Origin of the sequence: Nocardia sichangensis (assembly GCF_047200615.1) — a bacterium.
Lineage (GTDB): Bacteria > Actinomycetota > Actinomycetes > Mycobacteriales > Mycobacteriaceae > Nocardia > Nocardia sichangensis.
This window is the reverse complement of sequence record NZ_JBJZOK010000028.1, coordinates 56,288-109,992: the sequence shown is the minus strand read 5'-3', so window position 1 is coordinate 109,992 and position 53,705 is coordinate 56,288. Positions and strand designations below refer to the sequence as shown.

The 53,705-nt window shown below is 68.4% G+C and carries 51 protein-coding genes and 1 pseudogene (1 of these 52 cut by a window edge); 29 read left to right on the top strand and 23 right to left on the bottom strand.

The genetic code is table 11. The features are described from left to right. Positions 1 to 22 precede the first annotated feature (22 nt). The 5 genes from ACL03I_RS30770 to serS all read right to left on the bottom strand — a co-directional run bounded on the left by ACL03I_RS30770 (position 23) and on the right by serS (position 6,881). Entirely contained in the window at positions 23 to 1,048 is a 1,026-nt protein-coding gene (locus ACL03I_RS30770; RefSeq protein ID WP_412807584.1) for a peroxiredoxin family protein, read from the bottom strand. 54 nt (positions 1,049 to 1,102) lie between these two features. After that, positions 1,103 to 2,044, bottom strand: coding sequence for a DMT family transporter (locus ACL03I_RS30765; protein WP_412807583.1), 942 nt, complete (start codon positions 2,042 to 2,044; stop codon positions 1,103 to 1,105). An 81-nt stretch (positions 2,045 to 2,125) separates the two neighbouring features. Further along, positions 2,126 to 3,469 (bottom strand): MFS transporter, encoded by a 1,344-nt coding sequence (locus ACL03I_RS30760; protein ID WP_355073268.1) that lies wholly within the window; start codon positions 3,467 to 3,469, stop codon positions 2,126 to 2,128. Positions 3,470 to 3,655: 186 nt separating this feature from the next. Then, on the bottom strand, positions 3,656 to 5,443 hold the full coding sequence (locus ACL03I_RS30755) for a putative bifunctional diguanylate cyclase/phosphodiesterase (RefSeq protein ID WP_355073270.1): 1,788 nt from the start codon (positions 5,441 to 5,443) through the stop codon (positions 3,656 to 3,658). A gap of 175 nt (positions 5,444 to 5,618) precedes the next feature. Then, positions 5,619 to 6,881, bottom strand: a complete 1,263-nt coding sequence (serS, locus tag ACL03I_RS30750; protein WP_355073272.1) for a serine--tRNA ligase — start codon at positions 6,879 to 6,881, stop codon at positions 5,619 to 5,621. A 92-nt stretch (positions 6,882 to 6,973) separates the two neighbouring features. Here serS and ACL03I_RS30745 point away from each other — a divergent pair, with 92 nt between their 5' ends. The 6 genes from ACL03I_RS30745 (at position 6,974) to ACL03I_RS30720 (ending at position 12,776) form a co-directional block, all read left to right on the top strand. Beyond that, a complete protein-coding gene (locus ACL03I_RS30745) occupies positions 6,974 to 8,674 on the top strand; it encodes an aldehyde dehydrogenase family protein (RefSeq protein ID WP_412807582.1) in 1,701 nt (566 codons plus the stop codon). Between the two features lie 76 nt (positions 8,675 to 8,750). After that, positions 8,751 to 9,890: a septum formation family protein gene (locus ACL03I_RS30740; protein WP_412807581.1), complete on the top strand. Its 1,140-nt coding sequence runs from the start codon at positions 8,751 to 8,753 to the stop codon at positions 9,888 to 9,890. Between the two features lie 10 nt (positions 9,891 to 9,900). Beyond that, on the top strand, positions 9,901 to 10,251 hold the full coding sequence (locus tag ACL03I_RS30735) for a metallopeptidase family protein (RefSeq protein WP_355073276.1): 351 nt from the start codon (positions 9,901 to 9,903) through the stop codon (positions 10,249 to 10,251). A 164-nt stretch (positions 10,252 to 10,415) separates the two neighbouring features. Continuing rightward, entirely contained in the window at positions 10,416 to 10,727 is a 312-nt protein-coding gene (locus ACL03I_RS30730) for a PE domain-containing protein (protein ID WP_159849106.1), read from the top strand. 52 nt (positions 10,728 to 10,779) lie between these two features. Next, complete coding sequence (locus ACL03I_RS30725; protein WP_379249775.1) at positions 10,780 to 11,952, top strand: PPE family protein; 1,173 nt, start codon at positions 10,780 to 10,782, stop codon at positions 11,950 to 11,952. Continuing rightward, positions 11,949 to 12,776 carry an ESX secretion-associated protein EspG gene (locus ACL03I_RS30720; protein WP_412807580.1) on the top strand — a complete coding sequence of 276 codons (828 nt, stop codon included), beginning with the start codon at positions 11,949 to 11,951 and terminating at the stop codon, positions 12,774 to 12,776. Before ACL03I_RS30725 ends, ACL03I_RS30720 begins: the two co-directional genes overlap by 4 nt. A gap of 18 nt (positions 12,777 to 12,794) precedes the next feature. Here ACL03I_RS30720 and ACL03I_RS30715 read toward each other — a convergent pair whose 3' ends face one another. The 3 genes from ACL03I_RS30715 to ACL03I_RS30705 form a co-directional block, all read right to left on the bottom strand. Continuing rightward, the gene (locus ACL03I_RS30715) at positions 12,795 to 13,463 is read right to left on the bottom strand and encodes a histidine phosphatase family protein (RefSeq protein ID WP_355073282.1); all 669 of its coding nucleotides are present in this window, start codon (positions 13,461 to 13,463) and stop codon (positions 12,795 to 12,797) included. Next, entirely contained in the window at positions 13,460 to 14,374 is a 915-nt protein-coding gene (gene pheA / locus ACL03I_RS30710; protein WP_355073283.1) for a prephenate dehydratase, read from the bottom strand. Before pheA ends, ACL03I_RS30715 begins: the two co-directional genes overlap by 4 nt. A 95-nt stretch (positions 14,375 to 14,469) precedes the next feature. Beyond that, the gene (locus tag ACL03I_RS30705) at positions 14,470 to 14,883 is read right to left on the bottom strand and encodes a hypothetical protein (protein ID WP_355073285.1); all 414 of its coding nucleotides are present in this window, start codon (positions 14,881 to 14,883) and stop codon (positions 14,470 to 14,472) included. 147 nt (positions 14,884 to 15,030) lie between these two features. On the opposite strand from ACL03I_RS30705, the gene ACL03I_RS30700 reads away from it, so the two are divergent. Beyond that, positions 15,031 to 15,798, top strand: a complete 768-nt coding sequence (locus ACL03I_RS30700; RefSeq protein WP_355073287.1) for a DUF2470 domain-containing protein — start codon at positions 15,031 to 15,033, stop codon at positions 15,796 to 15,798. Here the strand turns inward: ACL03I_RS30700 and ACL03I_RS30695 are convergent. Next, complete coding sequence (locus ACL03I_RS30695) at positions 15,776 to 16,054, bottom strand: hypothetical protein (RefSeq protein WP_412807579.1); 279 nt, start codon at positions 16,052 to 16,054, stop codon at positions 15,776 to 15,778. The genes ACL03I_RS30700 and ACL03I_RS30695 overlap by 23 nt on opposite strands. Before the next feature lie 402 nt (positions 16,055 to 16,456). Between ACL03I_RS30695 and ACL03I_RS30690 the strand changes: the two genes are divergently transcribed. From ACL03I_RS30690 to ACL03I_RS30675, 4 genes are all read left to right on the top strand, one after another. Next, positions 16,457 to 17,251: a CPBP family intramembrane glutamic endopeptidase gene (locus tag ACL03I_RS30690; protein ID WP_355073288.1), complete on the top strand. Its 795-nt coding sequence runs from the start codon at positions 16,457 to 16,459 to the stop codon at positions 17,249 to 17,251. Positions 17,252 to 17,378: 127 nt separating this feature from the next. After that, positions 17,379 to 18,746, top strand: coding sequence for an LCP family protein (locus tag ACL03I_RS30685; protein ID WP_364432720.1), 1,368 nt, complete (start codon positions 17,379 to 17,381; stop codon positions 18,744 to 18,746). 10 nt (positions 18,747 to 18,756) lie between these two features. Continuing rightward, on the top strand, positions 18,757 to 19,308 hold the full coding sequence (locus tag ACL03I_RS30680) for a ferritin (RefSeq protein WP_355073291.1): 552 nt from the start codon (positions 18,757 to 18,759) through the stop codon (positions 19,306 to 19,308). Between the two features lie 71 nt (positions 19,309 to 19,379). Continuing rightward, positions 19,380 to 19,928, top strand: coding sequence for a ferritin (locus tag ACL03I_RS30675; RefSeq protein WP_355073293.1), 549 nt, complete (start codon positions 19,380 to 19,382; stop codon positions 19,926 to 19,928). A gap of 230 nt (positions 19,929 to 20,158) precedes the next feature. On the opposite strand, the gene ACL03I_RS30670 is transcribed toward ACL03I_RS30675, so the two are convergent. From ACL03I_RS30670 to ACL03I_RS30655, 4 genes are all read right to left on the bottom strand, one after another. Next, a complete protein-coding gene (locus ACL03I_RS30670; protein WP_355073295.1) occupies positions 20,159 to 21,079 on the bottom strand; it encodes a DUF5926 family protein in 921 nt (306 codons plus the stop codon). 354 nt (positions 21,080 to 21,433) lie between these two features. Continuing rightward, positions 21,434 to 22,201, bottom strand: a complete 768-nt coding sequence (locus ACL03I_RS30665; protein ID WP_355073296.1) for a glycerophosphodiester phosphodiesterase — start codon at positions 22,199 to 22,201, stop codon at positions 21,434 to 21,436. Continuing rightward, positions 22,198 to 23,232 carry a DUF4328 domain-containing protein gene (locus tag ACL03I_RS30660; RefSeq protein ID WP_355073297.1) on the bottom strand — a complete coding sequence of 345 codons (1,035 nt, stop codon included), beginning with the start codon at positions 23,230 to 23,232 and terminating at the stop codon, positions 22,198 to 22,200. The genes ACL03I_RS30665 and ACL03I_RS30660 overlap by 4 nt, the downstream gene beginning before the upstream one ends. 20 nt (positions 23,233 to 23,252) lie before the next feature. After that, positions 23,253 to 23,624 carry a rhodanese-like domain-containing protein gene (locus ACL03I_RS30655; RefSeq protein WP_379249755.1) on the bottom strand — a complete coding sequence of 124 codons (372 nt, stop codon included), beginning with the start codon at positions 23,622 to 23,624 and terminating at the stop codon, positions 23,253 to 23,255. A gap of 517 nt (positions 23,625 to 24,141) precedes the next feature. On the opposite strand from ACL03I_RS30655, the gene ACL03I_RS30650 reads away from it, so the two are divergent. Continuing rightward, complete coding sequence (locus ACL03I_RS30650) at positions 24,142 to 24,753, top strand: hypothetical protein (protein ID WP_355073299.1); 612 nt, start codon at positions 24,142 to 24,144, stop codon at positions 24,751 to 24,753. Positions 24,754 to 24,811: 58 nt separating this feature from the next. On the opposite strand, the gene msrA is transcribed toward ACL03I_RS30650, so the two are convergent. Continuing rightward, positions 24,812 to 25,492, bottom strand: coding sequence for a peptide-methionine (S)-S-oxide reductase MsrA (gene msrA / locus ACL03I_RS30645; RefSeq protein WP_355073300.1), 681 nt, complete (start codon positions 25,490 to 25,492; stop codon positions 24,812 to 24,814). Between the two features lie 189 nt (positions 25,493 to 25,681). On the opposite strand from msrA, the gene ACL03I_RS30640 reads away from it, so the two are divergent. From ACL03I_RS30640 to ACL03I_RS30630, 3 genes are all read left to right on the top strand, one after another. Then, a complete protein-coding gene (locus ACL03I_RS30640) occupies positions 25,682 to 26,305 on the top strand; it encodes a superoxide dismutase (RefSeq protein ID WP_039794275.1) in 624 nt (207 codons plus the stop codon). A 310-nt stretch (positions 26,306 to 26,615) separates the two neighbouring features. Next, positions 26,616 to 27,143 (top strand): peptidase, encoded by a 528-nt coding sequence (locus tag ACL03I_RS30635; protein ID WP_355073302.1) that lies wholly within the window; start codon positions 26,616 to 26,618, stop codon positions 27,141 to 27,143. A gap of 294 nt (positions 27,144 to 27,437) precedes the next feature. Continuing rightward, positions 27,438 to 28,214 carry a TMEM165/GDT1 family protein gene (locus ACL03I_RS30630; RefSeq protein ID WP_355073758.1) on the top strand — a complete coding sequence of 259 codons (777 nt, stop codon included), beginning with the start codon at positions 27,438 to 27,440 and terminating at the stop codon, positions 28,212 to 28,214. 322 nt (positions 28,215 to 28,536) lie between these two features. Here ACL03I_RS30630 and ACL03I_RS30625 read toward each other — a convergent pair. After that, positions 28,537 to 28,752: pseudogene (locus tag ACL03I_RS30625) on the bottom strand (TetR/AcrR family transcriptional regulator); the annotation flags it as partial. Positions 28,753 to 28,939: 187 nt separating this feature from the next. Here ACL03I_RS30625 and ACL03I_RS30620 point away from each other — a divergent pair. Further along, entirely contained in the window at positions 28,940 to 29,707 is a 768-nt protein-coding gene (locus ACL03I_RS30620) for an SDR family NAD(P)-dependent oxidoreductase (RefSeq protein WP_355073304.1), read from the top strand. 57 nt (positions 29,708 to 29,764) lie between these two features. On the opposite strand, the gene ACL03I_RS30615 is transcribed toward ACL03I_RS30620, so the two are convergent. The 3 genes from ACL03I_RS30615 to ACL03I_RS30605 form a co-directional block, all read right to left on the bottom strand. Beyond that, positions 29,765 to 30,583 (bottom strand): class I SAM-dependent methyltransferase, encoded by an 819-nt coding sequence (locus tag ACL03I_RS30615; protein ID WP_355073305.1) that lies wholly within the window; start codon positions 30,581 to 30,583, stop codon positions 29,765 to 29,767. Positions 30,584 to 30,755: 172 nt separating this feature from the next. Beyond that, a complete protein-coding gene (gene htpG, locus ACL03I_RS30610; RefSeq protein WP_355073307.1) occupies positions 30,756 to 32,714 on the bottom strand; it encodes a molecular chaperone HtpG in 1,959 nt (652 codons plus the stop codon). A 27-nt stretch (positions 32,715 to 32,741) separates the two neighbouring features. Then, positions 32,742 to 34,349: a TM0106 family RecB-like putative nuclease gene (locus ACL03I_RS30605; RefSeq protein ID WP_355073760.1), complete on the bottom strand. Its 1,608-nt coding sequence runs from the start codon at positions 34,347 to 34,349 to the stop codon at positions 32,742 to 32,744. A gap of 795 nt (positions 34,350 to 35,144) precedes the next feature. Here ACL03I_RS30605 and ACL03I_RS30600 point away from each other — a divergent pair. From ACL03I_RS30600 to rraA, 9 genes are all read left to right on the top strand, one after another. Beyond that, positions 35,145 to 35,789 carry a DUF6474 family protein gene (locus tag ACL03I_RS30600; protein WP_412807578.1) on the top strand — a complete coding sequence of 215 codons (645 nt, stop codon included), beginning with the start codon at positions 35,145 to 35,147 and terminating at the stop codon, positions 35,787 to 35,789. Positions 35,790 to 35,803: 14 nt separating this feature from the next. Then, complete coding sequence (locus ACL03I_RS30595) at positions 35,804 to 36,352, top strand: hypothetical protein (RefSeq protein ID WP_412807577.1); 549 nt, start codon at positions 35,804 to 35,806, stop codon at positions 36,350 to 36,352. Positions 36,353 to 36,391: 39 nt separating this feature from the next. Continuing rightward, a complete protein-coding gene (locus ACL03I_RS30590) occupies positions 36,392 to 37,048 on the top strand; it encodes a YcnI family protein (RefSeq protein ID WP_355073313.1) in 657 nt (218 codons plus the stop codon). Continuing rightward, positions 37,045 to 37,584 (top strand): copper resistance CopC family protein, encoded by a 540-nt coding sequence (locus ACL03I_RS30585; RefSeq protein ID WP_412807576.1) that lies wholly within the window; start codon positions 37,045 to 37,047, stop codon positions 37,582 to 37,584. The genes ACL03I_RS30590 and ACL03I_RS30585 overlap by 4 nt, the downstream gene beginning before the upstream one ends. A gap of 50 nt (positions 37,585 to 37,634) precedes the next feature. After that, positions 37,635 to 38,543 carry a CopD family protein gene (locus tag ACL03I_RS30580; protein ID WP_412807586.1) on the top strand — a complete coding sequence of 303 codons (909 nt, stop codon included), beginning with the start codon at positions 37,635 to 37,637 and terminating at the stop codon, positions 38,541 to 38,543. 102 nt (positions 38,544 to 38,645) lie between these two features. Next, positions 38,646 to 39,101, top strand: coding sequence for an SRPBCC family protein (locus ACL03I_RS30575; protein ID WP_355073317.1), 456 nt, complete (start codon positions 38,646 to 38,648; stop codon positions 39,099 to 39,101). Between the two features lie 110 nt (positions 39,102 to 39,211). Further along, positions 39,212 to 39,586 (top strand): DUF5313 family protein, encoded by a 375-nt coding sequence (locus tag ACL03I_RS30570; RefSeq protein ID WP_355073318.1) that lies wholly within the window; start codon positions 39,212 to 39,214, stop codon positions 39,584 to 39,586. 50 nt (positions 39,587 to 39,636) lie between these two features. Further along, positions 39,637 to 40,002, top strand: coding sequence for a DUF5313 family protein (locus ACL03I_RS30565; protein WP_355073320.1), 366 nt, complete (start codon positions 39,637 to 39,639; stop codon positions 40,000 to 40,002). A 140-nt stretch (positions 40,003 to 40,142) separates the two neighbouring features. Then, entirely contained in the window at positions 40,143 to 40,631 is a 489-nt protein-coding gene (rraA, locus tag ACL03I_RS30560) for a ribonuclease E activity regulator RraA (protein WP_355073321.1), read from the top strand. A gap of 52 nt (positions 40,632 to 40,683) precedes the next feature. Here the strand turns inward: rraA and ACL03I_RS30555 are convergent, their stop codons facing one another. After that, on the bottom strand, positions 40,684 to 40,902 hold the full coding sequence (locus ACL03I_RS30555) for an RNA-binding S4 domain-containing protein (RefSeq protein ID WP_039794186.1): 219 nt from the start codon (positions 40,900 to 40,902) through the stop codon (positions 40,684 to 40,686). A 302-nt stretch (positions 40,903 to 41,204) separates the two neighbouring features. On the opposite strand from ACL03I_RS30555, the gene lysX reads away from it, so the two are divergent. Both lysX and ACL03I_RS30545 read left to right on the top strand, forming a co-directional pair. Continuing rightward, on the top strand, positions 41,205 to 44,528 hold the full coding sequence (gene lysX, locus ACL03I_RS30550) for a bifunctional lysylphosphatidylglycerol synthetase/lysine--tRNA ligase LysX (protein ID WP_355073323.1): 3,324 nt from the start codon (positions 41,205 to 41,207) through the stop codon (positions 44,526 to 44,528). Between the two features lie 100 nt (positions 44,529 to 44,628). Continuing rightward, the gene (locus tag ACL03I_RS30545; RefSeq protein WP_355073325.1) at positions 44,629 to 44,841 is read left to right on the top strand and encodes a hypothetical protein; all 213 of its coding nucleotides are present in this window, start codon (positions 44,629 to 44,631) and stop codon (positions 44,839 to 44,841) included. A 136-nt stretch (positions 44,842 to 44,977) separates the two neighbouring features. On the opposite strand, the gene ACL03I_RS30540 is transcribed toward ACL03I_RS30545, so the two are convergent. Beyond that, complete coding sequence (locus ACL03I_RS30540; RefSeq protein ID WP_355073326.1) at positions 44,978 to 45,556, bottom strand: Uma2 family endonuclease; 579 nt, start codon at positions 45,554 to 45,556, stop codon at positions 44,978 to 44,980. 88 nt (positions 45,557 to 45,644) lie between these two features. On the opposite strand from ACL03I_RS30540, the gene ACL03I_RS30535 reads away from it, so the two are divergent. Next, positions 45,645 to 46,259 carry a histidine phosphatase family protein gene (locus tag ACL03I_RS30535; RefSeq protein WP_364434063.1) on the top strand — a complete coding sequence of 205 codons (615 nt, stop codon included), beginning with the start codon at positions 45,645 to 45,647 and terminating at the stop codon, positions 46,257 to 46,259. Positions 46,260 to 46,488: 229 nt separating this feature from the next. Further along, positions 46,489 to 46,794 carry a hypothetical protein gene (locus ACL03I_RS30530; RefSeq protein WP_355073329.1) on the top strand — a complete coding sequence of 102 codons (306 nt, stop codon included), beginning with the start codon at positions 46,489 to 46,491 and terminating at the stop codon, positions 46,792 to 46,794. Positions 46,795 to 46,864: 70 nt separating this feature from the next. Here ACL03I_RS30530 and ACL03I_RS30525 read toward each other — a convergent pair whose 3' ends face one another. The 3 genes from ACL03I_RS30525 to gltB all read right to left on the bottom strand — a co-directional run. Further along, positions 46,865 to 47,764, bottom strand: coding sequence for a cutinase family protein (locus ACL03I_RS30525; RefSeq protein ID WP_355073331.1), 900 nt, complete (start codon positions 47,762 to 47,764; stop codon positions 46,865 to 46,867). 319 nt (positions 47,765 to 48,083) lie between these two features. Continuing rightward, positions 48,084 to 49,553: a glutamate synthase subunit beta gene (locus ACL03I_RS30520; RefSeq protein ID WP_355073333.1), complete on the bottom strand. Its 1,470-nt coding sequence runs from the start codon at positions 49,551 to 49,553 to the stop codon at positions 48,084 to 48,086. Beyond that, positions 49,546 to 53,705, bottom strand: partial view of a glutamate synthase large subunit gene (gene gltB, locus ACL03I_RS30515; RefSeq protein WP_355073334.1) — the 3' portion only. Its footprint extends 493 nt past the window's final position; 4,160 of the gene's 4,653 nt are visible here — the last part of the coding sequence; its start codon lies off the right edge, out of view — the gene reads right to left on this strand; the stop codon is at positions 49,546 to 49,548. The genes ACL03I_RS30520 and gltB overlap by 8 nt, the downstream gene beginning before the upstream one ends.

Genomic DNA, 53,705 nt, shown 5'->3' with positions numbered 1-53,705 from the left:
AGAAAAGAGGTACGCCCCGAAACTAACGCGCGGCCCCGGCCGGGATCTTGTCGCGCGCCGGCTTGCGCGGCGCTGCCCGCACCGTGCTGATCAACTCGCGGATCGCGATGCCCCCTCTGGCCACCGGCGCGGCGACACGTCCCTCGGGATCGATCAGCACGGCGGACGGCGTACCGCGCACCCGGTAACGCAGGGCCGCCTCGTTGCCCTGCTGCACGAGCGAGGGAATGTCCTCCAACCCGTGCTCGGCTCCCCACGCGGCCTGCTCGGCGGCATCGCCGTTGCCGACCGCGACGATCGCGAGGGCGTCACCGGTTCGCGCACGCCAGCGGGGCAGTTCCCGTGCCAGCGCCGCGCACAGCTCGCAGCCGGGGTGCACGAAGACCAGCAGCACCGACCTCGCCGAGGCCAAGAGATCCTCGAGCGTGGTCTTCGTTCCCTCGGGGCCGAACAGTTCGAACTCCGGCGCCACCGCACCGACGGGCAAGCCCTCAGCACCCAGCGTGGACAACGCCTGCTCGTCCACTCGGCGGCGCAGGACACGCAGCTGGCCGGTCAACCAGGCCAGCACCGCGACCACTGCGGCGACAACCGCGCAGCCGACCGCGTTGTCGGCGGGCAGGCCCATCGGAACGCGCGGATGTGTCTGCGCGCCGATGCCGACAACCACGGCGAGCGCCGCGAGAAGAGCATTGCGCACCAGCGTCCTCGGTCCGATCGGCGCCGCGCTCGCAGCACCGAAACAGGAACAGGAAGGATGCTCGCCTCGCCGCAGCAAGCGCGTGATCGCCACGGTGAACACGCCGAGCAGCAGCAGCGCCGCCAGCGCCGCCGGGCCGCAAACCCATGGAAACAGCACACCGACCGCGATCATCGCCTCGGCGATCGGCAACCCCCAGGCCACCGCGGGCACCCAGCGCAGCGGCACCCCGAAATCGCTCACCGCCTGCCGTGCCGCGCCGCGATCCGTCAGCTTGCCCCAGGCCGACAGCGCGAAGACGACAGTCAGTCCCAGCCGCGAAACCCACACCCCGTATTCGATCAGCATGAGCGCACCCTCCCACATTCATGCACTTCGAACATGAATGTCGGGCGAGTGTCCTCAGGACTGCGACCGAGTCGCGATGGCGACGGCGACCAACGTCAGCACACAGCCGACGATCGCGGTGGCGGACAAGCCCGCGCTGGTCGGCGTGAGCACGTCGAGGACAACGGAGGCCAGCAACTGTCCCGCCACCGAGGTGAGCCCGAGCAGCAGCACGCCGATCCACCGCACCGCCATGGCGGCGAGGGCGATGAAGGCGACGCCGATGAAACCGCCGGTGTAGAGCCAAGGCTCGGTCGGGAATGCGGCCGGGCCGCCCGAAGTCGCGATGACCACGGCCTCGATGACGAGCAGCCCGGCCAGGCCGACGCAGAAATTGACCATCGCCGCCGACATGGCTCCGCCGACCGCGCCCACCTTGCCGTTCACCGCTTGCTGCCAGGCCAGGCCGATGCCCGCCAGCGCGGGCAGCGCGATCAACAACACGGTCGGCGTGCCGCGCAGCGCGTCGGGCACGGAGAGACCACCGGTAGCGCGGTGGTGCCCGAATCCGGCTACCAGCACCGCCGCCACCCCGAGCGCCGCACCCACGAGACGCACCACGGTGACGGGCGTCCGCCCACTCGGACCGAGCCCGAGCCGGTCGACGGCCAGGCTGCTGAGCAACTGCCCCGCGACGGTCGCGACGGTGAACGCGGTGACGCCGATCGCGGCGACCGTCAGCCCCTGGCACGCGACGAAGAACGCGCCGCACAGCCCGCCGAGCAACTGCCACGGCCGCAGCCCACCCTCGGCCAGAGCCAGCCGCACCCGCCGCCCACCGTCCCGCAGCCGCCCGCTCACCGCGAACGCCACCCCCAACACGACCAGTCCCACCCCGAAACTGATCGTGGCCGCGGCGATCCCATCCTCCAACCGCGCCCCCAACGCGCCATTGATCCGCCCCTGCACCGCCACCCCGGCACCGATCCCGAACCCCGCAAACAGCCCCAACCGCACTCCCGCACGCTACCCAATCGTCGAGCGGCACATCACTGCGGCATTTCGCGAGAAGCGCTCTCGATCGTGTGCCGCCCGTGGTCAGTGGCGGGGTGGGAGCCAGCGGGGAATGAGGGCGGCGATGGCGAGGATGGAGGCGCCGAGGATGGCCAAGAGGGTGGACATGGCGGCGTGGAGGGTCAGGAGGGCGGCGAATCCGAAGACCGCTAGGGCGATCACCTCGCCCAGGAGACCGGAGACCGAGGTGACGGTCGCTCGGGCGGGACCCTCGATGGCGTCTTGGAGGCGGGCGGCCGCGACGATGCCCGCGTTGTAGACGATGCCGTAGGAGATTCCGATCGACGCGAAGCCGAGGGTGGTCAGCAAGTACACCGCGTTCGGACGACCGGTCGCGAGACCGGCTATCAGCGCGCCGCCGAGGAAGAGCACGCCCGCGACACCCACCGCGATCGACATCGTCCGGCCCGACATTCCTTCGGTGCGCCCCGCCAGCACCGACCCGGTCAGCGAACCGAGCACAGTGAGGCCGACCAGCAGTGGCACGACGGCCGTCGATACGCCCGCCTCCTCCGCCAGCAAGGCGAAATACTCGTCGAACGCCGTGATCCCGAACAGCAGCGCCTCCAGCAGCACGCCGTAGCGCACCATCCGCACGCGAAGGGCCTCGCCCACACCGGCCTTCAGCATGGTGAGGTAGCGCGCGAACGTTCCCGATCTCCTCGTGACGTCCGCCTGATCATCCCGAGTCTCGTCATAGCCCTCGATCACCGAGACCGACCCGCGTACATCCGCATTCGAACCCGCGGAGCCGCCCGTCTCACCGGCCACCACGGAAGGTGGCGCGAAAGATGCCGACTCGTCCTCTTCGAGATCATCGACGTTCGCCGCGGACACCGCCTTCGGCGCGGTGGGCAGCGAGAGCGCGACCAGCGTGTGCACGGCGGCCAGACCGACACTGGCCCAGCCGACCAGGGCATAGCCACCGATGAGATACAGCGGCGTCGCGGCGACGATCGCGATGACGACGGCGGTTTCCGCACCGGCCCGGGTGTAACCGAGGATGCGCGGATATGTCGACGACGCACCGCGGGCGGCGAGATCGTCGTACAGCAACGCTTCGAAGGTGCCGGAGGCCAGAGCGCCCGAGGTACCCCACAGCACGAACCCGGCGGCGAAGCCCGTGAAGGAGGGCGCCGCCGTCCACAGCGCGAAGCCCGCCGTCAGCAGAACACCGCTGAGTACGAGCAGTCCGCGCCGCGAAACCGTGTCGGCCCACGCACCGGAGGGCACCTCGAGCAGGAACGAGGTCATCGACCAGATGGCGAACAGTAAGGAGATCTGCCCCGTGCTCATGCCGTGATCGGCGAACAGCAGGGCATACAGCGCGTACAGCGGAATCAGTTCACCGGTGCTCTTGAAGAGCACCGCCCGAACCGTCAGCGAGCGCAGACTGAAAGTACGCGCGCTACCCGTCCGACGGGCGCGCGGCGATCCAGCGAATCAATAGGCGTAGACGAGCAACCGCATGCCGATCAGCATGGCCATCCCTGCCTCGCGGCGTCAAGGGAATTACCGCTCGGGCGCGTCGAAGGGAATCGGCCGCCGCGCGAATCAGGGCAACGGCACCCAGCCGTTCGCCGGAACCGAATCTCCGTCGCCCAGCTCCCGGTCGGTGACACCTTGGCCGATCCGGCCCTTGTTCTCGTTGAGGTCGCTGATCAGCTCCGAGACCGGATGCGAATCGCTGTAGTGATACCCCTGCGCGAGTGCGAAGCCCAGTTCGGTGAGCACGGCGGCCTGATATTCGGTCTCCACGCCCTCGGCGATGACCTGCAGGTCCAGCGCGTTGGAGAGCGCGGCGATCACGCCGAGCAAGGGCGGCGCGGGCGAATCCGAGCGGATCGCGGCGACGAAGGACTGATCGACCTTGAGAATGTCGCTCGGCAGCGTGGCCAGTCGGCTGAGCGAGGAGTATCCCGTGCCGAAGTCGTCGATGGCGATGCGCACGCCACGGTCGCGCAGGGTGTGCAGATTCTCGATCGCGGTCTGGGATTCGGCGGCCAGCTCACTCTCGGTCACTTCGAGCACCAGCTGGTCGGCGGGCCACCCCGTGGCGGCGAGGATGCCCGCCACCCGGTCGGCGTAACCGGTCTCGGCCAGCTCCAGCCCGCTGACGTTCACGTTCAGTGTGAGATCCAGCTGGGCGAAGGTTTCCTGCAATCGGGCGGCGTCCGCGCAGGCCCGGCGCAGCACCAGTTCGTCCAGATCGGCGATGAGGTCGTATTCCTCGGCGACGCGGATCAAGCCCTCGGTGGTGACATCCGGTTGCGCGCTCGACGACCAGCGCAGCAGCGCCTCCACACCGACGGCCTTGCCGCCGCCTTCGGTCAGGCTGACGATCGGCTGGTAGTGCACGTCGAGGGCGCCCCGGTCGATCGCCTCGCGCAGTTCCACCGCCAGCGGCAGCTGCCGCGAGGACTCCAGCACCGTCCGGTTGCGTCCGGCCTGCTTGGCCCGGTATAGGCCGACGTCAGCGCGGCTGACCAGCAGCGACCCCGATTCGCCCGGCTGCCAGGAGGTCACGCCTGCCGAGCAGCCGGTGGTCACAGCGGCGCGCAGCTGTTCGGTGAGCAGGATCGCGGCCTGCTCGGTGGTGTTCGGCAGCAGCAAGGCGAACGCGTCCCCGCCGTAACGCGCCAGGCGCTGATCGGGAGCCAGCAGTTTCGACCAGGTGTCGGCCACTCGCTGCAGAACGGCGTCACCGGCGCGGTGCCCGAGATGGTCGTTGATCTTCTGGAAACGGTCCAGGTCGACCAGCACCAGCGCGAGTCCGTGCCCGGACCTGGTGGCCTGCTGGATCGCGGTGTTCAACGCCCGGTCGAAGCCGCGCCGGTTGAGCAGGCCGGTGAGCACGTCGATGTCGGCTTCGGACGCCATCCTGGTCAGGATCCCGACGACGACGCCGACACCGAAGGTCACGCCGGCCGGGATCAGGCCCGACCACCACGGCAACCCGGGCGTCACCGGCCGCGCGGGCAGCACCCACAGGCACAGCGCCAAGGCGAACGCGATATGGGCGGCGGCCTGCGACCAGGCGAAGAACAGGGCGGCGTCGCACGCGATGAAGACGTAGAACGCCGCGAGGCTGATCGCGCCCACCGTGTTCGGGAACGAATGCACCGCGATCGTCACCAACACCGTCGCGATCGCGACATAGACGTGATGGATCGAATGCGGCAGCCGCGGGCCCCATGCGAGCAGCGTGAGACCGAGCACCAGCGCCACCGCTGCCGCCCCGCCTACCAGCGGACGATTACCCTCTTCACCAGGGGCGATGGCGGTGATCAGCAGACCGAGCACCCCGCCCATGACGTAGAACGCCCCGGTGGTCCGAGCCATGACCATAGCCGTCGCCAACGCAGACGCGGCCCGCACCCGGGTTCGGGTATCGCCGCGAGACCCGATTCCTCGCACGACGAATAGCCTAGACATAAGGAATCCCCCTGGTTGCCACATCCCGGGAATACGGCATGGCGAACCAGTAGCTATTTACCTGAACGTCATTCGTCCGTTGTCAATTCGTCGGTCGGAGCACGTCGGTACCGACGAACGGGACCAGGGCGGACGGCACCCGGACCGACCCGTCGGCTTGCTGGTGGTTCTCCAGAATGGCCACGATCCAGCGGGTGGTGGCGAGCGTGCCGTTCAAGGTCGCGGCGATCTGCGGCCTTCCGTTCTCGTCTCGATAGCGGACGGCCAGCCGCCGCGCCTGGTAGGTGGTGCAGTTGGAGGTCGAGGTGAGCTCCCGGTAGGTCTGCTGCGTGGGCACCCACGCCTCGCAGTCGAACTTGCGCGCGGCGGAGCTGCCGAGATCACCGGCCGCGACGTCGATCACCCGGTAGGGCACCTCGATCGCCGCGAGCATCTCCTGTTCCCAGGCGAGCAGACGCTGATGTTCGGCGTCGGCCTGGTCGGGCGTGGTGAAGACGAACATCTCCACCTTGTCGAACTGGTGCACCCGGATGATGCCGCGGGTGTCCTTGCCGTAGCTGCCCGCCTCCCGGCGGAAACACGACGACCAGCCCGCATAGCGCTTGGGGCCGTCGCTCAAGTCGAGGATCTCGTCCGAGTGGTAACCCGCCAGCGGCACCTCCGAGGTGCCGACCAAGTAGAGGTCGTCGTCGGCGAGGTGGTAGACCTCCGCCGCGTGCTGGCCGAGGAACCCCGTGCCCGCCATGACCTCCGGGCGTACCAGCACCGGCGGAATCATCATGGTGAAGCCGTTGGCCACCGCCTTCTGCGCGGCCAGCTGCAGCATTCCCAGCTGGAGCAGCGCGCCGTAGCCGGTCAGGAAGTAGAACCGGGCGCCGGAGACCTTCGCGCCGCGCTCCATGTCGATCAGGCCGAGCGACTCGCCGAGCTCCAGGTGGTCCTTCGGCTCGAAGTCGAACTCCCGTGGCGTGCCGACCGTTTGCAGCACGACGAAATCGGCCTCGCCACCCGCGGGCGCGCCGTCCTGCACCACATTGGAGATGGCGCGGTGCGCGGTGTCCAGATCCACGTCTGCGGCGTGCTGGGCGGCCTCGGCCTCTTTGACCTTGACCGACATCTCCGACGCCTGCGCCAGCAGCGCGGACCGCTCGTCCTTGCTCGCCTTACCGATCAGCTTGCCCATCGCCTTGTGCTCGGCGCGCAGGTTGTCCGCGGTGGCCACCGCGGCGCGCCGCGCCGCGTCCGCCTCGAGCAGCGCGTCGACGAGAACGGGGTCTTCGCCGCGGGCGCGCTGCGAGGCGCGGACCGCGTCCGGGTTGTCCCGCAGGAATCGGAGGTCGATCATGGGCCACCAGCCTAGTAGTCGGTGTGTTGCGCTTTCACGCCGATATCCCAGGATGCGGACCATCCACCCCGGATCGCGCGCATAGTGGGTTTGTGGGCACCCCATTCGACGAGACGGCCATCGACAACGCGCTGGCCGATCTCGCGGCGGGCGAGAAAGTGTGGGCCGCGACGTCGCTGCGCCGCCGCCGCGCGCTGCTCGACGAGATCCACGCCAGGACCGGCCGCCTCGCGGAGGACTGGGTGCGCGCGGCGTGCGTCGTCAAGGATCTCGGCGAGCACTCCGCGCTGGTCGGTGAGGAGTGGATGTCCGGGCCGCTCACGCTGCTGCAAGCCACGGCCGCGCTGTCGGCGACCCTGGCCGCGCTGGAGACCGGGCGAAGCCCGCTGGCGGGCATCACGCTGCGGGAGGCGCCGGGCGGGCGGCTGGCGGTGCCGGTATTCCCGTTCGGCGTCTACGATCGCTTGCTGCTCAACGGTTTCCGCGGCGAGGTGTGGCTGCGTCCCGGCGTCGACGCCGACGCGGCCCGTCGGCGAGCCGGACTCGCCCAGCTCGATCCCACCGCGACCGGCGGGATCGGCGCCGTGCTCGGCGCGGGCAACATCACCTCGATTCCGCCGCTGGACGCGCTGTACGAGCTGTTCGCGCACAACCGGGTGGTCGCGCTGAAGCTCAACCCGATCACCGACCCGCTGTTCACCGTGTTCGAGATGGTGTTCGAACCGCTGCTGGAGATCGGCGCGCTGCGAATCCTCACCGGCGGCGCGCAGCAGGGCGGCTACCTGGTGCGTCATCCGGACGTCGCGCACGTGCACATGACCGGCAGCGCGCAGACCCACGACGCCATCGTGTGGGGCCCCGGCGCCGAGGGCGCGGAACGCAAGCAGCACAACCGGCCACTGCTGGACAAGCCGATCAGCAGCGAACTGGGCGGCGTCTCGCCGACCATCGTGGTGCCCGGCGACTGGTCCGACGCCGATCTGCGCTACCAGGCCGAGCACGTGGCCACCCAACGGCTGCACAACGGCGGCTACAACTGCGTGGCCGCGCAGGCGGTGGTGATCGGCTCCGAGTGGGACCGCAAGGAAGAGTTCCTCGCCGAACTCCGCCTGGCCATGGAGCGGGCGCCGCAGCGCACGGCCTACTACCCGGGCAGCGACGCGCGGGTCGCCGACGCGCTGGCCTCGTACCCGGAGGCCGAGCGTCTCGGCGCGGGGCGGGTGCTGGTCGGCGGACTGCCGCGCACCGGCTCGCCGCTGCTGCGCACGGAGTACTTCTCCCCCGTGCTCGGCGTGGTGGAGTTGCCCTACACGGGCGGCGAGTTCTTGCAACGCGCGGTGGACTTCGCCAACGCCGAGCTGACCGGCACGCTCGGCGCGAACGTGATCGCCGATCCGACGACCATCCGCAGGCTCGGTGTCGCCTTCGACCGCGCGATCGAACGGCTGCGCTACGGCGCGATCGCGGTGAACAGCTGGACCGGTCTGGCCTTCCTCGCGCCGCGTGCCGCCTGGGGAGCCTTCCCTGGGCACACCCTCGACGACGTGCAGAGCGGTATCGGCGTGGTGCACAACGCCCTGCTGCTCGACGATGTGGAGCGCACCGTGGTGCACGGCCCGTTCCGGCCGGTGCCGCGCTCGCTGCTGGGCGGCGAACTCGCCCTCTCTCCGAAGCCGCCGTGGTTCGTCGGCAACGCCACCGCAGCGACCACCGGGCGCAGGCTCACCGAGTTCTACGCCGACGCCAACCCCGCCCGATTGCCCGGCGTCTTCCTCTCGGCCCTGCGCGGCTGAATCGCTCGTGGCCCGTGCCGCGCCGATCGGGGCAGGTCGTGGCACCGCGGCACCGACACTGCCATGATGGACCGCGATGTCCTCCGAACGCATGTCCCGGTCCCCGCAGGCGCCCAAGCGCGGCGCTTCGTCGCGCGCCGACTCGGTACGGCGCTCGTTCGACTCGGCCAGAGCCGCCCTCGCCGACGGCGAGCTGCGCGATCTGCATCTGTCGGCCCACACCCTGCGCTGGGGCCTGCTCGCGGTGGCCGTCGGCGCCGTGGTGGCGGCCCTGGTGACGCTGTTCGTCACCGGCTTCGACAACGAGAAGGGCCTGGAGGCGCACAATCCCGGCGCTCCGGCGCAGCCGGTGCTGGAGAAGGAGTTCGGCACCGCGGCGAAGGGCGACTGCCTGAGCTGGACCAAGCCGGACCGATCGGACCTGGCCAAGGTGAACTGCTCGAGCAAGCACATGTTCGAGGTCGCGGCCGACATCGACATGAGCAGGTATCCGGGCAAGGAGTTCGGTCCCGGCTCGCGGTTCCCGGACTCGCTGCGCCTGACCGAGTTGAAAGAGGAGCACTGCGTGCCCGCGGTGCAGAAGTACATGTCGGGCCGGTTCGATCCGCGCGGCAAGTACATCGTCGGGCTGATGTATCCGAGCCCGGACGGCTGGCAGCACGGTGACCGCACCCTGCGCTGCGGCCTGCAGATCGCGGCCAGCGTCGGCACCCCGCCGTCGGTCGGCAGCGCCACCGAGCACGATCAGTCCAAGGTGTACGAGGCGGGCGTGTGCCTCGGCATCAACCAGAACCTGCCCACCGATCCGGTGGACTGCGCGCAGCCGCACGCCGTGGAGATCGTCTCCACCGTCGATCTGGCCGCCCACTTCAACGGAGGCCCGCCCGCGAAGGACGACCAGGACAAGTTCGTCGAGGAGGAGTGCACCCGCACGTCGACCGACTACCTGGGCGGACCGGACGTCATCCGGAACAAGACGCTCACGCTGTTCTTCGACTACATCGATGCCCGCAGTTGGATGGCGGGCAGCCGCAAGCTGGACTGCATGATCGGCAAGGGAGCCGATCGGGAGGGCTTCGCGCCGATCACCGGGTCGGCCAAGGGCGAGATCCTGATCAACGCCCAGGCTCCGGTGCCGCCGCCGAACAACGGACGTTCCACGCCCGCACCGCTGCCGGGCGCCGCGCCCCTGCCGCCGCAGCCTCAGCCCAGGTAGCCGAGCGCCGATGCCCGTGACGATGTCCGCCGACCGGTTCGAGGAATTGGTCGGCGACGCACTGGATCTCATCCCGCCCGAGCTGACCCGCGCGATCGACAACGTGGTCGTGCTGATCGAGCCGCGCGATCCGGAGAATCCACACCTGCTCGGTCTGTATCACGGCATCGCCCTCACCGAGCGTGACAGTCATTACGGCGGAGCGCTTCCCGACACCGTGACCATCTACCGCGAGGCGATCCTCGAACACTGCGCCGACGAATCCGAAGTGGTGGAAGAGGTGGCGATCACCGTGATCCACGAGATCGCACACTATTTCGGCATTGACGAAGACCGCCTGCATCAGCTGGGATGGGGATAGTCTGAACCGAGCTGTATTGCGCACCACCAGCGGTGGGTGTGTAATCGGCACGGAGATCGAAAAATTGGGGATTCGATGGAACCGATCGCGTTGCTGTCGCGTCCTATCACTCGAAGGGGGAATTCTCGTGGTTCCGCCCCACAGCCACTAGAAGGAGTCGAGTCATGGTTGGACATGTACTGATCGCACCCGAAGCCATTCTCGCCGCCGCGGCCGAACTCGACCTCGTCGCCGAACGTCTGGCCGCCGCCGCGGCGATCACCGCGCCCGCGACGCACGTGCTGCCCTCCGGGGCGGAGGAAGTCTCCTTCCTCAGCGCGAGCCATTTCAATCAGGGGGCGATGTCGCACGATCGCGCGATCGCGCAGGCGATTCTGGAGTGCCACCACGCCGCGGCGACGCTGCGCATGCAGCTGGCCCAGCATGTCGCGGGCGACGTGGTCCGCGCCGCCGGCATCAGCGCCATCCAGGTGTAGTTCCGCAAGCGAGATCCATCAGCAACGCTTTTAAGCAGGGGAGAAGTCAGACATGGTTGCAGGAGTCACCGGGGTGATCTGGGCGGCGCGCCCGTCGGAGATCAATTCGGCCACACTTCACGCGGGCGCGCACGCGATTCCGATCTCGGCCGCCGCCACCGCATGGGGCGGGCTCACCGCCGCCTGGATCGACGCGACGACGACGGTCGCCAGGGTGATGGCCGAACTCGGCGTCGGAATGCAGGGCATCAACGGCATCGCCGCGCTGGGCAAGCTCACCGGCTTCCTCGGCTGGTCCGAGCAGCAGGGCGTGCAGGCGGCCGCGATGGGCGCCAAGGCCGCGGCGAACGCCACCGCCTACACCGTCGCCGCGCTGGCGATGCCGAGCCCGCCCGAGATCGCGGCCGTCAACACCGCTTTGGCCGCGTCGGCGAACCCGCCCGGCGTGTTGAGCGGTGCGTTCGAAGCCGCCGAAGTCGCCAGGAACGCGATGGACATCCGTGCCGCGCTGGTCATGGAGACCTATGAGGCCGCGACCAGCGCCATGGTCGCCACGCCCGCCGAATTCCTGTTACCGCCGGCGATCGCCAAGGGCGCGGGGACGGCAAGTCCCGAGCAAGCGGCGGACACGACCACCGAGGTCCCGGCCGATCCGATCCAGGCTGCCGTGGCCGCCACCCAGGCATTCCTGAGCAACCCCGGGGTGGCGAGCGCTGCCACCCAGGCCGCTCAGGCCGTCGGCTCGATCGCCACCACCGGTGTCTCCACCGTCGGAAATGTCGCGGGCAGCGCGATCGCGGCCGCCACCACCAGCTCCGCGCCCTCCTTCTCCGGCATGGCTCCCATGGCCATGGGTATCGGTGCGGCAGCCACCGCTACCGGTGCGGCGACGCGTGCCGTGTCGTTCTCCGGTCTCGGATCGGCGGCGGGCATCAGCAGCGGCTCGCTCAAGCTTCCGGAAGGCTGGGGCTCCAACGGCACGATCGGTGGCAGCACGGCTCCGGTGCAGGAGAGCGTCGCGGTCAAGGGCGTCGAGGCGGCGCCGGTCCGGCCCGCCAACACCGGCAACGGCAACCCCTTGCTCGGTAACCAGGCGCGCAGCGACGAGGACGACGAGACCGAACACGACGGCCGGGACTACCTGCGGTCGACGGAGCACTTCAACGACGGCCGCTTCACCGCCGATGGGGTCATCGGCGGTGACCTCACCGGGACGGTTAGGTGACCGTACTCGGTGCGGGCCGCAGCCCGTCGACGCTCGACGCGGTCGTCCTGTCGCTCGACGAAATGCAGTTCCTCGTAGAGAAACTGCAGATCGAGGTTCCCGTCGTCCTGAACGCGAGGGCACGGTACGACAATCTGACCGACCACAAAGCGGCGATGGACGCGGCCGCCGAGTCGCTCGCCCAGCGGGAACTCCTGATCGACGATGTGCTGCATCGTGATCTGGAGAATCGGCTGCGCGCGCTGCACCGGCCCCACTGGATCATCGCGCTGCGGTTGGTCGTCGATGGTTGGGTGAGCCGCTTCTGTCTGGCGAAGGGCGTCGACCTCCCGGTCGTCGCCCTTCGGGGACAGGACTCCTACGTCGTCGACGAGGCTGGAAACGACCTGCCCGGAACGGTTCTCGCGGCACTCGGCTATGCCGAGCCGCTCGAGCTGTACGGCATGAACGCCCCGACCGAAGAGCTGGCCACGATCTTCGGCGACACCGGCGACGCGGCGGCCACCGCGGAACGGCTGGCGAAGGTGGGCAACCCGGCCCAGGACGCGAAGACCTTGGCCGCGGCTCTGGTCGAGATCCACTCGTATGCCGAGATCGTCGGTGTGATCTACGGCGATGGCACCCGAGACGCGGCCGACAACCACATCGCCGTCTTCAACACGCGCGCCGGCCGATTCATCGCGACCGCGAGCAGGTCCGACGACGGCGTGAAGTGGACGTCGCTCAGTAGCGGGACTCCCGCGCGACTGCGCACGGCCGTGCAGGATCTGATCAACTTCCTACCGGAACGCGAAGAGTTCCCGCGGAATCCGAAGCTGTCCTGAAGCACCGAACGAGCGTCGCTAACCCATGGGATCGTCCGAAGTCGGTGCGACCTCGTAGCCGAACGGCGGCGTGAATCGTCCCCACCGAATGCACTCCCACCTGCCGTCCGGCATCGGTACCAGCTCGATGGTCTCGGTGTTGTCCAAGTGGTTGTTCGTGGTGAACGGCGGACGCACATCCGAAAGCGTGCGGCCGACGAGCCGCATGGCCGCACCGTGACTGACTACCATCACGTCTCCGGGCGCGGCAACGTCCGGTGTCAGATATGTATTCCGCAGCTCCTCGATCGCGGGCAGGAACCGATCCAGCACATCCTGAGCGGATTCGCCGCCGGGCACCCGCAGCGTGAGATCGCCCTCATGCCAGGCACGGTAGATCCGCTGGAAGGTCTGGTGCGCCTCCTCGCTGTGTTCTCCCTCCAGGTCGCCGGCCTGTACCTCGTGCAGTCCGTCGAGCACCATGGCGGCGACACCGGTCGCCGCCTCGATGTAGCTCGCGGTCTGGCGCGCGCGCAGCGCCGCCGAGGAGAACAGCACCTGCGGCGGGCGGAGCAGGCCCTCACCGAACGTCTTCGCTTGTGCCGCACCGCGTTCGGTCAGGGGCAACCCGGGAATCCGGGTGTCCAGCAGCTTGGCGACATTGCCCTCGGTCTCGCCGTGCCGGACCAGAATCAACCTCCCGGTCATAGGTCGGCCATCCCCTTTCTCAGCTGGATCAACCACTCCGCGGACGCTTCGTCCGACGGTGGTGGCGTACCGGTCGCGGAAGTCGCCGGCCAAGATCCGAGAAAGCGGATCCGCGCGGTGCGGTGCAGCGCCTTGAGCGCCTCGGCCACCGCGGTGTCGTCGATGTGCCCGACGCAGTCCAGATAGAAACGGTAGGTGCCCATGCCCGTTCGGGTGGGCCGGGACTCGATCCTGGTCAGATCGATACCGCGCGTGGCGAACTCGGCGAAGGCGCGCATCAGCGAGCCCGGTACGTTCGGCAGCTCGAGCACGATCGAGGTGCGGTCGGCGCCGGTGGCGGGCGGCGCCGCGGTGGGCCGGGTGCACAGCACGAACCGCGTGATCGCCTGCTCGTGATCGGCGACCCCGGAGGCCAGCGCGATCAATCCCAGCCGCTCTCCGGCCAGGGCGGTCGACACGGCGGCGTCCGCGTGGCCCGCCACCACGTCCTCGGCGGCGGCGGCGTTGGACGCCGAGGTGTAGGGCTGCGCCTGCGGCAGATGCCGCGCCACCCACAGCCGGACCTGCGCGGCGGCCACGGGGTAAGCGGCGAGAGTGCGCACGTCGGGTAACGCCGTGCCCGGCTTGCCGAGGATCGTGAAACTCACTTCGAGTTCGGTCTCGGCGACGATCTGCAGGCGCGGACCGATTGCCAGGGAGTCGAGCGTCGCCGAGATCGACCCCTCCACGGAACTCTCGATCGGCACCACCGCGCCATCCACTTCACCGGAACGGATCAGGTCGAGCGCGGCGCCTTGGCTGGGCGCGGCGATCCGCTCGACGGGCCCGGCGAAGGTTCCCGAGGATTCCAATTGAGCGAGGGCCATCTCGGTGAAAGTTCCGGACGGCCCGAAGTACGCGATTCGCGGCACGGTTACGAGATTACTTGCGCGCTCGCCCGGCTCCCCACCAATTGCGAAGGGCCTGCCGGTCCCGGTCATCTGTTCCAGGACCGCCCTAGCGGTGTTCAACCTCCGTTGAGCACGCGCAATGCGGCGTTCACCCGGTCCGCGGCCTCGGTCTCGATGGCGCGCAGGACCGAACGGACCGCCTCGACGGCCGGCGGTTTCAGCGAGGTCAGGAAGGCGATGTCGGGGGCGCGCAGGGCCGCGCCGATGTCCTCGCCGCACAGGGCGGCGGCTGTGGCGGCGACGATGGCCAGCGCCCGTTCCCCCGAGGAAGTGCGCGCGACGAAGCCGGTATCAGAGTGGGCCACGTGTGCGAGGAAGTCGGCGATCCCGGTGTCGGGCGCGTCCAGCTCCAGCGTCGGCGCGGCGGGACTTGCGCCGATGTTGCGGACCAGCCCGTCGACCAGACTGCGCCGCGGCGGCGTCGACAACGTCACCAGCACCGGTTCTGCGGATTCCGACCCTTCCGACACGCCCTCACCGTAACAACCCGGTTCCACCGGAACCGATCCAGTTCGCTGCGATCAGCCGGATCGGAACGCTTGCGGAACCCCGCCTCGTCACTTAGCTTAGGGTAACCTAATCAACAGTCAAGCGCGCCACGCTCCACGGAGGTTTGTATGCCGCGTCCGTCCTCGACCTTCGCACCGTCCACCGCCGAGCGAGTGCGCAGCGCATGCGCGCACGCGGAGCAAGCGGTGCTGGCCATGCCGGGCATCGATCCGACGCCCGCGTCCGTGCACCACGTACGGCAGTGCGGCGATGCCGTGATCGCGGTGCCGACGGCCTCGGTCGCCGCGATCCTGGCAGGCAACTCCGGAGACCACGGCGCGCCCGCGGTGCTGGAGCTCACCGACCACGCCCCACTGCCGCTGCGCGAGCCGGTGCGCGCGTTGGTCTGGCTGCGCGGTTGGGTACGGGCGGTGCCCACCCAGGCGCAGCGCGCGCTGGCCACCGAGGTGGCCAAGGATTACCCGCATCCGGGCCTGCTCGACATCGGCTTCGGCGCCACCCTGCTGCGGCTGGTGATCGACTCCGCGGTGGTGGCCGACTCGACCGGCGCGGAATCGGTGCGCAGCGACGAACTGCGCCTGGCGCAGCCGGATCCGTTCTGCGCCATGGAATCCGCGTGGCTGCAGCACATGCAGGCCGATCACGCCGATGTCGTCGCCCAGCTGGCCAGGCATCTGCCGCCACACCTGCGGCGCGGCATCGTGCACCCGCTGGCCATCGACCGGTACGGGCTCACGCTGCGGGTGGAAGGACACGACGGCGACCACGACTTCCGCTTGCCGTTCAGCGCACCGGCGCACGACATCGAGGGGCTCAGCCGCGCCGTGCGCACGCTGGCGGGCTGCCCGTTCCTCAATGGATTGCGCCGGATCTGACCCGCCGCACGATCAAGACGATCTTCAGCGGCATCGGGCCGGCGAACGGAAGTACCAAGGCGAAGAACGGGATGACCGGCCCGAGAAGACGGACGAGATAGCGTTCCATGGCCCCTGCCCGCAGAGGTTGTGGACAACCGGCGCAGTTGACCACGATGCGTGGAGCGCCGGACTCGACGACCCGCGCGACGGCCGCGCTGACCTCGTCGTTGCTGGTGACATCGGCGGGAATGAGGGTGAGAGGCGGACGGCGCATCGGCTGGGGCGCACGCACTCCCGACGCGGTTGGCTGCTCGGCTGACACGCACACCGACGCGGCAAACGACAATCGCACCGATTCGTTCGATCCCGACCTGTGGCGAATCCGCGGTGAGCGGTCCGGCTGCCTCGAGCGCATCGTGCCCGGGCTGATCCAGCGCCGCTTGGTCGCACACTCCTTCGGTGAACCGTCGTTTAGAGGGATGCTCCGGTGAGCCGGAGTGGCGGCTGCTCGCCGCAGCGCGCGCAGACCCGATGTCCGAGCTCGACCGAGTGGCGGGCCGGGTTGGGCCACCGGGCCCGGAAGCATGCGCCGCAGCGGAGACGCCGACGACGCACCAGGCAGTTCACATGCCGACGCGCCGCGCGCCGCGGGGGACGAGCGCAATAGATTCGACCCATGCGTGCGGAGTCCAGAGCCGAGTGGGACGAGGCCGAGCCGACCGATCGGGAGCGGCTGGCGATCAAACTCGAGATCGCCGTGGTGCTGCTGGTCACGTTCGGGCTCAGTGGGCTCAGCGCCGCGCTCTCGCTGGTGGAGAGCGCGCTCGCCCCGGGCGGGATCGGCGGACGGACCGTCGCGCTGAATCCGTCGCGAGCCACGCAGTCCACCATCGACCTGCTGTTCCAGCTGCTCAGCGTGCTGCGGCTGCTCGGCTGGGCCGCGCTCGGCCTATATCTGCTGTGGCGCGGGGGCATCGGCCCGCGACTGATCGGGCTGGCGAACCGGCTCCGTTGGCGCGCCGACGTGCTACCCGGCTTGACGCTGGCCGCGATCATCGGGTTGCCGGGACTCGGGCTGTATCTCGCGGCGCACGCACTCGGCGTCAGCGTGACGATAGTCCCCGCCTCGCTCGGCGACTACTGGTGGCGACTGCCCGCGCTCGTCCTCTCGGCCTGCGCGAACGCCTTGGCCGAAGAGGTCATCGTGGTCGCGTTCCTGCTCACCCGGCTGCGCAGGCTCGGATGGTCGGCGAACTCGGCTCTGCTGGCCTCGGCTGTGCTGCGGGGCAGCTATCACTTGTACCAAGGAATCGGCGGCGGGCTCGGAAACTTTGTGATGGGCGTCATATTCGGCCGCTATTGGCAGCGCACGAATCGGCTGTGGCCGCTGGTCCTCGCCCATGCGACCATCGATGCGGTCGCCTACATCGGCTACACCGTTCTGCGCGGCCATGTTTCGTGGCTGCCGTGACGCAACTGTGCCCTCGGCAGCGCTAACAACCTGGTGCCGCCTGCGAATTACGGAACAGCGCCGCTTCCGCGTGCGCCCGCGTCCACATGCGGCACGTCACAACCGCCCGATAAGTAGAGTTCCAGTGATGAACGGCGACGACCCCCAGCGCAACGCGCATACGCGCCGGATGCCGCCGCCCGGCAGACCCGGTGAACCTCCGATGCGCCGTCGCATGCCGCCTCCGGGGTCCGGCGGTCCGCCGCCGATCGAGCCCACGCAGGTCGTGCGCCGTGATGGAACCGCCGACCCCCACGCACAGCCGCTGGCGTATTCGCAGGTCCCGCCCGAACAGGCGCGGCGAATGCCGCCGCCTCCCCCGGCCCGCAGGCACGCCCCCACGCAGCGCCCGGTGCCGCATCACGAAGTTCCGTCGCACGCGCCGACACAGCGGCCGGTTCCGTATCACGAAGGTCCGCCGCACACGCCGCCCCGGAAACCGAGGCCGTTCCGCGAAGGCCCCCCACCGGTGCCGCCACGCGGCGAGCGTCCGCCGCGGGCTCCACGACCGCGCCGCAAGCGCCACCCTTTCCGCTGGTTCCTGGTGATCCTGCTGGTCCTGGTGCTCGCCGCCGTCGGCGCCGTCATCAAGTTGGACAACTCGCTCAACCGCATCCCCGCGCTGGCGAACTACGCCAAGCGCGTCGGCGACACACCCGGCACGAACTGGCTGTTGGTCGGGTCCGACGGCCGTGGCGGACTGACTGCCGAGCAGGAGCGGGAACTCGCCACCGGCGGTGAGGTGGGCCCCGAGCGCACCGACACGATCATGCTCGTGCACGTGCCGCAGTCGGGGAAGACCACGCTGGTCAGCCTGCCGCGCGACTCGTACGTCAGCATCCCGGGCCAGGGCAAGGACAAACTGAACGCCGCGTTCGCCATCGGCGGCCCCGCGCTGCTGGTCCAGACCGTGGAGATCGCCACCGGCCTGCGGATCGACCACTACGCGCAGATCGGCTTCGGCGGCTTCGCCAGCGTGGTCGATACGCTCGGCGGCATCGACGTGTGCGTGCCCAAACCGATCGACGACCCGCTCGCCGGCATCGACCTGCCCGCGGGCTGCCAGCGACTCAACGGACCACAGGCGTTGGGTTTCGTCCGCAGTCGCGCGACCGCGCTCGCCGACCTGGACCGGATGAACAACCAGCGGATCTTCATGGCCGCCCTGCTGAAGAAGGCGACCAGTGGAGCCACGCTGGCCAATCCGTTCAAGCTCTGGCCGCTGGCCACCGACACCGCCAAGTCGCTGAAGGTCGACAACGGCGACCACATCTGGGATCTGGGCGGCCTGGGCTGGGCGCTGCGTGGCGACACCATCGCCACGGCGGTACCGGTCGGCGGATTCGAGGACACCGACAGCGGCAACGTCCTGCTGTGGGACAAGGCCAAAGCGAGCCGGTTCTTCGACGCGCTCGCCGGCGACCGTCCGATCCCGGAGGACCTGCTTACGCGGTAGCGTCGATGCCATGCCGGACATCGACGAGGCCGACGAGTCCTTTCCCGACTTGCTGCGCACCCAGATCCGTCACGGATTCACCACTGCCCAGCAGTATCTCGCGGCCGCCGTGTACTTCGACTCACGCAGACTGCCGCAGTTGGCCGGACACGCCTACGACCGGTCACGCGAGCACTACGGCAATTCCCTGCGCATGGTGCAGTACCTGCTGGACCGGGATCTCCCGGTGCAGATCGGCGGCTTGGACGAGATCGAGTCCACCTTCGAAAGCCCGCGCGGCGCGGTCGCTTCGCTGCTGGAGATCGAGCAGGTCCGCAGCGCCCGGATCAGCGATCTGGCCCACACTGCCCGCACCTCCGGCGATTATCTCGGCGAACGCTTCATCGGGTGGTTCCTCGCCGATCAGGTGAAGAACGTCGCCGGGATGAGCACGTTGCTGGCCGTGATCGACCGTGCCGACGGGCAGTTGTTCGACGTCGAGGAGTTCGTCGCCCGGGAGACACGGCCGCGGCCGCGCACCGATATTCCGGCGCCGAAAATGGCTGGAGCGGCTAAGAATTAATTAGGCAACACTAGCCTCAATAAGGCTGCACTTGGATGACACGGGTCTTGACCAGCGCTAATGTCGATGCCATGTCAAGCCATCCGGAATCACCCCGCAGCAAATTTCACAGCCTGTTGCACGATCAGATCCGGCACGAATTCAATGCCGAGCATCAGTACATCGCGATTGCGGTGTGGTTCGACAATGCCGATCTCCCGCAGCTGGCCAAGCGGTTCTACAAGCAGGCCGTCGAAGAGCGCAATCACGCGATGATGATCGTGCAGTACTTCCTGGACCGGGATATCAGCGTCGATATTTCCGGCATCGATGCCGCGAAATCGCGGTTCGAGAACGCCAGGGAGCCGATCGCGCTCGCACTGACCCAGGAGAAGACGGTCACCGAGCAGATCATCCAGCTGGCGAGCACCGCCCGCGAAGAGGGCGACTACCTGGGCGAACAGTTCATGCAGTGGTTCCTCAAGGAGCAGGTCGAGGAAGTCGCGAACATGACCACCCTGCTCACCATCGCCGATCGCGCCGGGTCGAACCTGTTCGACCTGGAGGAATTCGTCGCCCGGGAAATGAGCGGCCCGAGCGACGCCTCCGGCGCGCCTTCGGCGGCGGGCGGCTCCGTCTGACGGCGTTCGCCGAATAGGTGAAACAGGCCCGGTTCCGTATCAGGAACCGGGCCTGTCGCTGTTGGACGTTCTATCGGACGGCGAGTCGGAATGCCGGCGTAAACGACGGTTCCACCACATTTCGCAGTGGTTTGGCGAGTCTTTCCTATATTTCGAGCCGCACCGGCGGCAACCGGAAAACACCGCCGCCGACAAAGGCCGTTTCTGCCCAAGTCTCGCGATATCCGGGCTCAGCGCAAGGTGACCTGACGCGACCGCAGGCCGTCGCGGGAGCGCCGCTCGTCGGAGGTCAACGGGGCGTCGACGGCCAGCGCCTCGGACAGCCGAGCGCCGAATTCGGCTGCGGGCTCGACCCATTCGTCGGGGTGTCGCTCGCGGTCCAGGTCGAAGACCGGGACCAGCACTCCGTGCGTGCGGAACGACCCCGCGAACCGGGAACCCTCGCCGAGGTGCAGACCGCCGGAGGCGTGCACCCGGGCCAGCGCCAGCATGAGCGCGTCCTCGTCCTCCGGCCGCACCCAGCGGATGTGCGCCTTCTCGCCCGCGTCCACCCACCAGGCGGCACCGATCGTGTCGGCGGCGAGCCCGAGCCGCGCCGAGGGCATGATCGCCTGCTTGGCCTGCTCGATGGTGGCGGCGACCTGCGGGTCGGGCTCGACCCCTGCGGGCACCCACCAGTCGAAGTCCTGGTGCACGGTCAAGTCCAGGCTCGCGGCGGGATCGATGACATCGGCCAGCCGCGGACCTCCCGCGACGCTTTCCACCGAGGTCAGCGAATCACCGGGCTCGGCGGACTGGGTCCATAGGATCGCCGCGGCCAGATCGGCGGCCGGATCCGCGCCCTGGAACTGCACCTGCGCGCCGACGTAACCGCTGGGCTCGTCACCGGCGCGCACCAACGCGGCCACCGCGCCGGGCAGCACCGTTGCGAGCACGACCGGCCGCTCCGCCGCGACCTCGGCCGCCAGCGTCAACCGGGCGGTGGCCGAAGGAACGAATTCGCGCAGCGCGACCAGATCGCACTCCGCGGCCAGGCCCTCGAACGGACGGGTGACGACTTGTGCCGCCTGCTCCTGCGCCGCCCGCCGCTCGGCGAGACGCTGCGCCCGGTTCCCACCGGGCTTAGGACTGTTGCGCTTGCTTTTACCCACGAGGGGTCAACCTACCGTGTTTTTCGGCTGTGTTTGTTTTTCCAGCGCCTGCGGCGCTGGGTGTTCGCGGCCCTTTGTGGCTCGCGTCCGAGCGACCGCCGCTGGCGACTTCGGCGCGGACGCGGCGGCCACTCGGACGCGAGCCGGGCCGCGAACGGCGCATGCTCGGTCTCGCTTCGCTCGAAACCGGGGGTTGAGGTGGCGTGGTCGCGTCAGGGCGCGATTGCGCAAACTACTTTCACCGGGTGGGCGTGGCGCACCGCACCGTATTCCGCTCTCCTCGAGGCGTGCGTCGCAGCGACGGACGATCGAGGATTTGTGGAAGCCACGACAACCCCTTCCGGCGGAACCGGGTCAGGCGGCGGGGAGCAGGGACTTGGTGCGGCCGGGGTGGTTCGTGGCGATCCAGCTGACGCCGAGGTCGGCGCACAGTTGGACGTCGTCGGGGTCGTCGACGGTCCAGCAGTAGGTGGCGCGGCCGGCGGCGGCGGCCTTGTCGACCAGGTCGGGGTGCTCGCGCAGTGTTTTCACCGAGGGGCCGACGGCTGTGGCGCCGACGGTGGTGGCCGCCGATCCGCCCAGGTAGCGCGACGATTCGCCGAGCAGGACGGTGGGCAGCAGCGGGGCGGCGCGGCGGATGCGCCACACGGCGGTGGCCGCGAACGACATGACGACCGCGCGGGAATGATCCGCCGAGGCGGGGGTGGCGATGCCGAAGCGCTGGAGCTCGGCGAGCAGCTTGTTCTCCACCAGCGCGCCGTAGCGGACCGGGTGCTTGGTCTCGATGAACAGCTTGGTCGGCCTGCTACGCCAGTCCAGCACCAGGCTGATCAGCTCGCTGAGGGTCAGCACCGAGGCCGGATCGCCGTCGGCGCCGAAATCCAGTGCCCGCAGCTCCTCCAACGTCATCTCGCTGACCAGACCGCTGCCCGAGGAGGTCCGGTCGACGGTGCGGTCGTGCACGCACACCAGATGTCCGTCCCTGGTCAGCCGGACATCGCACTCGACGCCGTCGGCGCCCTCCTGGAGCGCCAACTCGTAGGCGGCGAGCGTGTGCTCGGGGCGCGCCGCCGAGGCGCCTCGATGCGCGACGACGAACGGCGCGCGACTGCCCTGGCTCACTTGGCCATAACCTCCTCCTGCTCACGGTCCTCAGCACCGTTGTCCTCGTGCGCGTCGGCGCCCGCCTGTGCACGTCCGCCGGGATGCACCGGCTCGATCACCGGCACCGCGGGGTCGACCGCGATCAGCCAGCGGCGCGCGGTCCGGCTGCGACCGAGTAGGTCATGCCCCTCGATCGTGCGCAACACCCAGAGGGTCAGCAACGCGACCGCGGCGGCGACCGCGTCGGTGAACGCGGTGAACAGCACCCCGTCCGCCTCGGCTTGCAACGAATCCGCGGTCCGCCACAGTAGCGCGGCCACCGTGACGAGGCCGCCGAAGACCCACGCGGCCCACCAGATCCGGACCGCCCGTCCCGTCCTGGGATCACCCTGCAACGCGGCCACTTCGCTCAGGAAGACCCCCGGCCACAGCAGGTTGACCACCGGAATCAGGCAGCCGAGCGCGAGCGCTCGCGGCGAACGCGGGTCGCGCCTGCCCGTGGCGGCGTAGGCCGAGCGCCTGATCTCGATCAGTCTTCCGACGGTGGCCGCGGCCGCCAGCAGCGCGAGCACGACCGCGAGCACTCCGGCGCCGATCACGAACGCGTCGGAGGCGAAGAGGACGGCGGGGTGGATCAGGCGCGTCCGGTTGCGCAGCAACACCCCGTAGCGCGCCAGTTCCGCGACGGCCGCGAGTCCGAAGACGACGGCGGTCGCGACGAGCAATCTGATCACCGAGTGGGTCAACTTGCCGAACGGGCGACGCGCCGCGCCGCCCGCGTGCGGTGGCGGGTCGATCAGACCCCAGCGCGGGATCTGCGTGTACCGAGGCGTGCGGCTCGGCGGGGCCGGTCGGACGGCCGACTGCGCTCGCCGACCGCGCTGGTCGGGCTTGCGCGCCACCCAGCGGTAGTTGCGACGGTCGGCGGGCGCGTCGATCGGCCCCGGCGAGAGGAGTACGCCGCGGCAGCGCGGGCACCAGTGCATCGGCGCCCCTTGCACGGCCCAGCGCGCACCGCAGCGCGCACAAGGTTGCACCACCGTACTCACCCGCGCACCTCGTTCTTTCGTCAGTAGATCTTCGCCTCGTGGTCGCCCTCCGCGACCAGCGGGCGGCCGGCGTGCTGCCATGCCACCATGCCCCCGTTGACCTGGATGGCCTCATAGCCGATGTGCGTGAGATATTCGACCACCTGAAGCGACCGACCGCCCTGCCTGCAGATGATGTAGAGATCCGCGTCGTACTCCAGCTCGTCGATCCGGGCGGGAACGTCGACCATCGGGATGTGGATCGCGCCCGGGGCGTGTCCGAGCCGCCACTCGTCGTCCTCACGGACGTCGAGCAGGATCGATCGCGGCGTGTCGGCCGACGCGGGCGCGCTGCTGTCGAATTCGGCAGGCACGTCCTCCACCGTGACCGACGGAACGTGGGGGCTCGTCACAGATTCGATCCTGCCATGCGTGGCGGACCGCCGTGCAGTTCCATGCCAGGGGAGCGACCTCGACAGCGAGCCACGACTTCGGGTATGTTCTCCCCTCCGGAACTCGACCGCGCACCCGCCCGATGCTGGTTGTGCATAACTCGGGCGAAGTTATCCACATAATCCACAGCTCGATCCACAAGGCGCAGGTGTCGAAGGCGTTTCGCGGGATTGAACCGGCTTTCTAGCAACTGATCAGCTATCGACCTGGTGTCGTTGCGAACCCTTGGTCCGTTCTCGGCATGCTTTACCTGATCGAAGTACGGATCAGTCCCTAACGGTCGAGCGATGCGAATGGCCGATCCGGGACTCCCCTCCATACCAATCCCGGAGCGGCCATTCGTCGCCGACATCGGAACCCGCGGCCGAAGAGGGCCCGATATCTACTTGGACGGCGCCGAGGCGCATTCGGTTCCATCGAATCCAGAACGCCGCCGAAATCCCGCGATCCGGCGAAGACGATCGGTAGCCTGGGCGCATGAACGTGAGCAGGGGGCTACGCCACGGAATGGACATCGCAGGGCTCAATATCGCGTTGTCCGAGGCCACGTGCCTCGGCCTCGCGATCGACGAGGCCGCCGCAGAACTGCGACTCGACCTCGAAGTGCTGACTCTTCCCGAACGCGGAACGGCGACGGAGGACTATCGGGTGCAGGTGACGTTCACCGGCGTGAGCCGGGTCGCCGCGTCACTGCGGACGCAGCATTGGGACGACCTGGAACCCAGGGTGCTGCCGCTGCGACTGGAAGGCCTGGACGAGGCGATCCGGAGTTTCGGCGGCGGGCGGCTGCACGGTTGGGAGTTCATCGATCTCGACGACAGCAGTTGGGCGCTGTGGAGCGAGTTGCTCAGCTTCGACACCCGCATCGGTGATCGCGAATCCGCACACGTTCTGGAGTTCTCCCAGGAGGAGGGCATCGATCCGCGCGAATTGGACGTCCGGGTGTGGTTCGACGGCATCACCGTGTACGACGCGCGGGGCAAGCAGATCCCGCTGGCGGACTTCGTCGCGGGCGGCGCGCGGTGGTGGCGGGCGCACGATGCGGGCGACCCGCGAGCCAGTCGTCCGGGAATCGCGCCGCCGCTCTGAGCGCCGAACCGTCGCGAGTGAACCGCACTTTTGGGTGCGGTTCGTCGCACCTCGGCGCTCAGGCGCCCGTGCCCACCGGGCAACTCACTCCGGTGGCGTGAACGGGGCAGTATCCCCCGGGATTCTTGGCCAGGTACTGCTGGTGATAGCCCTCGGCATAGTAGAAGGCCGCCAGCCCGGGCAGCGGCGTGATCTCCGTGGTGATCTGCCCGTATCCCGCCGCGGCCAGCCGCTTACCGTAGGACTCGGCCGTCGAGCCGACGAGGTCGGCCTGCTCGGCGCCGAAGGTGAAGACGGCCGAACGATATTGGGTGCCGCGGTCGTTTCCCTGCCGCATGCCTTGGGTGGGATCGTGGTTCTCCCAGAAGTGTTTGAGGATGCCCGCGTAGTCGATCACCGCGGGATCGAACACGACGAGCACCGCTTCCGCGTGACCCGTCCGTCCGCTGCATACCTCTTCGTAGGTGGGATTCGGCGTGTACCCGCCGACATAACCGACTGCCGTGGAGTAGACGCCGTCGAGCTCCCAGAAGCCTTTCTCCGCGCCCCAGAAGCAGCCCATCGCGACGACCGCGAGCTGGAGCCCCTCGGGAAACGGCGGGCGGATCGGGTGACCGTTGACGTAGTGGGTATCCGGCACGTCGAGCGGTTCCGCCCGGCCGGGCAGGGCTTGCTCGGGAGCGACCATGACGGGTTCGGGGAGGCTCAGACGCCCCACTAGTTCGTCGTACCACGACATGGTTCGATGCTACGCGTGCGTTTCCAGTGGGGCCGATGTGCGTGATGTGACGGTGCGCGACCCGCTAGGTGTGAGCGGCGTCACCGGAATGCGCGGGCGTGGGCCCGAGTTGGAATCGACCGGGTGTACGAATGATGGTTGGCTGTGTCCGGAACGGGGCACAACCAGCCCGACATAGGAAGGGACAACGTGGCCGAGTACACGCTGCCAGATCTGGATTACGACTACAGCGCCCTGGAGCCCCACATCTCCGGGCAGATCAACGAGCTTCATCATTCCAAGCACCACGCCGCTTACGTCGCGGGCGCGAACACCGCACTGGAGAAGCTGGAAGCCGCTCGCGAGTCGGGCGATCACAGCGCCATCTTCCTGCACGAGAAGAACCTCGCGTTCCACCTGGGTGGGCACGTCAACCACTCCATCTGGTGGAAGAACCTCTCCCCCAACGGCGGCGACAAGCCGGTCGGCGAACTGGCCGCGGCCATCGACGACCAGTTCGGTTCGTTCGACAAGTTCCGCGCGCAGTTCACCGCCGCGGCCAACGGCCTGCAGGGTTCCGGCTGGGCGGTGCTCGGCTTCGACACCCTCGGCCAGAAGCTGCTGACCTTCCAGCTCTACGACCAGCAGGCCAACGTCCCGTTGGGCATCATCCCGCTGCTGCAGGTCGACATGTGGGAGCACGCTTTCTACCTGCAGTACAAGAACGTCAAGGCGGACTACGTCACCGCGTTCTGGAACGTCGTCAACTGGGCCGACGTGCAGGAGCGCTTCGCCAAGGCGACTTCGCAGGCCAAGGGCCTCATCTTCGGCTGAGCCTGTTCGGCACGCCGGAACCGGGTCCGCGAATCCGTCCGCCACGCGCGGCCGGATTCGCGGGCCCGTTCTGTTCTCCGGTGACGCGGACATGTTGCCGGGAACGTCACCCGCCCCGCGTGTATCCGGAGTCCCTGAGGTGGGGCGGGATCCGTCGAGTGCGCAGCCGGATTGCCCTCCTCCACGCCCCCGGCCGCCCGATTGGCACTCTTTGGTACTTGTGTGCCAGGTGACTCGTGGTTCATATTCGGGAAATCCACCCCAAAGGAACGGGCAAGGTCGCCCCCGGGTACGACAACGGGAGGCAGGAATGCGCACGAACGAACCGATCGGCATCACGCCGTTCCATTCGCGCGGGTCGCTGCGTGGCTTCTTGATTTCCGGCCGCTGGCCGGACACCACCAAGGAGTGGGCGCAGGTGCTGGTCCTAGCGGTGCGTGTGGCCACGTTACCCGGGCTGCTGACCACCTCGACGGTGTTCGGAGTCCGTGAGGACCTGCCCGACGACCCCGCCCCGGGCACGGTCGGCTTGGTGCTGGCCGAAGGGCCCGTGCTCGGCGACGAGGCCGTGGAACCCGGCCGTTTCGCCGACCATGTGCCACCGGCGTTGCTGATGCTGCATCCGCCGTCCGAAACCCGCCCGACGCTGCCCGAATGCGCGGGTGCGGCCTCCGGCTGCGTCTTGCTGCCCGGCGTGCCCCACCTGGGGCTGGAACACCGTGCCGCGTGGGTCGAGGCGGAGTCGGACGGAACCGTGACCTCGCTGGTCAGCCGGGTCGGACTGGACCCGATCAGCGATCCCGACACCGCGGTTCTGGCTATGCTGCTGGCCGCGTGAGGGTAACCGAAATTCTGCACGTGGATCGCCAAACTTATTGTGCGCATTGCGATTTCGATTACAGCGGGTTGGCACGAGCGGAACGTGGCGGTAGAGTCGCAAGCAGCGAAGGGGAGTAGCCCCCAATCACACAGTCGACATACTGACCCGCCGAGCCCGCTCGGGCCGGGTCCGGCTGTGTGAACCGGCTTCCGGCCGGTGGGCGAGACCTTCGGCCTGGACAACCATTTCGTTGTCGGCCGGAGCGTCCCCATATCTCCGGTCGGCAGGCCGGAGACCTTGGAGCCGCCACACATGATCGCCACCGTATTGCTCACCATCGGCGTCGTCTTCCTCGCCGAGCTCGGTGACAAGTCCCAGCTGATGGCGCTGACGTTCGCGCTGCGCTACCGCTGGTGGGTGGTGCTCGGCGGCATCGCGACAGCCTCCGCGGCGGTGCACCTGATCTCGGTCGGCATCGGCTATTTCCTCGGTGCGGCGCTGCCCACCACGGCGATCGCGCTGATCGCCGCCGTCACCTTCCTGGCCGTCGGCCTGTGGACGTTGCGCGAGCACTTCGGCACCGGCGAGCAAGACCCGGAGCCGAAGGCGCCGAAAGTGGGCGGTGCGCCGTTCTTCGTGGTGCTGTCCGCGTTCCTGCTCGCCGAGCTGGGCGATCGCACCATGTTCGCGACCGCCGCGCTGGCCACGGACTACGACTGGGTAGGCGTCTGGCTGGGCTCGACCATCGGCATGGTCGCCGCCGACGCGCTCGCCATCGCGGTGGGCATTCTGGTCGGCAAGCATCTGCCGGAGCACACGATCGGCATCGGCTCGGGCCTGCTGTTCCTCTACTTCGGCGCGGCGACCCTACTCGGCGCGACCGCGCCGGCCCTCGGCGGTGTCGCCGTCGCCGGGCTCGCGGCGCTGGTTCCCGCGCTGGCCGGTGCGGCGCTGCTGCTCACGCGGATGGCTCGCCGCTCGAGTCCAGCGCAGCCCCGTACAGTCCGCCACCCTGACGCAACAGATCCAGCAGTGGTTCCCGCAGCGCCTGCAGACCGCTCGAGTCTCCGGCCGCGATCCGAGCGGTGACCATCGAACCGACCGCCGCGGCCAGGGCCTGACAGGCGAAACGCTGCTGGTCGGTCCGCGCGTCGAGCACGGCGGCGATCAACTCGACGAATCGCTCTTGCAGCTGGGCCCGGCGCGCGATGGCGGCCGACCCCACCGCGAAGACCTCGACCAAGAACAACCGCGCGCTGGCCGGGTAGTCCACCAGATACTGGAGATAGGCGCGCAGGATCCGATCCATCCGAGCCACGGCGTCGGTATCGGCCGCCGTGTCTTCTCTCTCGGTGGCGTCGGCGATCCGGTCGAGCAACAAATGCACCGCGCGCTGATAGGCCGCTTCGAAACAGTCTTCTTTGGAGCGGAACTGCTCGTAGAACGTCTCCCTGGACACGCAAGCCCGCTTGAGGATCGCCGCGACCGACGTTCCGATGTAACCGTTCTCGGCCATGGCCTCCGCCGTCGCGACGAGGATTCGTTCGCGCTGCGAAGCGATCACCTGCTCCCGTGGCAGGCCGTGCCTACCTCGGGGGAGGCGTGCGCTGGTGGCCGATTCGGTCATTCGGTGACTCCGGGTGTTCGGTCGAGCTGACTGGGCTGTTCCATTCTGCTCGGTCGGTTCCGCCGACTTGCCGGAAAGGGCCCGCGCCGGAAACGAGTCGCGGGAGCCGTGCAGGGCCGTTCGCCGCGTACCGGTTAGGGTGCCATTGACGAAGGGCCAACTGGCTGTCACAAACGAGAGGACCATCGTGGAGATTTCGGGTTCCGCCGCCATTGTCACCGGAGGCGCATCGGGCCTCGGCGCCGCCACCGCCAAGCGTCTCGCCGATCTCGGCGCCACCGTCTTCGGGCTGGATGTACCGCAGTCGATCGAGCGCGCCGGCGACAACGTGCCCGCCGGGGTCACCCTCATTCCCGCCGATGTCACCAGCAACGACGAGGTCGGCGCGGCCGTCGCGCAGGTCGTCGAGTCCGGCGCCCCGCTGCGCATCGTGGTCAACTGCGCCGGTGTCGGCTGGGCGGGCCGCATCCTGTCCAAGAACGGCCCGCACGACCTGGAGCTGTTCCGCACGGTCATCACGGTCAACCTGCTCGGCACCTTCAACGTCATGCGGCTGGCCGCCGACGCGATCGCCAAGACCGACGCCGTGGACGAGTACGGCCAGCGCGGCGTCATCATCAACACCGCCTCGGTCGCCGCGTTCGAGGGGCAGATCGGTCAGATCGCCTACTCGGCGTCCAAGGGCGGCGTGCACGGTATGACGGTTCCGGCAGCGCGCGATCTGGCCCAGTTCGGCATCCGGGTGAACACCATCGCTCCCGGCATCATCGACACCCCGATGCTCGCCGGCGTCACCGAGGAGTACCGCAAAGGCCTCGAGGCGGGCGTGCCCTTCCCGTCCCGCCTCGGCCGTCCGGACGAGTACGCGCAGCTGACGCAGTACATCGTCGAGCACGACTACCTCAACGGCGAGACCATCCGCATGGACGGCGCGCTGCGCATGGCGCCGCGGTAATTCCGCTCCGCAGTCCCGGCAGCGCGTGACCCTTCACCGAAGGGTCGCGCGCTGTTCTCATTCCCCCGATTTGTGGCCGATGCCGAGGTAGGCCGTGGTGGACAACGGGCAGTGTGGCCGGTACTTCTCGGCGAGAAACGCTTTCATGACGGCGGCGCGCCGCGCCCAGACCTCCGCGCTCACGTTGTGACGCATGAGTTCCAACGGGGCGCTGCTGCGCACCATGGTCTCCCACATCTCCTCGGGGCTGCCGAAGGTGAGCGCGATCGAATGCCGCTGGATGGACACGGCTTCGAAGCCCGCACCGCGCATCTCCGATTCGAAGACCTCCGGGTTCTCCAGGCTCAGGAAGTTCGGTTGCGGCTCCTGGATGTCCGGGTCGGCCGCGGTCAAGGCACCGAACATCATCCGCATCAGCGGCGAGTCCGCGATCGGTGCCCAGCTCGACACCACCGCCGTCCCGCCCGGCCGCAACACTCGGAACAGCTCGGCGAACCCACGAGCGCGGTCCGGGAAGAACATCAGTCCGAACATGGAGAACCCGGCGTCGAAATGGTCGGATTCGTACGGCAGTTCTTGTCCGTCACCCACTTGCGCCCGGATATTCACCAGCCCGGCGGCAGCGGCGTTCTTCGCCAAGCGCGCGATCATCGACTCCGCGAAATCGATGGCGTCGACCTGCGCCACGTGACCCGCGGCCAGCAGGCTGAGCGTGCCCGGCCCCGCCGCGACATCCACGATGCGCGATTCCGGCGAGAGCGAGGCGAACTCGAGCGCCCGCGCCGAGAACGGTTGCATTATCGCGGGTGCGAACTCGTCATATCCGTCGGCGACGAGATCCCACGGCTCGGCGACGGCAAGCGGGTTTGCGGACATGTCGTGACGATCCTTTCAGGCATCCACATCTAACCGCGCCACCCGGGGGCGAACTCCCCAGTCCTGCGAATATGCCATCCCGCCCGTCACCGTAACCGAGAAATGGCCGAAACGCCGCCGACCGCACCGGCCGCGACCGGAGGACATTGCTGGTCCTCCGGTCGCGGATGGTTCAGAGAGTGCGAGTGAGCCGATCGGTGAGGATGTGGGCGAAGTGCGCCGGATCCTTGAGTTCACCGCCCTCGGCGAGCACCGCCGTGCCGAACAGCAGTTCGGCGGTTTCCGACAGCTCGGTCGCCGTGCCGGCGTCGGCCTTCTCCCGCTCGGCCGCGTACGCGTCGCGCAGGCCGGTGACCAGCGGGTGGGTCGGGTTGAGTTCCAGAATCCGCTTGCTCTCCGGCAGCGCCTGGCCCGAGGCGCGATACATCCGCTCCAGCATCGGCGTGAAGTCGAACACGTCACCGACCAGGCAAGCCGGAGAGGTGGTGAGCCGGTTGGTCAGGCGCACCTCCTTGACGTTCTCCTCCAGCGTCTTGCCCAGCCACGTGAGGACATCGGCGAAGTCCTTGTCCTGCTGCTCGCGCAGCGCCTCGGAGGCCTTCTTCTCCTCCTCGGTCTCCAGATCGACCTCGCCCTTGGCGATGGACTGGAACGCCTTGCCGTCGAATTCCGGTACGGAACCGACCCACATCTCGTCGACCGGGTCGGTCAGGATCAGCACCTCGCGGCCCTTGGCCTTGAACGCCTCCAGATGCGGGGAGCTCTCGACCTGCTGACGGGTCTCGCCGGTCATGTAGTAGATCGTGTCCTGCCCCTCGGGCATCCGCTCCACGTACTGGGCCAGCGTGGTCAGCTCGGTCTCGGAGTTCGTCGAGGCGAACGAGGAGACCTGGAGGATGGTGTCGCGGTTGTCGAAGTCCGAGAGCAGGCCCTCCTTCAGGACGCGGCCGAACTCCTTCCAGAAGGTCTGGTAGCCGGCCTGGTCCTCGGCGCCCTGCAGATCCTTGACCGTGGACAGCACCTTCTTCACCAGACGCTTGCGGATCATCTGGATCTGCCGGTCCTGCTGGAGGATCTCCCGGGAGACGTTGAGCGACAGATCCTGCGCGTCCACCACGCCCTTGACGAAGCGCAGGTACTCCGGCATCAGCTCTTCGCAGTTGTCCATGATGAACACCCGCTTGACGTAGAGCTGGACGCCGCGCTTGTGCTCGCGGGTGAACAGGTCGAACGGCGCGTGCGAGGGGATGAACAGCAGCGCCTGGTACTCGAACGTGCCCTCGGCCTTCAGCGGGATGATCTCCAGCGGATCGTCCCAGCCGTGACTGACGTGCTTGTAGAACTCCTTGTACTCCTCGTCGGAGACCTCGCTCTTGGGGCGCGTCCACAGCGCCTTCATGGAGTTGAGCGTCTGGTCCTCGAGGATCGTCTTCTCCTCGGCGGCCTCGCCTTCGCCCTCGGTGACGGTCCGCTCCACCTGCATGCGGATCGGCCAGGAGATGAAGTCGGAGTACTTCTTGACGATCTCGCGCAGCTTCCACTCCAGCGTGTAGTCGAAGAGGTGATCCTCCTCGTCCACCGGCTTGAGGTGGAGCGCGACCGACGTGCCCTGCGGGGCCTCGTCGAGTTCGGAGATCGTGTAAGTGGAGCTGCCCGCATTCGACTCCCACCGGGTGGCGGTGGCCTCGCCCGCGCGGCGGGTGGTCAGGGTGACCTTGTCGGCCACCATGAAGGTCGAATAGAAACCGATGCCGAACTGGCCGATCAGCTCCTCGGCGGCGGCCTCGGACTTGGCCTCGTTCAGCTTCCTGCGCAGCTCGGCGGTACCGGACTTGGCGAGAGTGCCGATCAGATCGACGACCTCGGCGCGCGACATGCCGATGCCGTTGTCCCGGACGGTCAGGATCCGCTCGTCCTTGTCGACCTCCAGCTCGATGTGCAGGTCGGAGGTGTCGACGTGCAGATCCTTGTCTCGGAAGGACTCCAGCCGCAGCTTGTCCAGCGCGTCGGAGGAGTTCGAGATCAGCTCCCGCAGGAAGGTGTCCTTGTTGGAGTAGACGGAATGGATCATCAGCTCGAGCAGCTGATGGGTCTCTGCCTGGAACTCGAGTTGTTCGACGTGCTCTGTCACGGTCGCGATGGTACCGCCGTGCGCTGACTACGGAGCCGAAGGTGGGGCCGCCGCGTAACCCGCGACGGTCCCGGGCGACCGCGCATCGGGAACCTGCCGGAAATCGGCGAGACCGGCAACCTCCGCGTCGGCGCGGGTGGTCATCCATTCGCGCAGCACCTGGGTGGCGCGGACGTCGTCCTCGTTGTACTCCAGCAAACGGGTGCGCTGGGTCGCGTCGGGCGTGGCGCCGTCGTAGCCGACCGCGAGCCGGTACCAGCTCATCGACGCCTCGCCGCTCGCCTCGGGATCACGCCACGAGAACCCGGCGACCGGCGCGATCTTCTTCAACCCCTTGCCGTTCGGGCAGATGAACTGGTCGGAGACGGCTTGGAACATGTCCACCCATTGCGGTCCGTCCACGAACGCGCGCACCTGCTCCACCGTCGGCACGCCGGGCCTGCCCGCGAACCGGCGCGCCGATTCGTACAGCCACTTGTCTTCCGCCGTGCGCGAATAGCAGTACGCGGCAAATGTTCTGCCCGTCGCGGTCGCCTCGGCGCGCACTGTCATCAGCCAGGTCCAGAACTCGCCGAAAGAGCGGCCCTCGTCCTCGGTGGGCAACGGATCCCAGGTGACGAACGGGCGGTACACGCCGTTCAGCAGCGTTCCCCACAGGTACGCGCCGTACTCCTGGAAGCTCTCCAGATCGACGTCGACCTCCACATCCGCCCGCCGCACTTGCACGCTCTCGACCCGCCGCACCAGCGGGGCGCCGACGATCCACGCCCGCGCGGTGACCACGGCCTCGTCGAACGGGCCGTGCTGCCAATCCTCGGGCTCCTCACCCACCCACGCGGCGAGTTCATCGATGGTCTCGACGTTGTGCCTGCGCAGCACCTCGGCGCGGGAGCCGGGCGCCACCAGGCTGACGTCACGATGCTCGATCAGCCAGCCCTCGCAGCTCGGGCCATCGACTCCTCGCGTCCACCACGGGCACTGCCTGCACTCGGGCACCTTCGACGGGATGGTGGGCAGCTCGCCGCGCACCACCGCGATCCGGTCGGCGTAGCGGCGGTCGTAATCGGCCAGCAGCGGCGCCAGGTCGTGGACCAGGATGCGATCGAAATCGAAGCCGATGACGCCGCCGACCAGCGCGGGGCTGGCCAGGCCGTGCCGTTGCAGCATCCGGTGCAGGTGGGCGAGCCGCTGTTGGTCGCGGGGCTGCTGGCGTAGCTTGCGGTGCGGATCCGGTTGCGGGTCCCAGTGATACGGGTCCGAGGTGGTGGGGTGGAAGTCGGCGCGCTCGGGTTGACGCGGGTCGGTCACCTTGTGGTTCACCACGATGATCGGGATGTAGCCGCCGCGTTCGACGTCGCGCAGCAGGATCTCCGAACCTCCGCGCCTGCCGGTGTCCGGCTCCTGCGGTAGCAGTCCGCCCCAGATGTGCCGTGCCCCGATTTCGCACGCGCGCATCGTCGCTTCGGCGCGCTCGGCGGCGCGCAGTCCGGGATCGATCACCACCCAGGCATCGGGGTCCGCGCCGACCAGCGCGTCGCGCACTCGGGCGCGGTGTGCGACGGCGGCGTCCCGGCGCTGGCGTACGCCCGCGTCCTCGACGATCCCCGCCAATGCCTCGGGGTGCGCGGCGTCCATACGCAGGCGATGGCGGCAGCCGATCAGCGCCCTGGCATCGATGAAGGCGGCCGGCACGTCGGTGGCCCGATCCACGGCCGTTCCGTTGCGCTTGCGACCATCCCGGTCACCGATGTCCGAATCCACGCTAAGCAGTATGGTCCCTCCCCCCGACAGTGTTGAATTTCAGCGCTGTGTTGGATTGGCCGCGACTTCGTCGCGGCGTGTTCGCGGCCCCCTCTTGGCTCACGTCCGAGCGACCGCCGCTGGCGACTTCGTCGCGGACGCAGCGGCCACTCGGACGCGAGCCGGGCCGCGAACGGCGGATGCTCGGTCTCGCTTCGCTCGAAACCGGGGGTTGCGGTGCGCTGGGCGCGTCCCGGGGTTGCGGTGCGCTGGGCGCGTCCCGGGGTTGCAGTGCGCTGGGCGCGTCCCGGGGTTGCAGTGCGCTGGGCGCGTAGGGCGGTGACCCGCACATACGCGGTACGCACATTGGGGATCGCTTCGACCCCACTGCCGACAGCACCACTTCACTTCGAACCACGGAGCGCGCCGCTCGGTACGGACGATGTTCCAGGCGGTGGTGCGGCGTGGCCGCTCGACGTCGACCAGCACGGCACCGGATGGAGAAAGGAAGCCTTGCCGACCAGTCGCTCAGCTGGGATGGGAATTGCCGGGCGCCGTGCGCGCGGGCCGCACTACCCTCGCAGCTGACGGCGTGGACCCGATAGGGTAACGGCAAAGCGTGTGACATGGGCGGACGGGCTTCCCCGGCGTCGTACTGCCATGGCGAACCAGCATGACGGAGGGCCTTCGATGGGGTTGTTCACGAAGCGCAAGCGGCGGCCGAGCCGCAGGGCCGAGGCGAAAGCCCTCAAGCACAAGGCCGTGATGGAGGCCAAGCTCGTCGCGAAGAACGACCGCAAAGCGCGCCGGGCCGAGGCCCGCACCCAGCGCAAGGTCGCCAAGGCGCAGATCGCGACGTTCCAGGCGGAGGAGAAGGCCGCGCTCAAGGTGGCGGCCAAGGCCGAACGCGATCCGTTCAGCGCCGGTCAGGTGAAGAAATACCTCGGGGTGGCCCGTGTGCTCATCCCGGTACTCGCTCCGCTCGCCTACCGCGGCGCGACCTTCCTGCGCGGACAGCTCGACACCCGCCGCGCCCAACAGCTCGGCGTCGGCATCGACCAGCTCGGCGACTTCACCGGACACGGCGCGAAGCTGCAGGCGCGGATCACGAATGCCGAAGCGGCGCTGCGGAAGATCGGCTCGCAGGACGGCAAGGACAAGGGCGAGGCGCAGAAGTTCGTCGCCGCCACCAAGGACCGCCTCGGCAGCCTGACGGCCGCCGTGCACACCTCCGACCAGATGCCCGCCAATCGCCGCCGTTCCGTGCACGCGTCGATCTCCCACGAGCTGTCCGGGATCGAGTCGGACATTCTGGCCCGGCTCGGCGTGCGCTGAGTTTCCTCGTCCCGATGTCTCCGCACCCGATCACCGGCCACCTGCGTGGCGGCCTGGTCGGCGTGCTGGTCGGCGTGCTGGTCGGCGTGCTCGCCGTCGCCGCACACGGTGCGGCGGGTGGCGGTGCGCCGGGCTCCACCGAGCTGACGCTGCTGTTGCTGATCGCCGCCGGAGTCGGCTCGGCCGCGGGAACCGCGCGAGCGTGCCCGCGCCCGTCCGTCGTGGCCGGGCTGCTCGGCGCGGGCCAGCTGCTGAGCCACGCCGCGCTGTCGGTGCTGGTCGACCACGACCATTCCGGAACCACGGACGCCACAACGATTTCCCCGCTGCCGACCGGATGGATGCTGCTCGCGCACACCGTCGCGACGATCGGTTGCGCGGCACTGATCGTCCTCGCCGAGCGGCTTTCCGCCGCCGCCTCCGGTGCACTGCGCGTGATTCTCGCTCCGCCGCGGCGGATGCGAATCGCCGGCGCGCCGCTCTGGGCTGATCCCGGCCTACCGCCCTATCGCTGTGCTCCGCTGGGTGCGCTCGGTCCTCGCGCGCCGCCGGTGTCGGTCTGATCCTTCGACACCCATTCCTCTCGCACAGGAGACCTCAGCATGCCCAGCTCGATTTCGCGCGCCGTCACGACGACGGTCGCCACAACGGCACTCGTTCTGCTCGCGGGCGGCGCCGCCGCGGCACACGTCACGGTGGACGCGCCCGGCGCGGCGCAAGGCGGATACGCCGTCGCCACCTTCCGGGTGCCCACCGAATCGGACACCGCCAGCACCACCGCGCTCACCGTCACCCTACCCAACCTGAAATCCGCTCGGAACGAACCGATTCCGGGATGGTCGGCCAAGGTCGAACGCAACGACAAGAAGGAGATCACCGCGATCACCTGGACCGCCGATCCCGGCGCACCGGGCATTCCGCCCGGACAGTTCCAGCGTTTCGCGCTGTCCGTCGGCCCACTGCCCGCCCTGGACTCGGTGAGCTTCCCCGCCAAGCAGACCTATTCCGACGGCAAGGTGGTCAACTGGGATCAACCGGTCCAGAAGAACGGCGACGAACCGGAACATCCGGCCCCGTCGATCACCCTGGCCGCCGCGAAAGACCACGCGGACGGGCACGCGGTGAGCAGCGAAGCCGAAGACGAAGACGCCGACCACGAGGACCAGACGGCCCGCTGGCTCGGCGGGATCGGTCTGGCCCTGGGCTTGCTCGGTGTCGCGCTCGGCGTCGGCAACGTGATCCGCGGGCGGCGCGCATGAGCCGCCGCCTCCTCGCCGCCCTCGTGGCGGGACTGTTTCTGCTCGGGTTCGGCATCGCCGCAACGGGAGTCGCCGCCGCGCACTCCGCCGCGACCGGCAGCGTCCCAGAGGACAACGCGACCGTAGAGGCGGGCCCAGTCCGCGCCAGCGTCACGTTCAACGAGGAACTCCAGCCCAGCTTCCCGTCGCTCACCGTCGTCGGACCGGACGGCAATCTGTGGTCCAAGGGCGATCCGGTGATCGAGGGCAAGACGGTAAGCGTCGCCGTAGGCGAGCTGGGCCCGGTCGGCGAATACACCATCGCCTATCGGGTGACCTCGGCCGACGGCCACCCGGTCAGCGGCAAACGGCACTTCACGCTGGGCAAGCCGGGCAACGGCACGCCGGGGCCGAAGCCGAACGCGAAGGCGAACGACAGCTCGGACGGCTCGGACGGGATCCCGCTGTGGGTGTTCGTCGTCGGCGCGGTCGTGTTGGTCGGCGGCGGGCTCGCGTTCGCCTTGTTCGGCGGCAGGAGCCGCGACCAGAAGCGGTGAGCGACGTGAAGACCGGCGGCCGGGACGGCGCTCGGCGCGCCCCCGGCCGGATGCCATGGCCTGCGGTGTTGCTGACCTTCCCGGCCGGGCTGCTTGGCGTCGTACTCGCCTGGGTCCTGATCCTTCCTGGACCGCTGCCGGGGGAGGCCGTGGTCCGGGTGGTCGCGGACGGTGTCGGGGCCACCGCGCTCGGGTTGGCCGCGCTGCCCAGAGTGGCGCCGCGCTCGCGGACACCGTGGCGGCTGCTCGCGGTGCTCGCCGGCATCTGGGCGGTGGCCGAATTCGCCGTGCTGGTCTTCGAGGCCGCGGAGGTGGTCGGCGTTCCGGTGAGCCGACTCGGCGCCGGAGAGTTCGGCACCTATCTGGTCGACGTCAGCGGCGGGCAGGTCGGGATCGCGATCCTGGTCGGCGTCGCGACGGTGGCCGGTGGATCGGCGCTGGCCTTCCGGCGGCCCGAGTCGGCCTCCGCCGATCTGGTGCTGGTGTTCGCGGCGGTCGCGCTGGCGTTGCGGCCGATCACCGGGCACATGTCGCAACAGGCGTTCGGGTCGGTTCTCGCCGCGGTGCACGCGTTGGCGGCGGGCGCCTGGTTCGGGTTGCTGGTCGCGCTGGCGCTGGTCGTGCGGACCCGCGGCGAGTGGGCGGCCGTGCTGCCCAGGTATTCGGCGGTGGCGCTGCCCCTGGTGGCGGTCGTGGCGGTGACTGGGCTGCTCAACGGGCTGATCCGGGTCGGTGGGGTGGCTCCGTTCGTCAGCACCGGTTACGGCCGGATTCTGCTCGCCAAGACCGTGGTGCTGCTCGGCTTGCTCGCGCTCGGCTGGTGGTGGCGGCGCAGTTGGGTGCCGAAGGCGGCCGACCACCGGATGGACGCGAAGGACTCGCTGCGCCGCGCGGTAGCCGAGGTGGTCGTGATGGCGCTCGCCTTCGGCCTCGCCGCGACCCTCGCGGTAACAGCCTGAGCCGCGGCTCCGCGTCCCGGTTGTGCGGTACCTCCGCCTTCGCTCCGGCCATGCGCGGGCCGAGGACAGACTGCGTCCGAGCGCACCCGTTAAGGTCTGCGCATGACCGAAGTGAAGATCGTCGAGGATTGCGTGGCCTCGGCGGAGTCCGCGTTCGCCTACGTGAACGACTACCGGAACCTGTCGCGGTTCCTGCACGGTATCCAGTCCTTCACCCCGGTCGGGGAGCAGACCGAAGGCGTCGGCGCCACCTTCGACGGGCACATGAAACTGGGGCCCGCCTCGCTGAAGTCGCGGATCCGAGTGATCCGCTGGGAGAGGGACTTCGCCATCGGCGTCGAGTCCATCAAGGGTTTCGACGTCGAATCCACCTTCTTGTTCCACGCCAAGGGCGACAGGTTGTGCACGGTCGACGCGATCGTGGACTTCCGGGTGCCAGGCGGCTTGGCGGGACGGGCCCTCGGCAAGACCATCGAGCCGTTCGTCAAGATCGCCGTGCAGCACACCACCCACAACCTCGTCACCCAGATAGCGGCGTTCCACGCGCGCTCTGTTTGATTTGCCGCGACTTCGGCTCGGGCTGCCACCGGTTGTCGGACCGTAGGTGGGGCTCGGGCTGCCACCGGTTGTCGGACCGTAGGTGGGGCTCGGGCTGTCATGCTGGAGGGGTGAGTGCTACACCCTCGGTCGGACAGCGGATCGGTTATATCTTCGGCAGGACCCTGCCGGAATCGATGTCCGATTGGGTGCGGGAGGATCTGGTCGGGCCGGGCGCTACGCGGCGTTACCTGCTGCGGTTTCTGGTGCCGGTGCTTCCGGTGCTCATGCTGTTCCTGTTGCTGCCCGGCCCCCTGTGGATGGGTCTGGCGATGATGGCGCTGTTGTACATCCCGCTGATCTACTTCACCGTGGCGCTGCTGTACGTCTACCGGCGCCATCGGCTGATCAAGCACGGTCTCGACCCCGCGCTCGCGGATGCCGACGCCCGCCGCCGGGGCGAGCGTGAGCGGCTGGAGTACGAGCGCCGACACGGACGTGGATGACCCGCATCGAGACCTGGCGGTGCCTTATACCACAGGCATAGCCTGGAGGCATGAAAACCCCCACGTTGACGCAGCGGATCGCCTACGATCTCGGCCGCGAGCTCCCCGAGGAGCTGCACGAGTGGGTTACCCACGACCTCGTCGGACACGGGGCCATGGAACGCTATCTCGTCCGCTTCATCGGGCCGATCATCCCGTTCTTCGCCCTGGTACTGCTGTTCCCCGGGCCGATGCCGCTGAAGATCGGCTTGATCGTGATGATGATCGTTCCGCTGATCGTCTTCACGGTCGCGCTGAGTTACGTCTGGCGCCGCTTCCGCTTGGTCCAGCACGGCCTGAACCCCGACCTGGTCGACCACGGAAAGTGCACCGAACACGACCGCGACCTGTACGAACTGCGCTACGGCCACAGATAACGCCGCCGCCCCCAGAAGTAACGCGCCGATCGACCACGCGCGAGGGCAGCCGACGCCCATCGACCGAAGCCTGACGCTCGGACGCGAGCCATAGGGGGGCCGCAAACACCCAGCGCCGCAGGCGCTGGAAAATGAACGCCATGACGGAATCGCAGAATGTAATCGCCACCGCAGATCTGGCCGACGAGATCGGCCCGGAGATCCGCAGCTGCGACACGCAGTTCATCCAGTTCGGCGGGCGGGCGGCATTCTCCGGACGCATCACCACGATCCGTTGCTTCCAGGACAATCTGCTGGTCAAGCAGACGCTCGGCGAGCCGGGCGACGGCAAGGTACTGGTGGTGGACGGCGGTGCGAGCGTGCACACGGCGCTGGTCGGCGACATCATCGCCGGGCGCGGCGTGGAGAACGGCTGGGCGGGCGTCATCGTCAACGGCGCCGTTCGCGACTCCGCCATCCTGCGCACCCTGGACATCGGCATCAAGGCGCTGGGCACCAACCCACGCAAGAGCACCCAGACCGGCAGCGGCGACCGCGATGTACCGGTCGAGTTCGGCGGGGTCACCTTCGTCCCCGGCGACATGCTCTACAGCGACCACGACGGCATCGTGGTACGCGCCGAGGATTGAGCCGGTGCGGCGGCGCGCCCGAATCCGCCCGTTCGCCGCGACCCGGCGGCGATCAGGCGGACACGATCGCCTTGTGACCGGCGAGCGCGACCACATCACCGATGTGCAGTTGCCGCCCGCGCCGCAGTTCCACCTCGTCGTTCACCCGCACCAATCCGGCGGCGATCACCGTCTTCGCCTCCGAACCCGAATCGATCAGGTTGGCCAGCTTCAGAAACTGGCCGAGCCGAATAACGTCGTCATCGATCGGTACTTCGACTGGTTCCGACATGGGGTAAATACTTACTACCCCATCCGAACTCGCCGAACACCGCCCCAGGTCCCCAGCGATCTCCGGGCAACTATGCCGCACTCCCGCTCCGCGCAGAAATCGGAACGTCTCTACCGTATGCAACGAATTCACACCGATTTGGTCGGCCGCTCCGCCCAGGTCAGCGCGGAATCACAAAAGTTCGTCGTCGAGCCTTCTCGGCGGCGAACACGCCGCGCTCGAGTCCGGACCGTACAAACACCGCACAAACACGCGCGCCGCAGGCTTGGCAAATCCGACACACTCACGTACACACTGGTTCCGTGACCTCCACGCAAGCCCAGCAACACCTCGACACCGCACCACCGGCGGATAAACCGACTCCGCCGGTTCCACACCGTGGTCATGGCCGACTTTCGGAAGTGCCGCATATCGCGGGTTTGACGCTCGGTGTATTCGCGGTGCTGTGCTTCCTGTGGAGCCTCTCGCCCGCGCTGCGTTTCCTGACCCAGGTGCCGCGCCGCTATATCGATACCTATTACTTCGACGCGCCGGACACGAACCTGATGTGGGCGCTGGTGGTCGGGCTGACGGCCGGCGCGATCACCAGCCGCAAACGGATCGCCTGGTGGTTGCTGATCGGCTATCTCGCGATCTACACGGTGGTCAACGCCATGGCCTTCGCCGAGCGCGGCAGTATTCACGCGCTGGTGGCGATGGTGGTGCACCTAGCCGTGATCGGCGTGCTCATCGCGGCATGGCCGGAGTTCTACACCAAGGTGCGCCGCGGCGCCGGGTGGAAAGCGCTCGGCGTGCTGGTCGGTGGACTGGCGATCGGCGCGCTGCTGGGGTGGGGACTCGTGGAAATGTTCCCCGGCAGTCTTCCGCCGGGCCTGCAGCGGCCTGGGTGGGCGATCTACCGGGTGACCGCGGCGGTGCTGGCGGACAACGAGCACTTCGACGGACATCCACGACCGTTCGTCAACTTCCTGCTCGGCCTGTTCGGCGCTGTCGCGCTGCTGGCCGCGGTGGTCATCCTGCTGCGCTCGCAGCGGGCGGCGAACGCGATGACCGGCACCGACGAGTCGGCGCTGCGCGGACTGCTGGAGCGCTCGGACGTGGAGGATTCGCTCGGCTACTTCGCCACCCGCCGGGACAAGGGGGTGGTGTTCGCGCCGAGCGGCAAGGCGGCGGTGACCTATCGGGTGGAACTGGGCGTCTCCCTGGCCAGTGGTGACCCGATCGGCATCCGCGAGGCATGGCCGCAGGCCATCGATGCCTGGCTGCGGGAGGCCGATCAGTTCGGTTGGGCGCCCGCGGTGATGGGCGCGAGCGAGGTCGGGGCGACGGCGTACCGGCGGGCGGGTCTTTCCGCGCTGCGCCTCGGTGACGAAGCCATTCTGGATACCAGGAACTTCTCGCTGGCCGGACCCGAGATGAAGCCGGTGCGTCAGGCCGCCAACCGGCTGCGCAAGCACGGTGTCGTGGTCCGCATCCGCAGGCATCGCGATATCCCCGCCGAAGAGTTCCGCAGGATCATCGCCCGCGCCGATGCCTGGCGCGACACCGAGACCGAGCGCGGATTCTCCATGGCGCTGGGCAGGCTGGGCGATGCGCTGGACGGCGACTGCTTGCTGGTCGAGGCCGTCAATCCGCAGGACCGGGTGCTCGGCATGCTGTCGCTGGTGCCGTGGGGCCGCACCGGCGTCTCGCTGGAGCTGATGCGCCGCGACCCCGGGGGTCCCAACGGCGTGATGGAGCTGATGATCTCGCAGCTCGCGCTGCATTCCGAGCTGTACGGCATCACCAAGGTGTCGCTGAACTTCGCGGTGTTCCGCTCGGTGTTCGAGGAGGGCGGCCGGATCGGAGCCGGTCCCGTGCTGCGCTTGTGGCGCGGCGTGCTGCTGTTCTTCTCCCGCTGGTGGCAGTTGGAGGCGCTGTATCGCTCGAATGTGAAGTATCAGCCGCACTGGGTGCCCCGGTTCTTCCTGTTCGAAGATCGCAGGCACCTCCCCCGCGTCGCGATGGCCAGCGCGCTGGCGGAGGGCTTCCTGCCCCGGTTCGGCAAGGAGCCGGACACCGCGATCCACACCGGCGAACATGTCGCGGTGCCCGCCACCGTGACGGGCCTGCACACCGACGGCAGCGCGCCGGATATCCCCGAGCACGAGAGTGCGGAGCAGTTGCCACGCAGACCTGAACAGGTTCGCGTGCGCATGGACAAACTGGCGCGGCTGACGGATTCCGGCATAGATCCCTATCCCGTCGCCTACCCGCCGACGCACACCGTCGCCGATGCGCGGCGTTCCCCGCGCGGCACCACGGTCCGGGTCTGCGGCAGGTTGCTGCGCATCCGCGACTACGGCGGCGTGATCTTCGCGGTGGTCCGCGACTGGACCGACGACATCCAACTCGTCATCGATCGCGACCGGGTCGGCGCCTCCCGAAGCGCCGAGTTCGGCGAGTTCTTCGATCTGGGCGACCTGATCGAGGTGAGCGGTCAGATCGGGGCCAGCAGGCGCGGTGAGCTGTCGCTGCTCGCGGCGGACTGGCGGATGCTGGGCAAATGCCTGCACCCGCTACCGGACAAGTGGAAGGGACTGGCCGATCCCGAGGCCAGGGTGCGGCAGCGCTACGTCGACATGGCGATCAACACCGAGATCCGCGAGGTGCTGGCCAAACGGAGCGCGGTGATGCGCTCGCTGCGGGACTCGCTGAACTCCCTGGGTTACCTGGAAGTGGAGACGCCGATCCTGCAACAGGTGCACGGCGGCGCCAACGCCACGCCGTTCCTCACCCACATCAACGCCTACGACCTCGACCTGTACCTGCGCATCGCCCCCGAGCTGTATCTGAAGCGGCTGTGCGTCGGCGGAATGGAGAAGGTGTTCGAGATCGGGCGCACCTTCCGCAACGAGGGCGTCGACTTCAGCCACAATCCCGAGTTCACCATTCTCGAGGCCTATGAGGCGCACAGCGACTACGAGCGCATGATGCACACCTGCCGACGGCTGATCCAGAACGCCGCGATCGCGGCCAACGGCGCCATGGTGGCCCTGCGGCCCCGTGGCGACGGGACCTTCGAGGAGGTGGACATCTCCGGCGAGTGGCGGGTGCGGACGGTGCACGGCGCGGTGTCGGAGGCGATCGGTACGGAGATCACACCCGAGACCGAGGTCGAGGAGTTGCGCCAACTGTGCGAAAAGGCCGAGGTGCCCTGTCAGCACGGCTGGGACGCCGGACAGGTGGTGCTGGAGATGTACGAGCACTTGGTCGAATCCCACACCCAGGAGCCGACTTTCTACATAAACTTCCCGACTTCGGTGTCCCCGTTGACCAGACAGCACCGCAGCATCCCGGGCGTGACCGAGCGCTGGGACCTGGTCGCCTGGGGTGTCGAACTCGGCACCGCCTACAGCGAACTCACCGATCCCGTGGAGCAGCGCCGCAGGCTCACCGAGCAGTCACTGCTCGCGGCCAACGGTGATCCCGAGGCGATGGAGCTCGACGAGGACTTCTTACAGGCGCTCGAGCACGCCATGCCGCCGACCGGCGGGCTCGGCATGGGCGTGGACCGGATCGTCATGCTGATCACCGGACGCAGCATCCGCGAGACACTGCCGTTCCCCTTGGTGAAACCACGCTGACCGAGCCTTCGTCCTGGAAGGATCCTCATCGAACGAATCGGACCGCTACCCTTGGAGATTCGGCCCCGGGAGGAGGCCGCGACACCGAAGGGGTTCGGATATGTACCTTGATCTGCTGACGAACGCGAGTCTGCTGGACCACACCGTATGGGCCAGCCCCGACACCTGGAACTCCGCGCTCGAGTTGGCCGCCAAAAAGAAGAAGAGCAGGGGCGGCGGCGGCCTGATCATCGGCGCACTCTGCTGCCTGCTGGTGGTCGCCCTGATCATCGGCGGCATCTACCTGCTGACCAAGCGCAGGAAGAACAACTAACGACAGACACCGACGGCCCGGCTTCGCGATACGAACCGTGCCGTCGTCGCTGTGGTCTCAGGCGCGCTCGGATGCCGATTCCGTCGCCACTGGCGGCTCTTGGCCGGGTCGGCCAACCGAGCCGTACCGACCTTTTCTACAACCGATCGGTCTCGGTGAGATCGATATCCAGATCGAACGGCACGGTCAGCTTCAGGCGATCGTGGTGAATTCCGGTAAGCGCGTACGTCTTCGTGGCCGGATCCAGTTCGTACACGTAGACGACGGGGCGGCCATCCACGTTCTCCACTCGCCAGAAGTGAGCGATGCCCGCGCGGGCATAGAGTTGCGGCTTCCGCTCGCGATCCCGGGTGCGGGATTCCGCCGACACCACCTCGACTGCCAAGACGACGTCATCGGCGAGATAGGAGGTGAGTTCGGGACCGCCGTCACGGTCGGCGTGGATGACGACCAGGTCGGGTTCCGGACGCTGGTCCCGCCCGAGCGTCACTGTCATTTCCCGCCGCACCCGAAGGTGCGCCGGGGCGAAATGGCGGAGCACGGAGTCGAGCAGCGTGATCACCAACATGTGGAACTTCGCCTGCGGACTCACGAAGACGAGACTCCCGTCGATCAGCTCGGTGTGCGGGGGAAGGTCTGGCAGGCGATCGAGATCCTCGGCGACGAACCCGCCCGGCGGCGGGCGCAGCCACTGCGGAAACGGCTCGACGGTCATGGTTCGAGTATGTCACCCCTGGTGGGCCGGACGAAGGGTCGATGGGGCCGGATGGAGTGGGCCAAGGGTATGCGGCAGAGTGGGGTGGGTGCAGTTGATTCTCGTTCGCCATGCCCAGCCGGTCCGGATGCTGACTTCGGGTGGGCCCGCCGATCCGGAGTTGGCCCCGGTAGGGCTGGAGCAGGCCGAGCGGGTGCCCGCGGCGCTCGGCCATCACCGGATCTCCCGGGTGGTGAGCAGCCCGCAGCGCCGGGCTCGGGAGACGGCGGCGCCGACCGCCACGAAACTGGGGCTCGGTGTCGATGTCGTCGACGACCTCGCCGAATACGATCGCGATCTACCGGCCTACATTCCCATCGAGGACGCGAAGGTCGAATTCCGCGACGCCTATGACCGGATCAAGGCCGGGCATCTTCCGGTGCAGGTGGACGGTGCGGCATTCAAGGCCAGGGTGTACGCCGCGGTCGCCGATATCGTCGCGGCCACCGATCCGGCCGACACTGTCGTCGCGTTCGCGCACGGCGGTGTGATCAACGTGCTGCTGCAAGAGGTCCTCGAGCTGGAGAGGCCGCTGACCTTCCCCATCGACTACTGCTCGATCACCCGCATCCTGTTCTCCCGCACGGGGCGCCGCACGGCCGCCACCGTCAACGAGAACGGGCACGTCTGGGACCTGTTGCCCCGCAATATCGCCTCGAGCTGAGCACTCACAGAGGATTGCCAGGCCGACCGCACCGGTGTCCCAGTCACGGGAGGTCCCTACGTTTTCGGTGCCTGCTCAGACCATGCCGGCGATCCGCTGATCGCCACGCGCTGAGTTATTCACAGCCGATTGCCAGGCCCGTCGCACCGATGTCCCAGTGACCGAACCTTCGATAGGACCGGTGAGCCGCTGCCGAACGGCGACTCACGGTTCGAGAGAAAGGAATTCCGTGTCGCTCTCCAAAACCGCTACGCCGCTGCGGCGTCTGGCCGGGGTCGCCGCGGCCGGTGCGCTGATCACCGTCCCGCTCGCGGCCCTCGCGGCGACCGCGTCCGCCGAAACCACCGCCGACCAGGCGCAGATCCAGCTAGTGGACGCGCCGCAGCAGGGCACCGACATCGACGGCGGCCCTCGTCATTTCGAACGTTTCGAACGGCACGACGGGCCGGACTGTGGGCCGGACAACGGCCCGTGGCGGGATGGCCCGCGGCAGAAGCACTTCTTCCATGTGCTTCCGCCCACCGGGTCCAGTTAGACCCTCCGGCCGCATCGAAAAGGGCCCACTTCCGAGTTTCGGAGGTGGGCCCTGTGGTTTCGGTGCCAGGTCAGGCCATGCCCGCGATCCAGTTGTGCATCCAGGAGATGGCCGTCTGGCCGCCACCCACCGGGTAGCTGCCGTACAGGGTATGCGCCTGCGACTTGTAGAAACGCTCCAGGTCCTTGACTCGCTGCTCGTTGGCCGAGTCGGTCAGCTGCGCCTGCAGGACCGGGACACCGCCCGAACTCATCAGATCGCCGAAGATGTTGCCCGCCTCGATCTGGTAGCGCCACATGTTGGCCGGATTGGCGTCCGACGCCTGGGCGAGGAAACCGGCGAACCGTGTGACGAAGTCCTCGGTCGCGGTGGCGCAGTAGAGGTCGTCGAGCGCGCAGATGGTGCGGGTGCGGTCACTGATCCAGCCGAAGCCGCCGACACGGGGACCACCGGCGCCCGCTCCCGGCGCGACCGGGCCGACCTGGATGTCGGTGGGCGAACGACGCGGATCGGAGATCAGGCCCACGCCGGCGATGCGGTCGGGCGGCACGACACCGAGGCCGGTGCCGATCTCGGCGGCGAGGTCACCGGCGGCGTCCGCGCCCTGGCTGTAGCCGACCAGCGCGATCTTGGTCGCACCGCACTGCTGCGCCATGTTCGCGATCAGGCCACGCGCGTTGTCGACCGCTTCCTTCTTGGAGTTGCCGTAAACCTCGCCCTCCCAGGGAAAGGCGGTCGCGGCATAGGTCACGTAGTCGACCTCCGCGGAGGACGGTAGGCCACGGGTGACACCGGACAGCATACCCGGCTGCGGGTTCTTTTCGTGCCCGGTCTCCCAGGTACCCGGGATCGCCACCACGTACAGGCTCGGGCAGCCGGGGGCGGCGTTCGCCGAACCGCTACCGAGAACCAATCCGGACATCACGGTCGCGGACGCACCCAGAGCCGCGACGACCTTCTTCCACTGCATACCGCTCCAAACCTCGCCCTCGTCGACTTCCCGCCGAGTTGCCGCGTCAATGCTGAACGCACTGGATGTCGTTCCAGTGCACGCCGGGTGAACAGAAGTCACCCGACCGGATGAGGTGCGCTCATAACCACATCCCAAGATCAGCAGTACGCCGGAGATCACAATAAGGCCACGCCCGCCGCAATGCCATTCGAACCCCGCAGTGTGTCGGATTTCCGTGGCCGGGGCGACTCGAAGCCGGGAAATCGCACGCGAAAAGGCGCCTGCGGACGAGTTGTCCACAGGCGCCTTTCGTTTCCGCTCCGGTAAGAGAGGGGACCTAGCGCTGAGCCACCATGGTGGGGGTGATCGGCGCCGGGAGGGCGGTCTCGCCTTCCAGGTACCGGTCCACGCCCGCGGCCGCGGCGCGGCCTTCGGCGATGGCCCAGACGATGAGCGACTGGCCGCGGCCCATGTCACCCGCGACGAAGACGCCGGGAACGTTGGTCGCCCAGTTCTTGTCGCGCTGCACGTTGCCGCGCTGGTCGTAGCCGACGCCGAGATCGCTGAGCAGGCCCGGCTTCTCGGGACCGACGAAGCCCATGGCCAGCAGCACCAGGTCGGCCTCGAGCGTGAAGTCGGTGCCCTCCACCTTCTCGAACCGGCCGTTGACCATCTTGACCTCGTGCGCCTCCAGGCCGGTCACCTTGCCGTCCGCGCCGACGAAGCGCTCGGTGTTCACCGAGAACACGCGCTCGCCGCCCTCCTCGTGCGCCGAGGAGACCCGGTACATCAGCGGGTAGGTCGGCCACGGGGTGGACGCGGCCCGCTCCTCCGGGGGACGCGGCATGATCTCGAACTGGTGGATGCTCGCCGCGCCCTGCCGGTGCGAGGTGCCGAGGCAGTCGGCGCCGGTGTCGCCACCGCCGATGATGACGACCTTCTTGTCCTTCGCGTGGATGGGCGGCAGGCCCGCTTCGTCGGTGACGTCGTCGCCGAGCTGCACCCGGTTGGCCCAGGGCAGGAACTCCATGGCCTGGTGGATGCCGTCCAGATCGCGGCCCGGGATCGGCAGGTCACGCGCCAGCGTGGCGCCGCCGGCCAGCACGATCGCGTCGTACTGCTCGCGCAACTGCTCGGCGGTGATGTCGACGCCCACGTTCACACCGGTCTTGAAGATGGTGCCCTCGGCCTCCATCTGCGCGAGACGGCGATCGATGAAGCGCTTCTCCATCTTGAATTCCGGGATGCCGTAGCGCAGCAGACCGCCGATGCGGTCGGCCCGCTCGAACACGGTCACGGTGTGCCCGGCGCGGGTCAGCTGCTGCGCCGCGGCCAGACCGGCCGGGCCGGAACCGACGACGGCGACCTTCTTGCCGGTGAGGCGGGTCGGGTAGACCGGGGTCACCCAGCCCTCGTCGAAGGCGTTCTCGATGATCTCGACCTCGACCTGCTTGATCGTGACCGGATCCTGGTTGATGCCGAGCACGCAGGACGCCTCACACGGCGCGGGACACAACCGCCCGGTGAACTCCGGGAAGTTGTTGGTCGCGTGCAGCCGGTCGATGCCTTCGCGCCAGCGGTCCTTGTAGACCAGGTCGTTCCACTCGGGGATCAGGTTCCCCAGCGGACAGCCGTTGTGGCAGAACGGGATACCGCAGTCCATGCACCGGCTGGCCTGGGTCTGCAAGGTCTGGTGGGAGAAGTTCTCCTCGTAGACCTCTTTCCAGTCCATCAGGCGCAGCGGCACCGGGCGCCGCTTGGGCAGTTCCCGTGCGGTGTGCTTCAGAAAACCCTGGGGGTCAGCCACGAGCGGCCTCCATAATCGCTTCGTCCACGTCCTTGCCGCTCTTCTCAGCTTCGGAGATGGCGAGCAAAACCTTCTTGTATTCGCGCGGCATGACCTTCACGAAATGGTTCACCTGCTGCGACCAGTCGCTCAGAATGCGCTCGGCCACCGGGGAACCGGTCTGGTCACGGTGCTGGGTGATGATGTCGTGCAGCCAGGTGAAATCGTCACCGGCCAGCTGCTCGACGGCGTCGGCCTGCTCGGGATTGAGCTTGGACGCGAAGGTGCCGTTCGGGTCGAAGACGAACGCCACGCCGCCGGACATACCGGCGCCGAAGTTGCGTCCGGTCTCACCCAGGATGACCACCCGGCCGCCGGTCATGTACTCACAGCCGTGGTCGCCCACGCCCTCTACCACCGCGGTGGCGCCGGAGTTGCGCACGGCGAACCGCTCGCCGACCACACCGCTGAGGAAGACCTGGCCGCTGGTGGCGCCGAACAGGATCACGTTGCCCGCGATGATGTTCTGCTCGGCGACGAACTCGCCGGGCGCGTTCAGCGACGGGCGCACCACCAGGCGGCCGCCGGAAAGACCCTTGCCGACATAGTCGTTCGCGTCACCCTGCACGCGCAGCGTGATGCCGGCGGGCACGAAGGCGCCGAAGCTGTTGCCCGCCGACCCGGTGAAGGTGATGTCGATGGTGTCGTCGGGCAGGCCCGCGCCACCGTAGAGCTTGGTCACCTCGTGGCCGAGCATGGTGCCGACGGTGCGGTTCACGTTCGTGATCTTGGTCTCGAACTTCACCGCCTGACCGCGCTCGAGCGCGTCGCGGCTCTGCACGATCAGCTGCTGGTCCAGCGCCTTGTCCAGGCCGTGGTCCTGCGCCTTGGTGCAGCGGCGGTCCTGGTACATGAACGCCGTCTCGACGTCGTCCAGGATCGGCGAGAGGTCCAGCTTGCTGGCCTTCCAATGCTGCTTGGCGCGCGAGGTGTCGAGCAGGTCCACCCGGCCGATCGCCTCGTCCAGCGAGCGGAAGCCCAACTGCGCCAGCAGTTCCCTGACCTCTTCCGCGATGAACCGGAAGAAGTTCTCGACGAATTCCGGCTTGCCGGTGAACCGCTCGCGCAGCACCGGGTTCTGCGTCGCGACGCCGACCGGGCAGGTGTCCAGGTGGCAGACGCGCATCATGATGCAGCCCGACACCACCAGCGGTGCGGTGGCGAAGCCGTACTCCTCGGCGCCGAGCAGCGCGGCGATCATCACATCGCGGCCGGTCTTCATCTGGCCGTCGACCTGCACGACGATGCGGTCACGCAGCCCGTTGAGCAGCAGCGTCTGCTGGGTCTCGGCCAAGCCGAGCTCCCAGGGGCCGCCCGCGTGCTTCAGCGAGGTCAACGGCGAAGCACCGGTGCCGCCGTCGTGGCCCGAGATCAGCACGACATCGGCGTGCGCCTTGGAGACGCCCGCCGCGACGGTGCCGACGCCCGGCTCGGCGACCAGCTTCACGTGGATGCGCGCCTGCGGGTTCGCGTTCTTCAGGTCGTGGATCAGCTGCGCCAGATCCTCGATCGAGTAGATGTCGTGGTGCGGCGGCGGCGAGATCAGGCCGACGCCCGGCGTCGAGTGCCGCACCTCGGCGACCCACGGGTACACCTTGTGCGCCGGAAGCTGACCGCCCTCACCGGGCTTCGCGCCCTGCGCCATCTTGATCTGGATGTCGGTGCAGTTGGTCAGGTAGTGCGCGGTCACGCCGAAGCGGCCGGAGGCCACCTGCTTGATCGCGCTGCGCCGCCAGTCGCCGTTCTCCTCCGGCTCGAAGCGCGCCGGGGACTCGCCGCCCTCGCCCGAGTTCGACCGGCCGCCGAGACGGTTCATCGCGATCGCCAGGGTTTCGTGCGCCTCCGCCGAGATGGAGCCGTAGCTCATCGCGCCGGTGGAGAACCGCTTCACGATCGCCGATACCGGCTCGACCTCGTCGATGGAGATCGGGGAACGCGCGTTGTGCTTGAACTTGAACAGACCGCGCAGCGATGCCAGCCGCTCGGACTGGTCGTCGACCAGCTTGGTGTACTCCTTGAAGATCGAGTACTGGCCGGACCGGGTGGCGTGCTGCAGTTTGAACACCGTGTCCGGGTTGAACAGGTGGTATTCGCCCTCGCGCCGCCACTGGTACTCGCCGCCGACCTCGAGCTCGCGGTGCGCGCGCTCGTTGCGGTTCTCCAGGAACGCGATGCGGTGCCGCTGCGCGACGTCGTCGGCGATCTCGTCCAGGCCGATGCCGTCCAAGTGCGAGCGCAGGCCGGTGAAGTACTCGTCCACCAGGTCCTGCGACAGGCCGATCACCTGGAACAGCTGGGCGCCGTTGTAGGAGGCCAGCGTGGAGATGCCCATCTTGGACATCACCTTCAGCACACCCTTGCCCGCGGCCTTGTTGTAGTTCGCGACCGCCTTGCGGTAGTCGGCGGCCAGGTCGCCGGTGCTGCCCGGTACCTCGAGCGCGCCGCGCTCGAGCATGTCCTCGATGCTCTCGAAGGCCATGTAGGGGTTGATCGCGGCGGCGCCGAAGCCGACCAGGGTGGCCATGTGGTGCACCTCGCGGGCGTCACCGGCCTCCACGACCAGGCCGACCTTGGTACGGGTGCGCTCGCGCACCAGGTGGTGGTGCACCGACGAGGTCAGCAGCAGCGAAGGGATCGGCGCCAGCTTCTCGTTGGACTCGCGGTCGGACAGCACGATGATCCGCGCGCCGCCGTCGATGGCGGCCGACACCTGGGTGTTGATCGCCTCCAGCGCCCTGCGCAGGCCCTTGCCGCCCTTCTTCACGGGGTACAGGCCGCGCACGACCACCGAGCGCAGCTCGGGGTGCGATCCGTCGTCGTTGATGTGCACGAGCTTGGCCAGCTCGTCGTTGTCCAGGATCGGCTGCTCGAGCGCGATCATGTTGCAGGACTCCGGTCCCGGGTGCAGCAGGTCGGCCTCCGGGCCGATGTTGCGCTTGAGGCTGGTGACCACCTCTTCCCGGATCGCGTCCAGCGGCGGGTTGGTGACCTGCGCGAACAGCTGGGAGAAGTAGTCGAACAGCAGGCGCGGACGGGCCGAGAGCACCGCGATCGGGGTGTCGGTGCCCATCGAGCCGAGCGCTTCGCCTCCGGTCTTGGCCATCGGCGAGATCAGCAGGTTGAGCTCCTCGGTGGTGTATCCGAAGATCTGCTGGCGGATCAGCACGCGGTCGTGCGACATGTGCACGTGCGGGCGGTCGGGCAGGTCGGCCAGGCGGGAGACGCCCGCGTCCAGCCACTCCTGGTAGGGCTGCTCGGCGGCGAGCAGGGACTTGACCTCTTCGTCACCGACGATGCGGCCCTGGGCGGTGTCGACCAGGAACATGCGGCCCGGCTGCAAGCGCGCCTTCTTGACCACCTTGGACGGGTCGATGTCCAGGACGCCGACCTCGGAGGCCATCACGACCAGGCCGTCGTCGGTCACCCAGATGCGGCTCGGCCGCAGGCCGTTGCGGTCGAGCACGGCGCCGACGACGGTGCCGTCGGTGAAGCACACCGACGCGGGGCCGTCCCACGGCTCCATCAGCATCGAGTGGTACTCGTAGAAGGCCCGCTGCTGCGGGTTCATATTCTCGTTGCGTTCCCAGGCCTCGGGAATCATCATCAGCACGGCGTGGGGCAAGCTGCGGCCGCCGAGGTGCAGCAGTTCCAGCACCTCGTCGAACCGGGCGGTGTCGCTCGCCCCCGGGGTACAGACGGGGAAGATCTTCTCCAGCCGGTTCTTGCCCGCCGAGTCGACGCCGAAGACGTCGCTGCGCAGCAGCGCCTCGCGGGCGCGCATCCAGTTCTCGTTGCCGGTGACGGTGTTGATCTCACCGTTGTGCGCCACCCGGCGGAACGGGTGCGCCAGCGGCCAGGACGGGAAGGTGTTGGTGGAGAACCGGGAGTGCACGATGCCGAGGGCGCTCTCCACCCGGGAGTCCTGCAGATCCAGGTAGAACGCGCGCAGCTGCGGCGTGGTGAACATGCCCTTATAGACGAAGGTCTGCCCCGACAGGCTCGGGAAGTAGACCGACTCCCTGCCGACCGCACCCTCACCGGCTCCGGCCGACCCCAGCTCACGCTCGACGCGCTTGCGCACCACGTAGGCGCGACGCTCCAGATCCATATCCG

What these genes read in the sequence shown, in the direction of transcription:
- ACL03I_RS30770 (WP_412807584.1), bottom strand. Translation starts at nt 1,048, where the DNA reads ATGCTGATCGAATACGGGGTGTGGGTTTCGCGGCTGGGACTGACTGTC.
- ACL03I_RS30755 (WP_355073270.1), bottom strand. Translation starts at nt 5,443, where the DNA reads ATGGCTCGGACCACCGGGGCGTTCTACGTCATGGGCGGGGTGCTCGGT.
- serS (WP_355073272.1), bottom strand. Translation starts at nt 6,881, where the DNA reads ATGATCGACCTCCGATTCCTGCGGGACAACCCGGACGCGGTCCGCGCC.
- ACL03I_RS30740 (WP_412807581.1), top strand. Translation starts at nt 8,751, where the DNA reads ATGTCCTCCGAACGCATGTCCCGGTCCCCGCAGGCGCCCAAGCGCGGC.
- ACL03I_RS30735 (WP_355073276.1), top strand. Translation starts at nt 9,901, where the DNA reads ATGCCCGTGACGATGTCCGCCGACCGGTTCGAGGAATTGGTCGGCGAC.
- ACL03I_RS30730 (WP_159849106.1), top strand. Translation starts at nt 10,416, where the DNA reads ATGGTTGGACATGTACTGATCGCACCCGAAGCCATTCTCGCCGCCGCG.
- ACL03I_RS30725 (WP_379249775.1), top strand. Translation starts at nt 10,780, where the DNA reads ATGGTTGCAGGAGTCACCGGGGTGATCTGGGCGGCGCGCCCGTCGGAG.
- ACL03I_RS30715 (WP_355073282.1), bottom strand. Translation starts at nt 13,463, where the DNA reads ATGACCGGGAGGTTGATTCTGGTCCGGCACGGCGAGACCGAGGGCAAT.
- ACL03I_RS30700 (WP_355073287.1), top strand. Translation starts at nt 15,031, where the DNA reads ATGCCGCGTCCGTCCTCGACCTTCGCACCGTCCACCGCCGAGCGAGTG.
- ACL03I_RS30695 (WP_412807579.1), bottom strand. Translation starts at nt 16,054, where the DNA reads ATGCGCCGTCCGCCTCTCACCCTCATTCCCGCCGATGTCACCAGCAAC.
- ACL03I_RS30690 (WP_355073288.1), top strand. Translation starts at nt 16,457, where the DNA reads ATGCGTGCGGAGTCCAGAGCCGAGTGGGACGAGGCCGAGCCGACCGAT.
- ACL03I_RS30685 (WP_364432720.1), top strand. Translation starts at nt 17,379, where the DNA reads ATGAACGGCGACGACCCCCAGCGCAACGCGCATACGCGCCGGATGCCG.
- ACL03I_RS30680 (WP_355073291.1), top strand. Translation starts at nt 18,757, where the DNA reads ATGCCGGACATCGACGAGGCCGACGAGTCCTTTCCCGACTTGCTGCGC.
- ACL03I_RS30675 (WP_355073293.1), top strand. Translation starts at nt 19,380, where the DNA reads ATGTCAAGCCATCCGGAATCACCCCGCAGCAAATTTCACAGCCTGTTG.
- ACL03I_RS30650 (WP_355073299.1), top strand. Translation starts at nt 24,142, where the DNA reads ATGAACGTGAGCAGGGGGCTACGCCACGGAATGGACATCGCAGGGCTC.
- msrA (WP_355073300.1), bottom strand. Translation starts at nt 25,492, where the DNA reads ATGTCGTGGTACGACGAACTAGTGGGGCGTCTGAGCCTCCCCGAACCC.
- ACL03I_RS30635 (WP_355073302.1), top strand. Translation starts at nt 26,616, where the DNA reads ATGCGCACGAACGAACCGATCGGCATCACGCCGTTCCATTCGCGCGGG.
- ACL03I_RS30630 (WP_355073758.1), top strand. Translation starts at nt 27,438, where the DNA reads ATGATCGCCACCGTATTGCTCACCATCGGCGTCGTCTTCCTCGCCGAG.
- ACL03I_RS30615 (WP_355073305.1), bottom strand. Translation starts at nt 30,583, where the DNA reads ATGTCCGCAAACCCGCTTGCCGTCGCCGAGCCGTGGGATCTCGTCGCC.
- ACL03I_RS30605 (WP_355073760.1), bottom strand. Translation starts at nt 34,349, where the DNA reads ATGGACGCCGCGCACCCCGAGGCATTGGCGGGGATCGTCGAGGACGCG.
- ACL03I_RS30600 (WP_412807578.1), top strand. Translation starts at nt 35,145, where the DNA reads ATGGGGTTGTTCACGAAGCGCAAGCGGCGGCCGAGCCGCAGGGCCGAG.
- ACL03I_RS30595 (WP_412807577.1), top strand. Translation starts at nt 35,804, where the DNA reads ATGTCTCCGCACCCGATCACCGGCCACCTGCGTGGCGGCCTGGTCGGC.
- ACL03I_RS30590 (WP_355073313.1), top strand. Translation starts at nt 36,392, where the DNA reads ATGCCCAGCTCGATTTCGCGCGCCGTCACGACGACGGTCGCCACAACG.
- ACL03I_RS30585 (WP_412807576.1), top strand. Translation starts at nt 37,045, where the DNA reads ATGAGCCGCCGCCTCCTCGCCGCCCTCGTGGCGGGACTGTTTCTGCTC.
- ACL03I_RS30580 (WP_412807586.1), top strand. Translation starts at nt 37,635, where the DNA reads ATGCCATGGCCTGCGGTGTTGCTGACCTTCCCGGCCGGGCTGCTTGGC.
- ACL03I_RS30575 (WP_355073317.1), top strand. Translation starts at nt 38,646, where the DNA reads ATGACCGAAGTGAAGATCGTCGAGGATTGCGTGGCCTCGGCGGAGTCC.
- ACL03I_RS30565 (WP_355073320.1), top strand. Translation starts at nt 39,637, where the DNA reads ATGAAAACCCCCACGTTGACGCAGCGGATCGCCTACGATCTCGGCCGC.
- rraA (WP_355073321.1), top strand. Translation starts at nt 40,143, where the DNA reads ATGACGGAATCGCAGAATGTAATCGCCACCGCAGATCTGGCCGACGAG.
- ACL03I_RS30555 (WP_039794186.1), bottom strand. Translation starts at nt 40,902, where the DNA reads ATGTCGGAACCAGTCGAAGTACCGATCGATGACGACGTTATTCGGCTC.
- ACL03I_RS30545 (WP_355073325.1), top strand. Translation starts at nt 44,629, where the DNA reads ATGTACCTTGATCTGCTGACGAACGCGAGTCTGCTGGACCACACCGTA.
- ACL03I_RS30540 (WP_355073326.1), bottom strand. Translation starts at nt 45,556, where the DNA reads ATGACCGTCGAGCCGTTTCCGCAGTGGCTGCGCCCGCCGCCGGGCGGG.
- ACL03I_RS30525 (WP_355073331.1), bottom strand. Translation starts at nt 47,764, where the DNA reads ATGCAGTGGAAGAAGGTCGTCGCGGCTCTGGGTGCGTCCGCGACCGTG.